General features: G+C 53.0%; 48 protein-coding genes, 1 pseudogene and 1 riboswitch (2 of these 50 only partly in view). Of the genes and pseudogenes, 38 read left to right on the plus strand and 11 right to left on the minus strand.

The window, feature by feature from the left end:
- Both AC2FI7_RS17955 and AC2FI7_RS17960 read left to right on the plus strand, forming a co-directional pair.
- Window positions 1-2,569, plus strand: the 3' portion of a protein-coding gene (locus AC2FI7_RS17955; protein ID WP_010443418.1) for a two-partner secretion domain-containing protein. The gene continues 1,127 nt to the left of window position 1, outside the view; only the last 2,569 of its 3,696 coding nucleotides appear in the window; the start codon falls outside the window, past its left edge; its stop codon occupies window positions 2,567-2,569.
- Between the two features lie 20 nt (window positions 2,570-2,589).
- A complete protein-coding gene (locus AC2FI7_RS17960) occupies window positions 2,590-4,524 on the plus strand; it encodes a caspase family protein (protein WP_496816425.1) in 1,935 nt (644 codons plus the stop codon).
- A gap of 21 nt (window positions 4,525-4,545) precedes the next feature.
- Here AC2FI7_RS17960 and AC2FI7_RS17965 read toward each other — a convergent pair whose 3' ends face one another.
- Window positions 4,546-5,601 carry an OmpA family protein gene (locus AC2FI7_RS17965; protein ID WP_010443420.1) on the minus strand — a complete coding sequence of 352 codons (1,056 nt, stop codon included), beginning with the start codon at window positions 5,599-5,601 and terminating at the stop codon, window positions 4,546-4,548.
- A gap of 150 nt (window positions 5,602-5,751) precedes the next feature.
- On the opposite strand from AC2FI7_RS17965, the gene AC2FI7_RS17970 reads away from it, so the two are divergent.
- The gene (locus AC2FI7_RS17970; protein WP_496816426.1) at window positions 5,752-7,239 is read left to right on the plus strand and encodes a caspase family protein; all 1,488 of its coding nucleotides are present in this window, start codon (window positions 5,752-5,754) and stop codon (window positions 7,237-7,239) included.
- A gap of 14 nt (window positions 7,240-7,253) precedes the next feature.
- On the opposite strand, the gene AC2FI7_RS17975 is transcribed toward AC2FI7_RS17970, so the two are convergent.
- From AC2FI7_RS17975 to AC2FI7_RS17990, 4 genes are all read right to left on the minus strand, one after another.
- Window positions 7,254-7,673, minus strand: a complete 420-nt coding sequence (locus AC2FI7_RS17975) for a hypothetical protein (RefSeq protein WP_010443422.1) — start codon at window positions 7,671-7,673, stop codon at window positions 7,254-7,256.
- Entirely contained in the window at window positions 7,670-8,371 is a 702-nt protein-coding gene (locus tag AC2FI7_RS17980) for a hypothetical protein (RefSeq protein WP_010443423.1), read from the minus strand. The genes AC2FI7_RS17975 and AC2FI7_RS17980 overlap by 4 nt, the downstream gene beginning before the upstream one ends.
- Window positions 8,341-9,867, minus strand: a complete 1,527-nt coding sequence (locus AC2FI7_RS17985; protein ID WP_496816429.1) for a caspase family protein — start codon at window positions 9,865-9,867, stop codon at window positions 8,341-8,343. The genes AC2FI7_RS17980 and AC2FI7_RS17985 overlap by 31 nt, the downstream gene beginning before the upstream one ends.
- Before the next feature lie 372 nt (window positions 9,868-10,239).
- Window positions 10,240-11,805 carry a sulfatase-like hydrolase/transferase gene (locus AC2FI7_RS17990; RefSeq protein WP_010443425.1) on the minus strand — a complete coding sequence of 522 codons (1,566 nt, stop codon included), beginning with the start codon at window positions 11,803-11,805 and terminating at the stop codon, window positions 10,240-10,242.
- Between the two features lie 216 nt (window positions 11,806-12,021).
- On the opposite strand from AC2FI7_RS17990, the gene AC2FI7_RS17995 reads away from it, so the two are divergent.
- The 13 genes from AC2FI7_RS17995 to AC2FI7_RS18055 all read left to right on the plus strand — a co-directional run bounded on the left by AC2FI7_RS17995 (window position 12,022) and on the right by AC2FI7_RS18055 (window position 26,672).
- Complete coding sequence (locus tag AC2FI7_RS17995) at window positions 12,022-12,795, plus strand: DeoR/GlpR family DNA-binding transcription regulator (RefSeq protein WP_010443426.1); 774 nt, start codon at window positions 12,022-12,024, stop codon at window positions 12,793-12,795.
- Window positions 12,796-12,813: 18 nt separating this feature from the next.
- A complete protein-coding gene (locus AC2FI7_RS18000) occupies window positions 12,814-13,602 on the plus strand; it encodes an inositol monophosphatase family protein (RefSeq protein WP_496816431.1) in 789 nt (262 codons plus the stop codon).
- 127 nt (window positions 13,603-13,729) lie between these two features.
- Window positions 13,730-14,491, plus strand: a complete 762-nt coding sequence (locus tag AC2FI7_RS18005; protein WP_010443428.1) for an N-formylglutamate amidohydrolase — start codon at window positions 13,730-13,732, stop codon at window positions 14,489-14,491.
- A complete protein-coding gene (locus tag AC2FI7_RS18010; protein WP_496816433.1) occupies window positions 14,476-15,837 on the plus strand; it encodes a glutamine synthetase family protein in 1,362 nt (453 codons plus the stop codon). The genes AC2FI7_RS18005 and AC2FI7_RS18010 overlap by 16 nt, the downstream gene beginning before the upstream one ends.
- Window positions 15,838-15,926: 89 nt before the next feature.
- The gene (locus AC2FI7_RS18015) at window positions 15,927-17,309 is read left to right on the plus strand and encodes an aldehyde dehydrogenase family protein (protein WP_010443430.1); all 1,383 of its coding nucleotides are present in this window, start codon (window positions 15,927-15,929) and stop codon (window positions 17,307-17,309) included.
- A 65-nt stretch (window positions 17,310-17,374) separates the two neighbouring features.
- Window positions 17,375-18,520, plus strand: coding sequence for an iron-containing alcohol dehydrogenase (locus tag AC2FI7_RS18020; RefSeq protein ID WP_010443431.1), 1,146 nt, complete (start codon window positions 17,375-17,377; stop codon window positions 18,518-18,520).
- 10 nt (window positions 18,521-18,530) lie between these two features.
- Entirely contained in the window at window positions 18,531-19,370 is an 840-nt protein-coding gene (locus AC2FI7_RS18025; RefSeq protein WP_010443432.1) for an EamA family transporter, read from the plus strand.
- 176 nt (window positions 19,371-19,546) lie between these two features.
- A complete protein-coding gene (locus AC2FI7_RS18030) occupies window positions 19,547-20,392 on the plus strand; it encodes a DeoR/GlpR family DNA-binding transcription regulator (protein WP_010443433.1) in 846 nt (281 codons plus the stop codon).
- Between the two features lie 29 nt (window positions 20,393-20,421).
- Window positions 20,422-22,461: an ABC transporter substrate-binding protein gene (locus tag AC2FI7_RS18035; RefSeq protein WP_496816436.1), complete on the plus strand. Its 2,040-nt coding sequence runs from the start codon at window positions 20,422-20,424 to the stop codon at window positions 22,459-22,461.
- A gap of 72 nt (window positions 22,462-22,533) precedes the next feature.
- Window positions 22,534-23,538, plus strand: a complete 1,005-nt coding sequence (locus AC2FI7_RS18040; RefSeq protein ID WP_010443435.1) for an ABC transporter permease — start codon at window positions 22,534-22,536, stop codon at window positions 23,536-23,538.
- A gap of 5 nt (window positions 23,539-23,543) precedes the next feature.
- Window positions 23,544-24,686, plus strand: coding sequence for an ABC transporter permease (locus AC2FI7_RS18045; RefSeq protein ID WP_010443436.1), 1,143 nt, complete (start codon window positions 23,544-23,546; stop codon window positions 24,684-24,686).
- A complete protein-coding gene (locus AC2FI7_RS18050; protein WP_010443437.1) occupies window positions 24,683-25,669 on the plus strand; it encodes an ABC transporter ATP-binding protein in 987 nt (328 codons plus the stop codon). Before AC2FI7_RS18045 ends, AC2FI7_RS18050 begins: the two co-directional genes overlap by 4 nt.
- Window positions 25,670-25,673: 4 nt before the next feature.
- A complete protein-coding gene (locus AC2FI7_RS18055; protein ID WP_010443438.1) occupies window positions 25,674-26,672 on the plus strand; it encodes an ABC transporter ATP-binding protein in 999 nt (332 codons plus the stop codon).
- Between the two features lie 242 nt (window positions 26,673-26,914).
- Here the strand turns inward: AC2FI7_RS18055 and ggt are convergent, their stop codons facing one another.
- The 5 genes from ggt to AC2FI7_RS18080 all read right to left on the minus strand — a co-directional run bounded on the left by ggt (window position 26,915) and on the right by AC2FI7_RS18080 (window position 34,018).
- The gene (gene ggt, locus AC2FI7_RS18060; protein WP_010443439.1) at window positions 26,915-28,732 is read right to left on the minus strand and encodes a gamma-glutamyltransferase; all 1,818 of its coding nucleotides are present in this window, start codon (window positions 28,730-28,732) and stop codon (window positions 26,915-26,917) included.
- 285 nt (window positions 28,733-29,017) lie between these two features.
- Complete coding sequence (locus AC2FI7_RS18065; RefSeq protein ID WP_496833542.1) at window positions 29,018-30,175, minus strand: aminotransferase; 1,158 nt, start codon at window positions 30,173-30,175, stop codon at window positions 29,018-29,020.
- Between the two features lie 305 nt (window positions 30,176-30,480).
- On the minus strand, window positions 30,481-30,744 hold the full coding sequence (locus AC2FI7_RS18070) for an aminotransferase class V-fold PLP-dependent enzyme (protein WP_083829043.1): 264 nt from the start codon (window positions 30,742-30,744) through the stop codon (window positions 30,481-30,483).
- On the minus strand, window positions 30,722-33,514 hold the full coding sequence (locus AC2FI7_RS18075) for a bifunctional aconitate hydratase 2/2-methylisocitrate dehydratase (protein ID WP_496816439.1): 2,793 nt from the start codon (window positions 33,512-33,514) through the stop codon (window positions 30,722-30,724). Before AC2FI7_RS18075 ends, AC2FI7_RS18070 begins: the two co-directional genes overlap by 23 nt.
- 267 nt (window positions 33,515-33,781) lie before the next feature.
- Window positions 33,782-34,018 (minus strand): hypothetical protein, encoded by a 237-nt coding sequence (locus AC2FI7_RS18080; RefSeq protein WP_010443443.1) that lies wholly within the window; start codon window positions 34,016-34,018, stop codon window positions 33,782-33,784.
- Window positions 34,019-34,054: 36 nt separating this feature from the next.
- Between AC2FI7_RS18080 and AC2FI7_RS18085 the strand changes: the two genes are divergently transcribed.
- Window positions 34,055-34,726, plus strand: coding sequence for a DUF1045 domain-containing protein (locus tag AC2FI7_RS18085; protein WP_010443444.1), 672 nt, complete (start codon window positions 34,055-34,057; stop codon window positions 34,724-34,726).
- A gap of 49 nt (window positions 34,727-34,775) precedes the next feature.
- Here the strand turns inward: AC2FI7_RS18085 and AC2FI7_RS18090 are convergent, their stop codons facing one another.
- Complete coding sequence (locus tag AC2FI7_RS18090; protein ID WP_010443445.1) at window positions 34,776-35,516, minus strand: phosphate/phosphite/phosphonate ABC transporter substrate-binding protein; 741 nt, start codon at window positions 35,514-35,516, stop codon at window positions 34,776-34,778.
- A 121-nt stretch (window positions 35,517-35,637) separates the two neighbouring features.
- On the opposite strand from AC2FI7_RS18090, the gene AC2FI7_RS18095 reads away from it, so the two are divergent.
- The 21 genes and pseudogenes from AC2FI7_RS18095 to cbiQ form a co-directional block, all read left to right on the plus strand.
- A complete protein-coding gene (locus AC2FI7_RS18095) occupies window positions 35,638-36,471 on the plus strand; it encodes an arsenate reductase/protein-tyrosine-phosphatase family protein (RefSeq protein ID WP_496833544.1) in 834 nt (277 codons plus the stop codon).
- Window positions 36,468-37,466: an ArsJ-associated glyceraldehyde-3-phosphate dehydrogenase gene (locus tag AC2FI7_RS18100; RefSeq protein WP_010443447.1), complete on the plus strand. Its 999-nt coding sequence runs from the start codon at window positions 36,468-36,470 to the stop codon at window positions 37,464-37,466. Before AC2FI7_RS18095 ends, AC2FI7_RS18100 begins: the two co-directional genes overlap by 4 nt.
- Window positions 37,463-38,728 carry an organoarsenical effux MFS transporter ArsJ gene (arsJ, locus tag AC2FI7_RS18105; RefSeq protein WP_496816444.1) on the plus strand — a complete coding sequence of 422 codons (1,266 nt, stop codon included), beginning with the start codon at window positions 37,463-37,465 and terminating at the stop codon, window positions 38,726-38,728. The genes AC2FI7_RS18100 and arsJ overlap by 4 nt, the downstream gene beginning before the upstream one ends.
- Window positions 38,725-39,741 carry an ACR3 family arsenite efflux transporter gene (gene arsB, locus AC2FI7_RS18110; RefSeq protein ID WP_010443449.1) on the plus strand — a complete coding sequence of 339 codons (1,017 nt, stop codon included), beginning with the start codon at window positions 38,725-38,727 and terminating at the stop codon, window positions 39,739-39,741. Before arsJ ends, arsB begins: the two co-directional genes overlap by 4 nt.
- A 209-nt stretch (window positions 39,742-39,950) precedes the next feature.
- Complete coding sequence (locus tag AC2FI7_RS18115; RefSeq protein WP_496816446.1) at window positions 39,951-40,952, plus strand: glycosyltransferase family 2 protein; 1,002 nt, start codon at window positions 39,951-39,953, stop codon at window positions 40,950-40,952.
- A gap of 1 nt (window position 40,953) precedes the next feature.
- On the plus strand, window positions 40,954-42,318 hold the full coding sequence (locus tag AC2FI7_RS18120) for a DUF2142 domain-containing protein (protein ID WP_010443451.1): 1,365 nt from the start codon (window positions 40,954-40,956) through the stop codon (window positions 42,316-42,318).
- 29 nt (window positions 42,319-42,347) lie between these two features.
- The gene (locus AC2FI7_RS18125; protein ID WP_010443452.1) at window positions 42,348-43,034 is read left to right on the plus strand and encodes a class I SAM-dependent methyltransferase; all 687 of its coding nucleotides are present in this window, start codon (window positions 42,348-42,350) and stop codon (window positions 43,032-43,034) included.
- 64 nt (window positions 43,035-43,098) lie between these two features.
- Window positions 43,099-44,007 (plus strand): lysylphosphatidylglycerol synthase domain-containing protein, encoded by a 909-nt coding sequence (locus AC2FI7_RS18130; protein WP_010443453.1) that lies wholly within the window; start codon window positions 43,099-43,101, stop codon window positions 44,005-44,007.
- 535 nt (window positions 44,008-44,542) lie between these two features.
- Window positions 44,543-45,487 carry a glycosyltransferase family 2 protein gene (locus AC2FI7_RS18135; protein WP_010443454.1) on the plus strand — a complete coding sequence of 315 codons (945 nt, stop codon included), beginning with the start codon at window positions 44,543-44,545 and terminating at the stop codon, window positions 45,485-45,487.
- 195 nt (window positions 45,488-45,682) lie between these two features.
- Window positions 45,683-47,179, plus strand: coding sequence for a DUF7056 domain-containing protein (locus AC2FI7_RS18140; protein WP_010443455.1), 1,497 nt, complete (start codon window positions 45,683-45,685; stop codon window positions 47,177-47,179).
- 440 nt (window positions 47,180-47,619) lie between these two features.
- On the plus strand, window positions 47,620-48,936 hold the full coding sequence (locus AC2FI7_RS18145; protein WP_010443456.1) for a TolC family protein: 1,317 nt from the start codon (window positions 47,620-47,622) through the stop codon (window positions 48,934-48,936).
- Window positions 48,937-49,441: 505 nt separating this feature from the next.
- Entirely contained in the window at window positions 49,442-49,690 is a 249-nt protein-coding gene (locus tag AC2FI7_RS18150) for a hypothetical protein (protein WP_029622247.1), read from the plus strand.
- Window positions 49,691-49,925: 235 nt separating this feature from the next.
- A complete protein-coding gene (locus AC2FI7_RS18155; RefSeq protein WP_010443460.1) occupies window positions 49,926-50,198 on the plus strand; it encodes a putative toxin secretion ATP-binding protein in 273 nt (90 codons plus the stop codon).
- A 41-nt stretch (window positions 50,199-50,239) separates the two neighbouring features.
- Window positions 50,240-50,404: a P-loop NTPase family protein gene (locus AC2FI7_RS18160; protein ID WP_220669803.1), complete on the plus strand. Its 165-nt coding sequence runs from the start codon at window positions 50,240-50,242 to the stop codon at window positions 50,402-50,404.
- Between the two features lie 270 nt (window positions 50,405-50,674).
- A pseudogene (locus AC2FI7_RS18165) lies at window positions 50,675-51,001 on the plus strand (beta-barrel domain-containing protein); the annotation flags it as partial.
- 716 nt (window positions 51,002-51,717) lie between these two features.
- Window positions 51,718-53,391 (plus strand): acetolactate synthase large subunit, encoded by a 1,674-nt coding sequence (locus AC2FI7_RS18170; protein WP_496816450.1) that lies wholly within the window; start codon window positions 51,718-51,720, stop codon window positions 53,389-53,391.
- The gene (locus tag AC2FI7_RS18175; protein WP_010443465.1) at window positions 53,388-54,773 is read left to right on the plus strand and encodes an aldehyde dehydrogenase family protein; all 1,386 of its coding nucleotides are present in this window, start codon (window positions 53,388-53,390) and stop codon (window positions 54,771-54,773) included. The genes AC2FI7_RS18170 and AC2FI7_RS18175 overlap by 4 nt, the downstream gene beginning before the upstream one ends.
- Before the next feature lie 112 nt (window positions 54,774-54,885).
- Window positions 54,886-55,088, plus strand: a riboswitch (cobalamin riboswitch).
- A 166-nt stretch (window positions 55,089-55,254) separates the two neighbouring features.
- Window positions 55,255-56,001 carry a DUF4198 domain-containing protein gene (locus tag AC2FI7_RS18180; RefSeq protein WP_183085423.1) on the plus strand — a complete coding sequence of 249 codons (747 nt, stop codon included), beginning with the start codon at window positions 55,255-55,257 and terminating at the stop codon, window positions 55,999-56,001.
- A gap of 6 nt (window positions 56,002-56,007) precedes the next feature.
- On the plus strand, window positions 56,008-56,619 hold the full coding sequence (cbiM, locus tag AC2FI7_RS18185) for a cobalt transporter CbiM (protein ID WP_010443467.1): 612 nt from the start codon (window positions 56,008-56,010) through the stop codon (window positions 56,617-56,619).
- On the plus strand, window positions 56,616-57,197 hold the full coding sequence (locus AC2FI7_RS18190) for a NikL family nickel/cobalt ECF transporter subunit (protein WP_010443468.1): 582 nt from the start codon (window positions 56,616-56,618) through the stop codon (window positions 57,195-57,197). Before cbiM ends, AC2FI7_RS18190 begins: the two co-directional genes overlap by 4 nt.
- Window positions 57,197-57,671, plus strand: partial view of a cobalt ECF transporter T component CbiQ gene (gene cbiQ / locus AC2FI7_RS18195; protein ID WP_010443469.1) — the 5' portion only. It continues 308 nt past the right edge of the window; the window shows 475 of its 783 coding nt (coding positions 1-475); it begins with the start codon at window positions 57,197-57,199; the stop codon falls past the right edge of the window. The genes AC2FI7_RS18190 and cbiQ overlap by 1 nt, the downstream gene beginning before the upstream one ends.

Raw genomic sequence — 57,671 nt, forward strand, 5'->3', positions numbered from 1 at the left:
CGCAAGCTCTACCCTAACCGCCGATGGTGGTGAGGAGGGCAATGGCGGACGCATCATCGTTTGGTCTGACTATTCTACGATCTTCTCAGGCTTCAACTCAGCCCGCGGGGGCGAACAGGCGGGTGATGGCGGATTTGTCGAGGTTTCTGGTAAAATCGAGCTCAGCTACCGAGGACTGACCGATACGCGCGCGCGCAGCGGTTCTCATGGGACGTTGCTGCTTGACCCGTCTAATATTTTTATCAATTCGAGCGGCGCTCTCGGGACAGTCGACCCGGCGACGATCGTTGCCAACCTCGACCTTGGTGATGTTATCATCACCACTGCCGGAACCGGAGAGCTTATCCCCGGCAGCGGCCCGCCAGTGGATTTGGGTGGGCCTGACGGCCAAGCGGGGGACATCACTGTCGAAGAGGCTGTTGTCTGGGCTAGCTCTTCCAACCTTACCCTACGTGCGGACAACGATATTGATATCAACGCCGCTATTACAGCGCCTGATGGCGGATTAACGATCGATGCGGTTGGTGACGTTGAAACCGGCTCCGGCGGTGCAATCGATGTTGCGTCGTTCACTCTGGAAAGCGGCTCATGGGATCAGAACGGCGGTGCGATCCCGTCCTTTTCGGCGGGCGATTTTTCGATCACGGACGGGGCCACATTCCTGAGGGCGCTGGGTGGTAGCGGAACTGCCGCCAGCCCCTATCAGTTGACGGATGTATATGGCCTGCAAGGAATAGACAGCACGGGGCTGGATGCTGACAGCTTTGAATTGGTGAACAACATCGATGCGTCTGTCACATCCGGCTGGTCCGGAGGATTTGACCCAATCGATACTTTCTCGGGGTCATTGGATGGAAATCGGTTTGCGATTGATGGGTTAAATATTGATCGGGGCGGTAGCACTGCCATGTTCGGAATTATCGAAACATTGGGATCAGTTTCCAACTTGTCCGTAACGGATGCAGATATAGATGGCGAAACCGCGGCTGTTTTGGCTGTGTTCAACGACGGTTTGATAAGCGGGGTCTCAGTCGATGGATCGGTTACTGCCGAAGGCGCGGGTGGCGGATCTGTAGCGGCAGGTTTGGTTGTTACGAACACCGGTACAATCGAAGACAGTTTTAGTACAGCTAGAGTCGAATCCATCTTTCCTATCGACGCGTCCAGTACATTCTTATCCGCGGCAGGACTAGTCGGTGACAATGTCGGGACTATCGAAAGGTCTAACAGTTCCGGCCCCGTCATTTTATCCAGTCAAACGGGTGGTGGAGTCGCTAGGGGCGCGGGTTTGGTGACGTTTAACAGGGGTATTATCCGAGATTCATACTCCACATCAGACATTACGGCCGTCAATATTGATGATACCGTAACCATCGGCGGTCTTGTGGTGAACAACGATACAGACCCTGATTTTGGAACTGTCGGAACAATCGAACGCACATTTGCGACGGGCGACATAACCTCGAACGGGTCGGCGTCAACAACCTTCGGCGGTCTGGTTGTTTTTAACGATCCCTCAGCCTCGGTTACGGCTTCATTCTGGGATAGCCAAACTACGGGGGTCAGCACCAGTGACGGTGGCACTGCACTGACCACATCGCAGCTGCAGGACACCGAGAGCTTTTACAGAGGCGCCTCTTCTCAGGGATGGGATTTCACCACCGTGTGGGCACCGGGAACCGGCAGCACAAACCCTGCAAATTACACAACTTCGCCTGTGCTCTTCGCCATACCTGACGATGTTGCCGTCCCGGCCGGCGAGACATCTAGCGCCTCAACGACCGGTACAGTCTATGGCGGGCCATCGCTTTATCGGTTTGGTCCGGCATCCGATACGCTGAATACTTCCAGCGTTTTCAGTCCGTTGAATTTCGCCAGCACTTCACCCGGGGCGACGACCTTTACATTGGGCAGAAGTTCAGTTACCAGCAGCGGCGGGCAGGTCTTTACGATTGCTGCTTTGCCGGGGGCGGCCGTCATTACAAACGGCACGATTATTACAGTTCCTCCGACGCCTACAATTGAGGTTACGCCGACAGTCGACACTACAATCACCGGCGGAGGTGGCGGAGGCACAGCCGTGACAACTGTCGCTGAGGCAGAAGCCGCGCTGGGGACGGTCGAAAATGTGTCGCAGGAATTTGACGAAGAGATTGCATCCTGTGCCAGCAGTGGTGAAAGCGTTAGCGAATATCTTGCCTGTCTGGCCCAAGCGATGGATGAGTATGCTGCCGATCTAGATGGGATCGTTAAGGGCCTACCACCAGGACTGGATTCCGTTGGGGATATCATTCGCGGTGCCAGTGCTGGGATCCGCGAAACTGGCGAAGAAGCCAGCCGCCGTCTGTCGCTTGCCACGACCGCAGAGGAACGAAACGCGATTCGACGCGAAGCTGTCCAGCAGGCACGGCGTCAAATTCGTCAGGCTCAGAGGGAGATCCGAAAAGCTATCACGTTGATAAGAGCAAGCGATCCCGAACTTGCCATCATCCAGAACCAGCAGGTAGAAACGATAGTGGCGGCTGTTGGTCAGGCGGAAATCGGACTGACGCGCGCCATCGGTCTCTAAGACGTCGGAGAACTTAGCCAGTGTACCTGAAACGTTGCCTCGCGGCGCTTCTACTGTTGATGTTCGGTGCTTCAATGGCACTGGCTGACAAACGTGTTGCGCTAGTCATCGGCAACTCGGACTACTTGTCGGTGAGCCCGCTGGACAACCCGATCAACGATGCGTCCGATCTGGCCATCGCGCTTGAAGGGCTCGGGTTTGAGGTGTTTCTGGGCACCGATCTGACGCATGATGAAATGCTGTCACTCGCAGAATCTTACGGTGCAACTGCGGCGGATTCCGATGTGTCGCTGCTTTTTTATGCAGGCCATGGGTTTCAAGTGGGCGGGCGCAATTATCTGGTCCCAGTTGATGCTCAGATCACGGAACCGGATGACATTCCGGAACAGACGATTCAGATGGACGAATTCGTTAACCGAATGGAACGGTCAGACGGCATTCGACTGGTTTTTCTTGATGCCTGTCGAGACAATCCTTTTGAAGGCACCGGAATTGAGGTTGGCGGTGACGGGCTGGCACGTGTTGGCAGCGCCGCGGATTTCATGTTTGCTTACGCGACCCAACCTGACAACGTGGCCTATGACGGCACTGGTCGAAACAGTTTTTTCACCGAAGCGTTGCTGAGCCATATCTACACGCCCGGACAGGACATCTCGGATTTGATGATTTCGGTCCGTAAGGATGTTCTGGCTTCAACGGGGGGACGTCAAATTCCTTGGGACAACTCGTCTTTGACGCGGCAGTTCCGTTTTGACAACAGCCCCGTTACTGCCTCGGAAGAGACGTTGCTGTGGCAGGTTGCGGCTAATGCGCAGGATGCCTCGCTCATGCAGCTTTACATAGATCGCTACCCGCAAGGCGCACATGTGAACGAAGTTGTGGCATTTCTGGACCGGGCAGGGCAGGCGCAAACGCTAACCCGCGCGGTGACCGTCGAAGAGGAAGACGAGCAAGCCGAGCGTCTTTGGAAACTTGCACAGCGCAGCCGCATGCGCCCGCTGCTCGAATTCTATCTGGAGCAATACCCCAACGGTGCTCATGCCGGTCAGGCGCAGCGCTTAATTTCATCAATTCCGCGCCCCGAAGACAGTACCCCGGGCGGTATATGTGAACGTCTTGCGACCCATCCCCGAGACCGAACGGCCAGCATCCCTGGGGTGCCATTCAGCCGCCTTCAGGAAAACGCATTGACGGCTATACAGGCCTGCAGTGCTGCCACTGCGCAGACGCCTGATCTGTCGCACTACGTAGCCTTGTTGGCGCGGGCAACCATTGCTGCAGGGGATGTGGATCGCGCCGTTACGCTTTACAAGCAGGCGGCTGAGGCAGGTGACTTGCGGGCGATGGTTTCGCTGGCTCAGCTGCATGAAAGCGGAACAGGGGTGCCACAGGATCAGGACATGGCGCTGTCTCTCTACGAACGCGCGGCAGAAGGCGGCAGTTTTGACGCCATGATCAATTTGGCCGTGACACTATTCGAAGGGAATATCGTGCCTAAGGACGAGGCGCGCGCGATCGCGCTATTGCAGCAAGCCGCCGAAGGTGGATCAGCTAAAGCAACCTTCAACCTTGGTGTGCTGGCGCAGGATGGGGTTTCCGGAGAGCCAACAGAGGCGCTGAACTACTTTGAGAAAGCCGCACGTGATGGTGAATATCAGGGATATCTGGCGGCGGCAATCTTGTTGGATGAGGGGCGTGGCGTTGCACAAGACCCCGTCGAAGCCGCCCGCATGTTGCTGCGGGGTGCGGCAGAAGATAACGGCACGATTGTGAACCAGTTGTCACTGGCCTCGGATCAGTGGACGCGGGATACTTTGATGGAAGTGCAAAAACTGCTGCAAAAAGCCGGCTACTACTCCAGTACCATCGACGGTGTGCCAGGGCCGAATTTCATTTCAGCCCTGCAACAATGGCGCAGCGGCGGGTTCAATCCGATTATTCTGGCCGGGGATTGAGCCCTTGTTTTTCAATTGCGGTTAATTCACCGGCACAAATTCGATCCGACGATTGCGCCGTTTGCCTTCGGCCGTATCGTTTGAAGTCACAGGACGGCTTTCACCATAGCCGACGGTTACAAGACGTTCGGGTGCGATACCCTGATTGACCAGATAGGTGTTGACGGCTTGCGCGCGACGTTCGCTGAGCACCCGATTTGCTGAATCCGAGCCGTCACTGTCTGTATGGCCTCCGATCTCGATCGTCAGTTCAGGACAGCGATCAACGATATTGTGCAGGTTGGTCAGCAGCGGGATGGACGCATCTGACAAGCGGGCGCTACCCGAATTGAAGTAGATGTTGCCTGTACGCGAAAGAATTTCCATGCGGCCTTCACAGGCTTCGCGGTCAAGATTGCCTTTGGTTTCAAGCGCTGCGGCCCCGGGGGTCGTCGATGCCGCGACAAGTTGCGGAGGGGTGCCCGCTTGCGCCCGGTCGAACACGAAGCCAAAGCTGACGAAACCGAAGGGCAGGATGTCAACGCCCGCAGCCTCTTGCAGTTTGCCCCGCCCTTCTTCGAGGTTGAAATCGGGCAGTGCGATTGCAATCGGTGTAGTATTTGCCACAGCGACACGGTCATTGTCGACCAATGTGATGGCAACCTGCGCGACACCGTCCTTTGTTACGCCGTGCAGCGACAAGGTATAGGGCAGGTCAATGATTTTGTGACGTGCCTGATGCAGGTCAACCAACTTTTCAGGTGGAAGCTGCGCTGTGATGACAGCCTCAGGGTAATTGAAGGTCTCAAAAAACAGAAATCGCATGCGCACATTGCGCAGATCAATGTTGGTGTCGACGCTGTCCATCAGAACTCTGATCTCTGCGGCACCATCCGGGTTGATCACACCTGTGAGTGTTGCAAATCCACTGTTTTCAGCCACCGAATTTTTCTTAACGGACAAAAACTGCAATTCGGAGGTTTCGGCATCAAGCGTCCAGCCATGCTCAAATGGATCAGCGCTCTGTGCCGATGCGGCATTCGAAAGTACCAAGAGCGCGATGGCAATAAGAACTCGCATCAAGGTTGAGCGTGGCATGTGTGAACCTCTTCCTATGCTTGATACTCAATTCGGAATATGTCAGTCCGTGGCCATAATAAAGCCAAAAGACACATATAACCAATTTCTAGCTGGCTTGATGTCTCGGCGTCACGGATATGCTAGGATGATGGTGGCAAAGGATCTGGCGTGTTTCGCATTTATTACGTTCTGATTGCGATGATATCGATATCATGGGCTGCTCAGGCAGGGGCTGAGACGCGTATTGCGCTTGTGATTGGGAATTCTGCCTATGGTTCGGTCTCGCCGTTGGACAATCCGGTCAATGACGCAAAGCTGATTTCGGAAAAGCTAACTGACCTTGGCTTTGATGTCCGAAATCTGACGGACAGTAATCAGATTGAGATGAAAAGGGCGATTTCCCAGTTTGGCCGCGACCTGCGTCAAAGTGGTGAAGATGCGGTCGGGCTCTTTTACTATGCCGGACATGGCGTACAGTCATTTGGTTCGAATTACCTGCTGCCGGTCGATATCTCACTCAGTGATCCGGCTGATCTGGACTTGATGGCAGTTGAAGCGCGTTCTGTCCTGCATCAAATGGCATCAGCACATAACAAGACCAATATCGTCATTCTTGACGCTTGTCGGAACAATCCATTCGAAAGTCTTTCGAACATGGATGACAATGGCCTGGCCGAGATGAAGGCCCCGACGGGCACTTTTCTTGCCTATGCCACCGATCCCGGTGGGGTTGCACTGGACGGCGAAAAAGGCAACAGCCCGTTCACACTCAGTCTGGCAGAACATATCGAAACACCGGGCATGGCCATCGAACAGTTGTTCAAAAAAGTTCGCGTTGACGTACTGCAAGAAACGCGCGGCCTGCAAACCCCTTGGGATACATCGTCTTTGACACAGGATTTTGCATTCTCACCGCAGATCCAAACGCAAATTGCCAAAAATCAAAGTGAAGATGAACTGTGGCAGGAAGCGATTACCACACGCGACCCTGTTCAAATCATGCTCTTCATGCGGGCGTATCCCAATAGTTCGCGTGCCGAAGAGGCTAGCAGTCTTTTGCAGACGGTTATGGCAGAGTCCTTTGGGACATCCCCGCTGCTTGGAGCGAATGCGCCGGAGCAGCAGGAGGAAGTTGCCGAGGCTAACGAGACAGAACGCCTGATGTATGAGCTCGCTCTGGCCGACGATACCGTTCACGCCTACGAAGTGTATTTGCAGAGCTTTCCCGAAGGTGTGTTTTCGAGCAAAGCGGAGGACCGTCTGGCGGCCCTGAGGTATGGACAGGAATCCGTGACACGTAAGACTGCGCCCGATTCCGACGTGTCAGAGCCCCAAGGCGGGGTTGATGCGTCAGCAGATGTACTGGTTACGCTGGACTCTCTGCTTGATTTTGGAAACGCGTATGTACGCGGGCAAACCATCAATCAACTGGTGGTGGGCACGCCACAATTTCCGCCAATCGAGGGGTTGCCGGACGAGTTGTGGAAAGACCAGAACTGCTCCAATTGCCATCAATGGACACCCGAAGCCCTTTGCGATCAGGCACAGACCTACGTGAATCGCCCCGAGGCCGGGAATGTTACCAAACAACACCCCTATGGAGGTGGCCTAAAGGTCAATCTCCGCCGCTGGGCTCTTGGTGGGTGCCAGGGTTAATGCGCTGAGGCGGATCAACCCGACAGTTTGGCAAGATCGGCACTCAGGGCGCGGGCTTCAGCGATGCTCTTTTGTAATGCAGCCAGTTTAGCATCCGGGGTTGCACCGGTAGGCGCGTCATTCAGCACACGGTCGATGCGGGCAGCCGTTGCGGCGTCGTCCCCTCCGATTGCATCGCGCCGTTGAAGAATATTCAACTTCAACTGTGCCAATTCGGATTCAGAATTCCGGATTTGCGCGGCGAGGGCTTCGTTGCGCGCCTCTGCGGTGGCCACATCCCCCTCGGCAGCAGCGATGCGATCATCATAGGCTCCGGTTGTGATACCTGAGACTCCGGCAAAGAAACCGCCGTCCGCCGGATCGGTCGTGGTCTGACATCCGGCCAGCAATAGGCAGGGCAGGGCGGCGAAACGAGTTGCTGTGCCTTTCGTCATAGCGAAGATGCCAGATCGTTTGCGATCCCGCGCATTTGCGTGATCTGGTTCGATAGGGCGGCTAAATCTCCGTCAATCGGTGAGGCGGTCTGACCGCGTTTAATCGTCAGGTTCCGGGCCTCATTGAATTCAGCCTGACGTTTGGTCGCTCCGTCGATGGCAAGCTCCATCTGAGCAAGATTGCCATTAGCCTCGGCAAGTTCTTTTGTGACCTCCGCCTGATCGGCTGTGCCCGCTGCTACGCTGGCGTTCAGTGCATCAAGTTCGGCTCTTTGCGCCGCAAGAACCTGGTTCATAACGTTCAGCGTCGTTTGCATTTCACTGGCATTGCGATCCAAATCTTTTTTGATTTGCCTCAGACGTGCCTCGCGACCAGCATAGTTGCGCTGAACGAAGGCGACGTAGGTTCCGGCCAGGGCACCCGCCCCGAGGCCAACCGAAATACCTGTCCCAATATCGTCACTACCGCCAAGGCCGAATCCGATCGCGCCACCGGTGACACCACCTGCGATGGCACCTTGCAGGATTGTTTTCTGCATCGCCGCGGCTTGTTTCGCCAGATCGGCCTCAGCCTGCGTTGCTCCTGTGGGGCCAGTCGCAGGGGCCGAGGTCTGACTGCTATCCCCGCAAGCCGTGAGGGCAAGAGATACCGCAACAAGTGCAGCACCTATTCGGGAGGGATGAGATCGGTCAGCCATTGGTAACTTCCTTTTCTACTATCTTCTGCCTGCGAAACGTGCCGCAAAAAAAGAGCTGCGTCGTTTGTCATTCGCGCATCGGCGATGTTCAGATCCCGCGGTGCTGATGCTTTGCTTATTATTGACGCATCAATGCCAGGAGGGAAGAAGATGACAGCGCGATTTAGAACTTCTTCGTAGTAGCTTCGGCTTTGGTCCAGACGGCGCAAGATGATTCCGCGCGATCGATAGATATCATAAATGTCGTTGCGCGCCTGTTGCAAAATGGGCAAGGCGTTTGCGTCGGTACGGGCAATATCCTCGATTTGCCGCAATGCATCTTCGGCGATACCAAGCGTGCGTTCCAGGCTGCGCAAGGCCACAATATCGGTGCGTAGTCTTTGCAGCGTGGTGGTGGCCAGAAAAATCGACACTTGCGCCGCGTCTTGAAGCAGGCGGTCAGCCGAGGCAGTTTCGCGTTCTGGCAATTGGCTACGATAATTGTCCAATGCTGGACCCAGGTCGCGCGTCTGGGGGTCATTCAAATACCCCAGAGCTACCAATGCCGAGGCAATTTTGTTGGGATCGGCTTCGGTTAGCGAGGCGTTGATCGGCGCCAGTGAAGCTGCAGGTTCCGGTAGGGGAGCGGCTATCCTTTCGCGCGCAAATGAAGCAAACAATCCCTCCGGGTGGGCCTCTAGGTATCCCTCGAAATCCTGTGCATTCGAACTGGAAGCGATGCGCCGCCAATGTTCCAGATCAATGGTGTATTCGTCTTTGGGGGCACTGCCAGCCAGAACCGGCGCAAAGCTATACTCATCCAGAACGGATTCTTCGACCCAGGGAATTTGGCGTCCATCTGTCTCAAGAACGACCTGTTGGCGCACGCGACCCAACATCAGCCGCACGTCCAGATTGGGTGTCGCAATGTGATCGAGAAGACCTGAAGTGAAAACGCTGTTTTCTTCCAATCCATCATAGGCCACATTGCCGGGGTCAGTGGCATAAGCGATCAGCAAACCGGCTCCGCCACGAATTCTGACCAGCCCATTTTCGACCATCCCACTTTCAGTGAACGGGTTGTTGCGACAAGCGTCCAAGAGCAAGATCCCGATATCTGGTCCGGCCCTGGACATCACATCGCGCACCAAATCTAGGGTCATCGAGCTTTGCCTGAGCGCCGATAGATCGTTGCCTGCAAAATCTGTGCCAATCAGATGATTTTCTCCTCCGATCTGGACACCGTGTCCGGCGTAGAAGAAGACCGCCATCTCAGCACCCTTCGCCGCGACGCCGAATTGCTCTACTGCCCTTTGCATGGCTTCTGCGTTCTGATCCGTGGCTTGGGTGACGGAAAATCCAAGCTCCTCCAGTGCAGCGCTCAAGGCTGCGACGTCATTTGCCGGATTGCGCAATGACATTTCTGGGGCTTCATAGTTTGAATTGCCGATTAATAATGCCACACGCTCTTGGGCATATACCTGCGTCGCAAAAAACAAGACGTTCAAGAACGTCATTATGAGAAAAATGCTAGTTGGCTTGGCCGGATGGAGCGGGCTCATGCAGTTAGGTTAGCGCAATAGATTGAAAATTTACAATTGGAGTTTGTATGGTTTGGTTCGCCCGCAAGCTATTCTGATAGATCGGCTCCATTGAAACTTTTTTGACCGCAAAAATCGCTGGGATCAAAGACAGTACCGTCAAAGGGCAGAGTGAGCAGAAACCTTGGGGAAAGCTCTGCATTCATGTTGTTCCAGAATGATTTTTGTTGCGCCAGGTCTGAGCAAGATCAGCATTGAGGCTGCAATTCCTGTAAACGATGACTGATCTACTACAAGAATTCACGCCAGATTACTGACTCTACTACCATTTGAGCTCCACGCGTCAAATTAATATGCTTTCCCGCTTTTTCCCACTTGTGATGCCAGCTGCGAGGGATGGAGGGGGCCGTCCGAAGTGATCATCCAATTGGACAAGGTTTTGTCCATATGACGCATGCGATGCCGTAACATCTCCTGCGTCATTTGGGTGAGGACCTGCGAAAACTCAGGTCGTTCTGCGACGTTTTCCATTTCGCCTTTGCCTTTGTGGTCAAAAAGCAGGGGTGGTAGGTCGGCTCCGAACTGTACAAGCGTGAACCGATCGTCGCGCAGAATGCCAAGACAGCTGTCCGAGATGTCCGTGCCAAGCGTCTTCTGCCAAAGGGTTGGCGCGATTGGGTCCGCAAAATCGAGCTCAGAGAAAGAATATTTGCGCCAGTTCTCAGGTAGGTTCCCCTCAAGGAACGGCATCAAAGTCATGCCATTCATTGCGTCATGAGCTGGTTGCCCAACCCAATTGAGGATCGTTGGGACAATATCGATGCTCTCCGTTGGCTTCGAGATCTGTGCGCCTTCGGCACCGCCCGGCATCCTGACAATCAGGGGTGTATGGTATGCCGCGTCATATACCGACATCTTACCCCAACTATGATGGTCACCCAGCATCTCGCCATGATCGGCTGTGACTACCAACAATGTGTTGTCGTATTGGCCGCTGTCTTTCAGGAACTGCACGACACGACCGATGTGGTGATCAACTTCGGTTGCGAGGCCCAGATAGATAGACCGAAGGGTCGCGACGACCTCGTCAGTCGGCTCGAGTTCGGGGAAACCTTCGACAAATCCTGCGACAGTACTGTTTGCCCTGGTAGGTGCGAAGAACGGATGGAGCGCGTCTTCTGCTTGTGCTGAAGCATGGCGCGTTGGATTCGGCAGTTTGGCCGGATCATACATTTGGTTGTAAGGGGTTGGTGCGACCAGCGGCGGATGTGGTCGTAGATAAGTAAGATGGGCGAACCATCCTTTGTCCTGATCTGCATAAGCTGGCATGGTTTCCAGAAACCGGTCAGTCAGAAATGCCGTGTCACTGTCTTCTGCAGCATAGAGCGCAGGATCATTCAGTTTCGGAGCGTCCCCGGTTGGCGAGACGGGTTTAAAAACATCAAAATAGTCGTCGAAAACATATCCTTTGTTCTTAAGGTGTGATCGCCAGGGAAAAGACATCTCCATGCGCATCTCCACCATTTCCTGAAAACCTGGCAGGTGAAACTCGTAAGAACGCAGAGCCGGATCATTGGCGTCAAATACGCGCGGGTCCTGCGAGGTGTCGGTGTATCCAAAAAGCATAGGAAGGTAGCCTGCCTTGCGCATCTCTGATGCGATCGAAGGCGTGTCGTGGCGAAGAGGCGTGCCGTTTCGAACCGAGCGGTGGTTCATCGCATATTGCCCCGTCAGCAGCGATGCTCGCGAAGGCCCGCATGGATTTGTAACCGAGAAATGACGGGTGAAGGTGACGCTGTCTTTCATCAGCGCCCGCAAATGGGGTAGATCAACGTGGTTCGCCAGCGCACCAAACACACAATCAGCCCGCATCTGGTCGGTGATAATAAAAAGGACGTTTCTTTTGTCGTGCATCGTTTGACGCTCCAGATGAATTGACCGACGGCTCAGTTGATGTCAGGAATCTAGCTGTTGTGATTCTAACTTGCTTGTGCCGAGCAAAGAATGCGCTGCACGCCCTGCCAAAATCCACATTAAACATCAAAAATCAACATATGGACGCAAGAATTGTTGCGTTTGTAAAATATTGTGGGATAACGTGGAAGATGCGAGGGATATTGTGGAAAGCGGATGTCGCAGACACATCGAGAAATTGAGCTTCTTGAAGCGCTGAGGCGCCTGGGTGGCTCTGCGCGGAACACAGATCTGGCGAAAGCGCTCGACGTTTCCGAGGAAACAGTACGGAGAACAATCAAGTCCCTTTCCAAAACCGCAATGGTGGCCCGCGTGCGTGGTGGTGCTTATTTGGTGGGCACACAGAACGACCCCAGCTTTTTTCGGCGCATTACTCAGCGCCCGACAGAAAAGCGGCTGATTGCCAATGTCGTTAGTACGCTAGTATCTGACGGCATGACCCTTTTTCTTGATGTTGGATCGACCACTGCATTTGTCGCGGAAGAACTGCGACGGCATCAAAACCTGACAATCGCGACCAATTCGATTGGAGTGGCCCAGACACTGGTCAACGTGAATGGTAACCGGGTGCATATTCTTGGCGGAGAAATGCAGGCCAATGAGCGTGGTGCCTTTGGTCACGTAACCCATAGACAGGCCCAGCGACTGGTATATGACATGGCGATCCTCAGTGCGGATGCCGTTTCACCACGCCGAGGCTTTTTGTATCACAGCAATGCAGAGGCAGAGCTTGCGCAGATCGTGGCGGAATGTGCCGACCAGATTCTGATTGCATTCGACCACGGCAAACTCAGCGAATCTGCGCCCTTCGTAGGACCCGCCCCGCGCCAGATTAGTCATATTGTGACCGATAAAGCGCCTAGTAAGGCACTCGCGCAATCACTGGATGCCTGGGGTATCAAAGCAGTAATTGCAGATGGATCGTATTGAATGTTGAGCCCTTCAGAAATGGTTAGATCGACTACGGACGGGAAAACACATGCAGAGCATGCGACGCAGATTGCAGCTTTGGCCGCTGACGCAGCTCGGGGTTATTTTCGTGGCCGTCTGGGCGTTGAATTCAAAACCGATGAAAGCCCTGTGACTCAGGCAGATAAAGGCGTCGAAACCATCGTGCGTGCCTATCTGGCTGAGCACTTTCCAGAAGATGGAATATTTGGTGAGGAACAGGGTGCCGAGGGGTTGAATCGTGATCATGTCTGGATCATCGATCCGATTGACGGCACCCGTTCGTTTCTGTCAGGCCATCCTTTATTTGGCTTCTTGTTGGGTTTGCTTGTTAAGGGTGAACCTTTGCTTGGCGTGATTGGAATGCCCGCACTGAATGAATGTCTGCTTGGTATCAAAGGGCAAGGGGCCATGCTAAATGGCCAGTCGGTTTCAGTCAGTGGAACAGAGAGTTTGAGCCACGCAGTATTCTTCGTGAATGAAGGAGATAAGATTTACCGTGATCACCCTGATTTGTTCAGAGATTTGATGCATTCCGGTCAAACCCGAAGGTTTGCCTACGATTGCTATCCCCATGCCCTGGTTGCGATGGGGCACGTTGATGCGGTTATTGACTATGACCTACAACCTTACGATTTTCTTCCGGTTGCGGCTGTCATCGAAGCTGCCGGTGGTGTGATTACTGATTGGAATGGTAATCTGCTTAATCTGAATTCGGATGGTCGTGTGATATCAGCCGCGACGCCTGCATTGCATGCCGAGCTATTGGCCATGACCCTGGGACGCTAGATGGTAAATGGCAGATTTCTATTTGAATTTGTGCGCGCGGCGATGCTGATGGTTTTGTCGTTCATGTGGTGCGTCGTGGCACAAAGTTCAGCCTTGGTGCAAACCTCTACAGGGAGGTGGCAGGCGCATGATCGACCCGGTTGAGATATTGAATCCGAATGGCAAGGGTCGTGTCGTGTTGTTGTGCGAGCATGCAAGCTCCACAATACCCGAAGCCTATGACGAATTGGGCCTTGCCGATAAAGACAGGTTGAGCCACGCGGTTTGGGACCCTGGTGCGCGTGAGGTTACATTGGCCTTGAGTGCCGCGCTGGATGCGCCCGCCATACTATTGCGGGTTTCGCGGTTGGTTTACGACTGTAACCGTCCACCGGATGCGCCAAGTGCGATACCGGAAAGGTCCGAGCTGATTGAGGTTCCGGGAAATCAGAATCTGAACCAGTCACAGCGCGATGCAAGAATACAGTCTGTCTATGGACCATTCTGTGCGGCCGTGTCAGGCGTTTTGGAAGCCCGCAACAACGATCCGGTGGTTGTGACGATACACAGTTTTACGCCGATATATTACGGCGCAAAGCGTGCGGTCGAAATCGGGCTGTTGCATGATGAAGACAGTCGCCTGGCCGACGCGATGCTGGCGCGGAAAACTTTACTTTCGCATCGTCGGGTAGAACGGAATGAACCTTACGGACCCGGCGATGGGGTTACACATTCGCTCAGGTTGCACGCCCAGTCCCGTGGATTGGCGAATGTCATGATCGAAGTGCGCAATGATCTGATGCGCTCTCCGGAGGATGTGGCGGAGATCACGGAAGAGCTATTGACGCTTCTTCAACCTGCCATAAAGGAAATCGCTCATTTGGAGGAATTGTCATGGGCGGAACGATGACTTTTGAGGACCTTCAAGCGGAGGTCCAAGACGGCGCAATCGACACTGTTTTGGTCTGTTTTGCAGATATGCAGGGACGTTTGATGGGGAAACGTTTTCACGCGGCGCATTTTGTTGCGGGTGCTTATGAGGAAACGCACTGTTGCAATTACCTGCTGGCAACTGATCTGGAGATGGGAACGCCGGATGGCTACGCTTCGACTTCCTGGGAGCGGGGCTATGGCGACTATGTTATGAAGCCTGATTTGACCACGCTACGGCCGGTACCGTGGCTGGAAGGTACGGCACTCGTGCTGTGTGACATTCTTGATCACCACACACATGAGGAGGTCCCTCATTCTCCACGCGCGATGCTTAAATCGCAGGTAAAACGCCTGAATGCGCTTGGATATGATGCTAAGATGGCAACTGAGCTGGAGTTTTTTCTCTTCGAAAAGAACTTTGATGAAATCCGCAAAAGCGGGTTTCGGGATCTGGAGCCGATATCGGGTTACAACGAAGATTATCACATATTCCAAACCACAAAGGAAGAACACGTGATGCGCCCGATCCGCAATCATTTGTGGAATGCTGGGATTCCGGTGGAAAATTCGAAAGGTGAAGCAGAGACCGGTCAGGAAGAGCTGAATATCAAGTATGCCTCAGCATTGGACACGGCGGCTTATCACACAATCGCAAAACACGCCGTCAAAGAAATCGCGTGGCAGCAAGGCCATGCGGCGACATTTCTGCCGAAATGGCACCATGACAAGGTAGGCAGTTCGTCCCACGTTCATCAATCGCTTTGGAAAGAGGGTTCAAATGCGTTCTTTGATCCAAGCGACAGTTTGGGCATGTCTGAAGTAATGAAGGCCTATACCGCCGGTTTGTTGAAGTATGCGCCAGACTACACCTACTTCATGGCGCCCTACATCAATAGCTACAAACGGTTCATGAAGGGTACTTTTGCACCGACCCGCATCATTTGGTCGGTGGATAATCGTACTGCCGGATACCGACTTTGTGGCGATGGTACAAAAGCTATTCGTATTGAGTGCCGGATCCCTGGCTCCGATATGAACCCTTATCTTGCCATGGCAGGCATGCTTGCCGCAGGTATTGCAGGTATTGAACAGGGCCTAGAGCTTCAAGCTCCAACCAAAGGTGACGTATATCAGGGAGAATCCGGGATGATTCCGGGTAATCTTCGCGAAGCGCGTGACGCGTTACACGGATCTACGATGCTTCGCGCGGCTTTGGGCGACGAAGCCATCGACCACTATACGCACGCTGCTGAGGTGGAAATCGAAGAATTTGAACGTGTCGTGACTGACTACGAGATCGCGCGCGGATTTGAGCGGGCATAGCTCCGTATTGCCCTCGGAACGTCGCTCGTTGGGTTTATGGGACTTTCTTTGAATAGACAGGGTGGAATCCCTGCATCTGGAGAACTGGCATGGATCAGGTTTTGAAATGTATCTCACCGATTGACGGGTCGGTATTTGCAGAACGCGTGGCTCTGTCACGGGATGAGGCCTTTGCTGCGGCAGAGCGCGCCCGAGGCGCACAGGCAGTTTGGGCTTCGCGCCCGCTAGAAGAGCGGATCGATTTGGTTATGGCTGGGGTTGCCGCTGTCGGGGCGATGAATGATGAAATCGTTCCTGAAATCGCAAAAATGATGGGCCGCCCGGTGCGCTATGGTGGCGAGTTCGGTGGGTTCAATGAACGCGCTAGCCACATGGCATCTATTGCCTCGGAAAGCCTTGCTGATATCGAAGTGGGCGAGGATGCGACCTTCAAACGCTATATCAAGCGTGTTCCGCACGGTGTGGTTTTTGTTGTAGCCCCTTGGAATTATCCGTTCATGACTGCGATCAACACGGTGGCTCCGGCACTGATTGCGGGCAATGCGGTTTTGCTGAAACACGCAACTCAGACACTGATAGTCGGGGAACGTATGGCGCAAGCATTTCATTCTGCGGGCGTGCCAGAAGGCGTATTCCAGAATGTTTTCCTAACCCATGAGGTGACCAATGATCTGATCGCAGGCAATGCGTTTGATTATGTAAACTTCACAGGTTCCGTCGGTGGTGGAATTGCCATGGAGAGAGCTGCCGCAGGAACCTTTACCGGAGTCGGGACCGAGCTTGGAGGAAAAGATCCCGGCTATGTGATGGAGGATGCCGATCTGGACGCTGCGGTTGACACCCTGATCGATGGCGCGATGTTCAACTCTGGCCAATGCTGTTGCGGCATCGAACGTATCTATGTGCATGAAAGTCTCTATGATCAATTTGTTGAGAAGGCCGTCGAGATTGTAAAGGGATACAAGCTTGGCAATCCTTTAGATGCTGAGACGACGATCGGGCCAATGGCCAATTTGCGGTTTGCTGCGGAAGTCCGGGCGCAGATATCAGAGGCTCTCGCAGATGGAGCTGTCGCGCATATCGATCTGTTTGCCGAAGATGATGGTGGCGCGTATCTGACGCCGCAGATTTTGACAAACGTCAATCATGATATGCGTGTGATGCGTGACGAGAGTTTTGGCCCAGTTGTTGGCATCATGAAAGTGTCTTCAGACGATGAAGCTGTTGCTTTGATGAATGACAGCGAGTTTGGGCTGACAGCAAGTCTTTGGACGCAGGACGTCGACCGGGCAGCCCACATAGGTGATCGGATCGAGACTGGCACGGTGTTCTTGAACCGGGCAGATTATCTTGATCCCGGTCTTTGCTGGACGGGTTGTAAAAACACCGGACGTGGCGGCGGATTGTCGGTCATTGGTTATCACAACTTAACCCGACCAAAGAGCTATCACCTGAAAAAGGTGACTAAGTAATCTCTGTGGCAACGCAGACATCACATGTTGGGTGCATGCACCCTTTGAATTGAATAGGTGAGAGAATGAGCATCACGGGAAACTGGTCGTATCCGACCGCGATCAAATTTGGCGTTGGGCGCATTTCTGAGTTGGCGGGTGCCTGCAAGGATCTCGGAATAAACCGCCCGTTATTGGTGACGGATAAAGGATTGGCCAATTTGCCGATCACGGAACGCGCGCTCGATATCCTGGAAGCGGAGGGTCTTGGTCGCGGTTTGTTTTCTGATGTGGATCCGAACCCATCAGAGTTGAATCTGGCGGCGGGTGTGGACGCCTACAAAGAGGGTGGCCATGATGGGGTCATTGCATTTGGCGGCGGGTCCGGTCTCGATCTCGGTAAGATGGTGGCATTCCACGCCAATCAAACGCGTCCGATCTGGGATTTTGAAGATGTGGGCGATTGGTGGACACGTGCGGATGCCGATGTAATTGCGCCCATCATTGCGGTACCAACCACTGCGGGTACGGGTTCGGAAGTTGGCCGTGCGAGCATCATCACGAATTCACAAACTCACGTCAAAAAAATCATCTTCCACCCGAAAGTTTTACCCTCGGTTGTGATTTGTGATCCGGAATTGACCGTTGGCATGCCCAAGTTCATTACGGCTGGCACCGGTCTTGACGCCTTTGCTCATTGTGTTGAAGCGTACTCCTCGCCACATTACCATCCGATGAGTCAGGGTATTGCACTGGAAGGCATGCGCCTTGTCATCAACAATCTGCCGCGGGCCTATGCAGACGGTACGGACCTTGAGGCACGGGCCCATATGATGAGTGCAGCAGCCATGGGGGCCACGGCCTTTCAGAAGGGACTAGGTGCTATTCACGCCTTGAGTCACCCGATCGGCGCGATCTTTAACACTCACCACGGCACCACAAATGCTGTGTGCATGCCGGAGGTTCTCAAGTTCAATGCGGACGTCATTCGCGATCGCTTTAATCTGGCGGCTGGTTATCTGGGTATTGATGGGGGATTTGAGGGCTTTCAGAGCTTTGTGCAGGACTTCAATGACGGTTTTAATATTCCGCGAAAGTTGTCCGAGATGGGCGTAACTGTAGACAAGATGGATGCGCTTGTGGAAGGGGCAATCTCTGACCCGTCTTGTGGTGGCAATCCAGTGGAACTGACACGCGAAAATTTGCGCCACCTGTTTAATGCGCTGATTTAATACACGTCATTTGAGCACGGGCATCATCATAATTATCCTTGCGGCGGCAGTTTTGCATGCCGCTTGGAATACGATCGTTAAGGCAGCCGGTGACCGAACAGTGACGTTGGGGCTGGTCGCGCTTGGGCATGTTTTCCCGGGCCTGATCTTGGTGACCTATCTGCCTTTTCCAGCCATTGAAAGCTGGCCGTATTTGTTGGGATCAACGGTGATCCACTTCGGGTATTTTTATATGCTCGGTCAGGCATATAAACATGGCGATCTCAGCGTGGTTTACCCGATTGCGCGCGGCATCGTGCCTGCATTGGTTTCGCTTTGGGCAATGCTCTTTGTGGGTGAGGTGCTGCCCGCACAAGCGTGGTTGGGCATAGCGCTGATCGCGGGGGCTATTCAGCTATCCAGCTGGGCGGCGTTACGTCAGGGCGTTGGCCGCGCGGCATTGGGATTTGCCCTAGGAACCGGAGTGTGTATTTCAGCCTATTCGCTTGTCGATGGTGTCGGAGTGCGCCTGTCCGAAAATACGCTTGGGTACTGGGCTTGGCACTCTCTGTTGCATGTTTTCATAGCGGCTTTTGTTGGTATCAGGCGTGGCAGGGCGATGTTGACGTTACCTGCTAAGACATGGGTTATCGGGCTCACGGGTGGATTCGTTTCGATGACAGCCTACGGTCTTGTCCTCTATGCAAAAAACTTCGCGCCTCTTGGTGCCGTTTCGGCTTTGCGGGAAACGTCCGTGATATTTGCGGCTCTGATTGGGTATTTGCTGCTTGGTGAAGGTCACCCGGTCCGTCGAATCATGGCTGCAATCATTATGGCTGTCGGCGTGGCATTGATCGCTTTGGCGTCCTGAGCTGTCAGGAAGTAATACAACAATCATTTTGTGCCGTAATGACTCGCCCGTTGGGCAGTTGACGGCGTGACCGTTTATGTTTGAATTGGATATATATTTTTATGAAAAACCAAAATTGTCACAAAACTATTACTTTTTTTGTGGATTTATAAGTGGAATTATGGCGAAGTTAAAAAATGAACGATGATAGTGGAAACATACCACATCGAGGGCGGGAGCTTCTTGACGTGTTGGCACGGTTGGGCGGCTCTGCACGCAACACCCAAATCGCCCAAGTCATGGATGTGTCCGAAGAAACCGTTCGCCGTCTTGTCAAAGCGCTCGCACGCGAAAACATGGTCGAACGTGTTCACGGAGGGACGTATCTGTCGCGGGCGCAGGACACGCCAATGTTCTCTGGGGCGCTCGAACATAATGCGAAAGAGAAGACCCTTATTGCAAATCGGGTCAGCCAGATCATCGAAGACGGAATGGTGATATTCGTCTCGGTAGGCTCGACCATGACGCATGTTGCGGAACAGCTCCGCGATCATAAGGACCTTTTGGTAGTGAGCAATTCGCTGTCGGTTATCGCATCTTTGGCAGATCACAACGGTACGCGCGCCATTCTTGCCGGAGGCGAAGTCATCCGCTCAGAACGCGGAAGCTTTGGGCGTGCCGCCGAGCAACTGGCGTGTCAGTATAGCTATGACGCCATTATCTGTGGTGCCGATGCCTTGTCTCTGAAAGGCGGAGTGCTGACCTCGAATCTGCTGGAAGCCGAGCTGACACGCGCGCTTTTGGACAACACCGCACGTACGATTGTCGCAACGGACAACACAAAATTTGGAGCGCGAGCGGCCAATATCGCTTGTCGGTTTGATCAAGTGACCGATCTGGTCACAGATATTACCCCACCCGCCAACTTTGGTTCGGCGCTGCATGAGGCTGGGGTCAGGGTCCACGTCGCTTCTGAAAGGGGTGGAACCAGCAATGGCGCAAGTGCAGATGATGCCAATGCCGCCATAGATGAAGAAAACTAAGAAACAGAGCTATCTTTAGGGAGGTTATCATGAAGAAGCTTTTGATGTCCGGAGCCGCATTTGCGACTCTTGGAAGTGCTGCCTGGGCAAATTGTCCGACTGCGACGGTGGTAGATATGCAAGGCCTGACGGATGGGGCATATCCTCAGCAATTTGATCTGTCTGAATTCCAGTCCGCAGGAAATTGTACGCTTGGATTTTCGGAAAATCCATCTATCGCAGATCTCAACGGCATGATCCGAGGCAACGAAGCCCTACCAGCAGTAGCGGATCGGTTGCCAGCTGATCCACTGGTTATCGTGCCCTACGACAGTATTGGTCAGTATGGTGGCCAGCTGGACGCGCTGTCCAACGCTACGGAAAGCGGTACATCCGACTTCTTGTCTGTGCGCCACGTCAATCTGTTCCGTTATTCCGACGACTTGCAAACCTTGGTGCCCAATGTTGCGAAGTCCTGGGAATGGAATGACGCATTCACCGAGCTGACGGTTCATCTGCGTTCAGGTCACAAATGGTCGGATGGCGCGCCATTTACATCCGCAGATGTTGTCTTTTGGTATGATAACCTGATGATGGACACCAACGTTATAGCCGAAGCGAAGGACTACGCGCTGGCAGGTGGTGAACCGATGAAGGTTGAGGCGCTGGACGAAACTACCGTTCGTTTTGCGCTGGCAGCGCCGAAGCCGGGTCTGACAGAGACGTTCTCTTTCACGTATGTTCAGCCCTTCCAGCCAAAGCATTTCTTTGAACAGTTCCATCCGGCTCTGGATGCAAATGCGGACGCCAATGCACAAGCACTTGGATATGAGAACGGTTATGAGCTGATTAAAGCTTATTACGGTAATTCCGACTGGATGGACACGCCATCTCCGATGTTGACCGCGGGTGATAAACTGGCAGGTCTGCCCAAGGATGCGATGCCAACATTGGAAAGCCACATTCTGGTCAAGGAAAGCACAGAGGGGCGCCACTACGTTGCGAACCCATATTTCTTCCAGGTGGATACGGCAGGAAACCAGCTGCCCTATATCTCTGAGATGGATGAGACCTATGTTCCAGATGAAGAGGTGCGGAACCTTAAACTGTTGAACGGTGAGGTGGATTACAAGTCGCAGGGCGTAAACCTGACATCTGCTCCGGTTCTGTTGGAAGGTCAGGAAAGCGGGAACTACACTTTAGAAGTGAAGCCGGCAATTGGCTACCCGGTGCTGACGTTCAACGTTACTGCTGAGGATGAAGCTAAAAGAGCGATCTTCAATGACATTCGTTTTAGAACAGCGATGTCGGTTGCGATGGATCGCAATCAGCTAAATGAGGTAACCGCATTCGGTCTTGGTGAGCCAACACAGTATATTGGTTTTTCTCCACGTCCGGATTTCATCGACGAAAAGTGGTCGAACTACGAGATCAACTTTGATCAGGAACGTGCAAATGCTCTTCTGGATGAAGTTGGCCTTGTTGATCAGAACGGAGACGGTTTCCGCGATCTGCCAAACGGTGATCCGTTTGTGCTGGACTGGCAGTTCTCGACGCAATCCGCATCGGCTCAACTGGTGGAACTGATCGCACAGAATTGGAAAGATGTGGGCGTCAACACGGCAATCAAAGAGGTTACCTCGGATGAGTTTCGTGCCGCGCAATCGGCAAACACTCTGGACATGGGCATGTGGCTCAAAAGCCAGCCAGCCGGTTCGGTTCTTGGCGATGGTGAAATCTGGGTACCGCCGTTTGACGGGTATTTCGACGTGCGTACCGGTATGCTGTGGGCGGAATACATCAGTTCAAATGGGGAAAATGGTGTGGAACCACCAGCTTGGGTTGCTGATCTGAAAGCGGCATTGGACACCTACCAATCCAGTGCGCCCGGATCAGACGCCTCGGTCGCCGCTGCGCAGAAGATGGTCGAGATCATGACTGGGGAGATGCTGTTCATTGGTACAGTTAATGCTCCGGCCCCGATCTATCATTCGAACAACCTGCAGAACTTCACTGAATTCAAAACGCAGTCCTACGAGTTCTATAGAACCTATCCGTACCGCCCTGCCCAGTGGTGGCTGTCGGAGTGATAGGCGTTTCAATCTAAGACAACGGTTAGGGGCGTCAGCGCCCCTTTCCACATGCTAGCCAGGAACTAAGAAATGCTCCAATTCGCTCGCTTTGCCGCCACGCGCGCAGTGATGGCTGTGGTCACTCTCGTGTTGGTCTCGCTCATCGTTTTTACACTGATGGAGCTTGTGCCGGGTGATTGTGCTGAACGCTATCTCGCCTACAAAAACACGCAGGGCTCGGCCATTACGTTGGCTGATATCGAGGCTGAGAGGGTAAGGCTGGGGCTTGATCGTCCTTTTCTGGTACGTTGGGCTACTTGGTTAAGCGGCGCTTTCCGCGGTGATTTCGGGGATAGCTGCATTTTGCGCGTCAATATCGCGCAACTTCTAGGTGACAAGTTTTGGATCTCTTTGTGGATCTGCTTGGGCTCTTTGACACTGGCATATATGATCGCAATTCCGGTTGGCATTATCTCGGCGGCGTCAAGGAACGCTTTCCTCAACAATTCCCTGCGGCTCGTCAGCTATTTGGGTCTGGCAATGCCGAACTTTCTGCTGGCGTTGATGGTGATGTTGTTTTCCACCGTGTATTTTGGGGAAACACTGACCGGCCTGTTCAGTCCTGAATATCGTGAAGCGCCCTGGTCATGGGCCAAGTTTGTGGATCTTTTGAAGCATGCCTGGCTGCCGATTTTCATTCTGGGATGGTCGGCAACCGCATTTGCTCTGCAAACCGTTCGTGCACTGATGTCGGACGAGATCGGTAAGCTTTACGTGACCGCCGCCGCCGCGCGCGGGATATATGGCCGCCGACTCTTATGGCGCTATCCCGCACGCCATGCGCTGGGGCCGATCGTCAACTCGCTTGGATTCGACCTGAACCGTATCTTCAATGAACTGCCCATTGTGGCCCTGATCCTGACACTCACCGAAGCTGGATCTCTACTGCTTGAGGCGCTGGCACGGTCGAATGACCAGCAGTTGGCTGGTGCGATCATATTCTTGCTGACAGCTGCCATCGTCACGCTGAACTTCGCGACCGACATCCTGTTGGCTGTAATTGACCCGCGCGTGCGCAAGAGCATTCTGAGGTAACGCCCATGTCTGCAAAAACGTCCACGAAAATTGACGATCAGAAGGCAAAAGAAGCTTACTTTACGGCTTCACAGCGCCAACTGATCTGGGCCAGATTCAAAAAACAACGGGCGGCCATGATTGCCGCTACAGTGCTGGTTGTATTGATCCTTTCAGGTCTTTTTGCACCATTTCTGTCACCCTATGATCCGACAATAGCGGGGCGGGATAAGGATTATTTGAATGGGGCCCCTCAGATCCCGAAATTCTGCGACAAGAATGGCTGTTCCATACGTCCGTTCCTGCACACTGTGACACGCGAACGATCATTGGCGACAAATTTTCGTTGGGTTGAGAAGGTCAACGAGGATGAACGCCGCTATATGGAGTTCTTCGTAAAGGGAGATAGCTACAGGCTATTCGGGTTTATCCCTGGCAACATCCATTTGTTCGGTATGGAGCAAGGATACGTTCATCTATTCGGAACTGATAGTGCGGGCAAAGATATCTTCTCGCGTACGCTTCATGCTGTCTGGACGTCGCTTCAGGTGGGAACTCTGGGAGTAGTGATCTCATTCGTTCTTGCGCTGATGATCGGGGGGATTGCTGGCTACTACGGTGGCGCGATTGACAGCGTGATCCAGATGATTACCGACGCGGTCAGGACGGTGCCTTCGATCCCGCTCTTTATGGCTATTGCGGCCTTTATTCCGCCCGAGTGGTCAGCCGAGACCAGATTTTTCGTTATTACACTGATACTGGGATTGGTCGGGTGGCCGACGCTGGCGCGAAGGGTGCGAACTCATCTGCTGACCGAGCGTAATCAGGAATATGTTTTGGCGGCTCAACTTTGCGGAGCATCTGCAGGGCACGTTATTCGGCGACATCTCCTGCCCAGCTTTACCAGCTATATCATCGTCGATCTGGTGATCTCGTTTCCGTATGTTGTTCTGTCGGAGACGGCTCTCAGTTTTATTGGGCTAGGGCTTAAGGATCCGGTCAATTCATTGGGAGTAATGCTCCAGAACGTGACCAAGGCGGACGTTTTATTGAACTACCATTGGTATTTTATTCCGGTCTTTTTCTTCATCGCTCTTGTCATGGCTTTCGTCTTCGTTGGTGATGGATTGCGTGATGCCGCTGATCCATATTCGGAGACCCGCAAATGAGCCTGATCGACGTCGAAAATCTTACGCTGCAATTTAAGACCGACGAAGGTTTGATCACTGCGGTAGATGATGTGTCTTTCTCGCTGGCGCCCGGCGAAGTCATGGGCCTTGTAGGGGAAAGTGGTTCTGGAAAGTCCGTGACTGCGAAATCTCTGATGAAGCTTAATCCGGGAAATGCGGTCTATTCTCCGGAAAGTCGGATTACCTTGCATCTTGATAGCGGCCCAGTGGATGTCATGAGCCTGAAACGCCCCCGCGATATGGAAATTGTACGGGGTGGGTCGATCTCGATGATCTTTCAGGAACCCATGGCCAGTTTTGCGCCGGCGATGACAGTCGGCAGCCAGATGGTTGAGCAGTTGTTGATCCACACTGACTTGTCCAAGAAACAGGCTAAAGAGCTATCAATTGAAATGCTGGACCGGGTCGGTATCTCTGACGCATCCACTCGGTTTGGGCAATATGCGTTTGAGATGTCCGGCGGTATGCGGCAACGGGCGATGATAGCCATGGCCCTATCGACCAAACCCAAGCTGCTGATTGCGGATGAGCCCACGACGGCCTTGGATGTAACCATTCAGGCGCAAGTAATAGATCTGATGAAAGACCTCGTGGCTGAGTTCGGCATGGGGATTATCTTTATCACTCATGATCTTGGCGTCGTCGCACAAACCGCAGACAAAGTGGCGGTGATGTATCTGGGCAAGATGATTGAGCAGGGACCGGTGCGCGAAGTTATTCGGAACCCATATCACCCCTATACCAAAGGTCTGATCGATGCCCTGCCGCAGTTGGATGACCTGGAGAAACCGCTCATGCCGATCCCAGGAGATATTCCGTCACCTCTGGAACGGCCTGCGGGATGTGTCTTTCACACCCGTTGCGGCAAGGTGATAGGCGACATTTGTCGCACTGTTGTGCCGCAATGGTCTGATACGGGCGAAAATCACCGCACCGCGTGTCACTTGTGCGCTGAAGGATAAGTGAATGAGTTCTGAATACCTAATCCAAACACGCGATCTTTCGGTTGGTTTCCCGGTGGGTGGCCAACTCTTCAATAGGCGGGTCCTGAAAGCGGTTAATCATGTAACTCTCGCCATCCCAAAGGGGTCGTTCTTTGGGGTGGTCGGTGAAAGCGGGTCTGGAAAAACGACATTTGGTCGTGCCCTGTTGAACGCGGTACCGATCACAGGCGGTTCAGCACATTATGATGATGGCGAAGTAAACTATGACCTTGGAGATCTGGCCGGAGCAGATCTTAAAGAATACCGGCGAAGGGCACAGTTGATTTTTCAGGATCCCTACGCAGCGTTGTCGCCACGCATGACGGTGCGCGACATTATCGCTGAACCTCTTGAAGTTATGGGGCTCTGTAAGTCGCGTGATGAGGTGGACGAGCGGGTTCGCGAAGTGGCCGCGATGTGTCGGCTCAATATCGAACACCTGCGCCGTTTCCCACATGCGTTTTCCGGGGGTCAGCGTCAGCGTATTTCGATCGCTCGCGCACTGGTGTCCAGACCTCGGTTTGTTATTGCAGATGAAAGTGTCGCAGCTTTGGACGTGTCGATTCAGGCCGATATTTTGAATTTGCTTAAGTCGTTGCAAGATGAAATGGGCCTGACTTACCTGTTTATCAGCCACGACCTGTCCGTGGTCGCACATACCTGCGATCATGTGGCAGTAATGTATCTTGGTCAGATTATGGAAAGTGCCCCGACGCGGCAGTTGTTCGAGGCACCTCGGCATCCCTATACGAAGGCGTTGTTTTCGGCGATCCCTTCTCTGGACCCCGATGATAAAGGAAAAGTGCAGCGGTTGGAGGGTGAGATCCCATCGCCGACAAACCGCCCAACAGGATGTCAGTTCCACACACGATGCCCCTCTGCGACAGACCTGTGTAGACAGAAAGAGCCTGAGATGGAGATATGCGAAGCCGGCCATTCCGTTTCCTGTCACCGCTGGCAGGAACTTCAGACCGCAGTCTAAGTTAAGTTGGATTGCGTCCCGTTCTCCGTTGTGTACCGCAATATAATCGTCTGTGGGAAGTGATCGAATTTCATCAGGACGAATGTTGCGCTGATAAGGGAGGCGACCCAAACCGACCGGTTTTTAAGGCGCCGCCTACCGATTGAGTGCCGCCGCAGGGATGTGTTTTTGACAGTCGATAGTCCGATTTGATAAGGCGGCTGTTGATCAGCCGCCTTTCCGTCTCTGCATTATAGGTGCGATTACTCGCCCAATGCGATGCCCTCGCGACGCGGATCTGCGCCGCCCTCCAATCCGGTAGGACTGATTTTGATCATATGCAATCCACTGGTCAGTGCGCGGCTGTTGGTTTCAAATCCCATTTCTTCCAGCGCCGGAGCCAGGGCTTCGGCATCCGTCCCTTCTTCGAGATCATATGTGCCAAACCGATTGATCAGATGAGGAGCGGCTGCGGCGCTTTGGACATCCATGTCCCAGTCCAATACGGAAATAATAGCCTGTGCCACATAACCGATGATCCGTGACCCGCCCGGTGATCCAACCGCTAGAACCGGCTCTCCGTCCTGCATTACAATCGTCGGTGCCATTGATGATCTTGGTCGTTTTCCCGGTGCAACTGCATTTGCAATCGGGACACCATCACTATGTGTGGCAAACGAGAAATCGGTCAATTCGTTGTTCAGCAGAAAGCCGCCCTTGGTCATTAAATGTGAACCAAAACCTGTTTCGATGGTCGTGGTCATCGACAACACATTTCCATAGCGATCTACGATTGAAATATGAGATGTGGAGGGCATCGACATATCGATATTGTCGGCCCAAAGCAGCACGTGGTCGAACTCGGGTTGTCCATGTGAGACGGTATCCAGCGCCGCTGGGCCTTCTAGTAACGATGCACGGTCTTTCAGGTAGGTTTCGTCCAGCAGGCCGCCAACCGGAACTGGAACAAAATCGCTGTCTGCGATATACCGCCCACGATCAGCAAAAGCGAGCCGCGAGGAATCCCCGATCAGACGCCATGCCTCTGGGCTTTCGGGGCCCATCGCGGCAATATCATAAGGTTGCAAATGGCCAAGGATTTGCCCGACACTTAGGCCCCCCGATGATGGCGGTCCCATACCGCAGACCTCAAAGCTCCGATATGTCGCGCAGACCGCAGGTCTTTCCACCACACGGTAGTTGGTCATATCCAGCATGCTAAGAACCCCTGGGTTGCGTACGGCCCCACGCACTGTTGCCACAATATCCTCGGCAATTTCACCCGTATAAAATGCATCGGCCCCTTCGACCGCAAAACTACGTAGAGTTTGCCCGTAGGCCTGGTTCTGCAGATGATCGCCAACCTGTAGTCCTGCGCCATCGGGCATGAAATATGCGGCTGTTGACGGCACTTGACTGAGTCGCTCAGCATCCCACTCGATCATACCTGCAAGGCGGGGTGTAACTGTGAACCCGTTTTCGGCCAAGTCTATTGCATCCTCAAACAAAGAGGGCCAGTTTGCGCTGCCCCAGCGGCGATGCGCGTCTTCCATAAGGGCAGGGGTGCCTGGCACGCCGACCGAGATGCCACCGATGGCCGCGTCATAGAACCCCCGTTTTTCGCCCTCAGCGTCCTGAAACAGACGTGGATTCACTTCAATTGGAGCTGTTTCGCGGCCATCCAATGTGGTCAGTTCACCAGTTTCGGCATCAAACCAGACAAGAAATGCACCACCGCCCAGCCCCGAAGACTGAGGTTCTACCAATCCAAGTACAGATTGTACGGCGACCATGGCGTCCGCTGCAGTTCCGCCTTTTGACAAAACACGAGCGCCAGCTTCCACAGCCAACGGGTTCGCTGCCGAGACCATCCAGTCTGAAGCGACAACGGGCTGCCCGGCATCGCGCTTTACCAAGGCGGCTTCAGCGCGCTCTGACAGTTTGTCCAGTGCACCGGTGGTGGCTGCTTCGGGTGCGACCGCGTCTGTGGTCTGTTGGGCGAAGGCAGTACTGTTCAATAGCGCACTCAGAATTACAGCAGAGGCTGCTAGACCGCGCTTTTGTTTTGGGGTGTCATTCATCGTTGGGTTCCTCCAAGAACGCATTAAAGCAAACAGTTGGGCAAAAAAAATTGCGAACCAAGTAAGAAATACGATCACCGTAATGATACTGATCCAAAAGACAACGCAACAAATTCAATGTGGCGACTACATACGGGCCCGGGGCAATTCGAAAAACGTACGGGGCTTTGAACGAGGCCTTCTGCACGGTTCTTTAAAGAACCGTCTGTTTAACTTATAAAAATGCAGACAGAAAACGTGGGTGGTTCTGCATTGCATTCCAGAGTTTTTCTTGGATTGGCCCGTTCAAGTGATGGTTTCTGTGGCGAAGGGAACGCCTCTCTCTTCGAGCCGCTTCAGATAGCCGCTGACCTTTTCAAGACCGGTTTTAAGAATTTCAGGGTTGTTGGCGTAACCGATACGTAACCAACCCTCCATATGCAGAACTGAGCCAGGTGTGAACATCACCCCAGTTTCTTCCAGCAGTGAGACACAGAATTCGCGAGACGACATATCGAAATCGTATTTAAGCAACGCGGTGGTGCCCGCCTGTGGCTTGACATAAGAAATCCTGGGTTCATTCGATACCCAATCATCAAGGATTTGTAGGTTTCCGCGGGTAATACGGTGGCTGCGCTCCAGAATGCGGGATTTGTTTTCCAGCGCGAGGGCGGCGAAATAATCGTCAAGCATTCCAACGCTGATCGTGTTGTAATCGCGATGGATGGAGACCGCCTCCAGCACCTCCGTTGCCGCTGCGATCCAACCCAGTCTCAATCCTGCCAGCGAAAAGGTCTTGGACATACCGGCCACGCTGATACCTCGTTCATAGAGGTCCGCTATCGCGGGGCAGAATCCGTCGCCGGTTTGGCTGGTGCCACGATACACCTCGTCACACAGCACATAGGTCTGACTGCGCCGGGCAATCTCAATGAACTGCTCCAGGTAGCCTGCATCCATCAATGCGCCGGTCGGATTGTTGGGGTTATTGATTGCGATCAACTTTGTGTCTGGTCGGATCAAATTGGCGAATTCATCGAGATCGGGCAAAAAGCCGATTTTTGGCCGCAGGTGAAGGATATCAACTGTGGCGCCATAACTCTCGGGGATCGAATAATGCTGTTGATAGGTTGGCCGGACCGAGATCACGTGGTCGCCCGGTTCGACCAGCGTTTCATGGACCAGCGCATTAGCCCCGATTGCCCCGTGTGTGACGACAATATTTTGGCGCTCTTGCCGTTCATAAAGCGTCGCAATCGCATCACGCAATCGGTCAGACCCTTCGATCGCGCCATAGGTCAGCTTCATTGGTTTGAGATCGTCAAGAACGTCGGAGTTTTTGCCGGACAATTCCAAAAGCTGCTCGATTGTCAGAGATGCAACACAGGTTTCGGCCAGATTGAACTCGCAATGGTTCTCGAATTCATTCATCCAGATCTCAACGCCAAAAGGCTTGATTTTCATCTCATCTCTCCTTGTTGCTCAGTCCTTGCGCCTGAGGAAGCTTTCAGATGCCACAAACCATGGCGATGCCCTCAAGGCCCAAGCCGACTGAACGGAAATATACTGACCTGGTGTAGTCAGGTAACCGAGCCTTGCCGCAGGGCAGTGAACCCAGATCGCCACTGTTCTGATCCGACGATCATCCATGGTCAACCCTTGCGATTCTTATCTCCGCCGCTGCCTCCAGTGGCTCAACCGATTTCCTCAAAATAACGTACAGTCGCCGACAGGCCCACCAGCACCTCGTATCGAGGGGCGCCCATCGCTTATCGGTTCGGGTTTGCATCCGACACGCACCGCCCCTTGTAGGGGAAGAGCGAAGTCAACAACGCCAGACGTCCCCAGACAATACCCAAATGCGGTCTGAAAAACTTATACGAGGAGAAGGCCAGAAAATCATAGCCCAGTTCTTTAACGTCGACCAAGTGATGCGGCGCAAATTGCACCGCATCTACAAAGACTAACGCCCCTGCATCTTCCACCGTCTTCCCGATGTTGATTGCCGATCTAGAAATGTACGGACAGACCAGCCAAGGGCTTCTGGATTGGAGGTGCGAACTTGGTCAGATCGATGCCTTCAACCGCTGTTTTGTATTCATCCAGCGTTGGTGTACGTCCCAAAATTGCCGATAGGACAACAACAGGAGTCGAGCCCAACAAGGATTCACCCTTTTTGGTTTCGGAATCCGCAACCACCCGGCCTTGGAACAGGCGTGTCGATGTGGCTAGAACCGTATCCCCTTTGGCTGCTTTTTCCTGGTTGCCCATGCAAAGGTTGCAGCCCGGACGTTCAAGATAAAGGATGTTTTCGTATTCGGTACGGGCCTGGACCTTAGGCGCAGCATCGTCAAACTCAAATCCGCAATACTTCTGCAGAATTTCCCAGTCGCCCTCTTCCTTCAATTCATCAACAATATTGTAAGTCGGAGCGGCCACGACGAGCGGAGCCTTAAATGTGACATCGCCCTGATCAGCCTCGAGATTGCGCAACATCTGAGCGACGATCTTGATATCACCCTTGTGCACCATGCATGATCCAACAAACCCAAGGTCCACTTTCTTTTCTGCGCGATAGAATGAAATCGGGCGGATGGTGTCGTGGGTATAACGCTTTGAGACATCCGCATTGTTGACGTCTGGGTCCGCGATCATTGGTTCAACGATTTCATCCAGATCGACAATGACCTCGGCAGCGTATTTGGCATTTTCATCGGGTGTCAACGCGGGTTTCTCGCCCGACCTGATCTGCTCGATGCGCTTGTCCGCGATCTCGATCAAGCTGTTGAGCATCCGGGCATCGTTCTCCATGCCCTTTTCGATCATGATCTTGATGCGCGATTTGGCAATCTCCAGTGACTCGATCAGGGTCTCGTCGTTGGATATGCAGATTGAAGCTTTGGCTTTCATTTCCGCAGTCCAGTCGGTGAAGGTAAAGGCCTGGTCCGCCAACAGCGTTCCAATATGCACTTCGATGATCCGACCCTGGAATACGTTATCACCGTGTTGTGCCAGCATCTGCGCCTGTGTCGCATGAACCACGTCGCGAAAGTCCATGTGATCAGCCATCTTGCCCTTAAAGGTCACTTTTACGGATTCAGGGATTGGCATGGTGGCTTCACCTGTCGCCAGAGCTAGAGCCACGGTGCCAGAGTCCGCGCCAAAAGCGACACCTTTGGACATCCGGGTATGACTGTCACCACCAATGATGATTGCCCAATCGTCAACAGTAATGTCGTTGAGAACCTTGTGGATAACGTCTGTCATCGCGTGATAGACGCCCTTTGGATCACGACCGGTAATCAAGCCAAATTTGTGCATGAAAGCCATCAATTTGGGCGTATTGGCCTGCGCTTTGGCATCCCAGACAGAAGCCGTGTGACATCCCGACTGATAGGCCCCGTCGACCGAAGGAGAAAGGACCGTAGCGGCCATGGCCTCAAGCTCTTGTGCCGTCATTGGTCCGGTTGTGTCCTGACTGCCAACGATGTTGACGCGCACCCGCACGTCAGACCCTGCGTGCAGCACCTTGTCGGACGCTACACCCAGTGCGTTTGCGTTAAAGATCTTCTCGACCGCGGTCAGACCTTGATCTTCGACGCTGATTTCCTTTGAAGACGCAAAGACCTGCGGTGCTTCGATCCCCAGAGTTTCAGCGGCGAATGTCTGCAGTTTTTTGCCGAACACGATGGCATAAGACCCACCAGCCTTCATGAACTCCATCTTTTGCGGTGTGAATGATCCGGCCATATCGACCAGTTCATCGCTGCCATCTTCGCTAAATAGTTTCTTTTGCTTTGTGTCGATTGTCAGAACGGTTCCGGTCGCAACCGAGTATTTCTGTTCGAGCACCGGGTTGCCGTCATTGTTCGGGATCGGCTTGCCGTCTTCATCCGTCTTTCTGACCCAGTTCTTAAGGTCCACACCGATCCCACCGGTCACGCCTACCGTGGTCAGGAAAATGGGAGAGATGCCATTCGTTCCCGCCACGACGGGTGCGACGTTGACAAACGGAACATACGGGCTAGCCTGCTTGCCGGTCCAAAGGGCCACGTTGTTAACCCCAGACATGCGCGATGATCCGACGCCCATCGTGCCTTTTTCAGCGACCAGCATGACACGTGCATCTGGATGCTTAAGTTTCAGTGCCTCAATTTCTTTTTGAGCGTCTTCCGAAATCAGACACTTGCCGTGCAGCTCACGATCAGCGCGGGAATGTGCCTGATTGCCTGGGCTTAGGAGGTCGGTTGAGATATCGCCCTCTGCAGCCACATAGGTGACAACTTTGATTTCTTCGTCGACCTCAGGAAGCTTGGTAAAGAACTCTGCCTTGGCGTAGCTGTCCAGAAGGTCTGAAGCTATGGCATTGCCTGCCTCATAGGCCGACTTGATGCGATCTGTATCGGCCTCGTAAAGAAAGACCTGAGTCTTGAGCACCTCAGCCGCATCGCGCGCTGTCGCTTCGTCGGTGCCCAGTGCAAGGTCAAGCAACACTTCGACCGACGGGCCGCCTTTCATGTGGCTCAATAGCTCATAGGCGAAAGCTGCCTTGATTTCCTCGACCTCAACAGTGCCCAGAATGATCTCTTTTAAAAATTGCGCTTTTTCACCCGCGGCGCTCGTGGTGCCGGGCAGGGTGTTATAGATAAAGTGGTGCAGGCATTCATCGCGGTGCGCACTGCCGGAGTCTCTGATATGGTCAATAACTTCGCGGGTCAGTGCACCGTCATCGATGGGCTTGGGGCTGAGACCCTGTTGCTTGCGGTCTTCAATCTCGGTCAAGTAGTCGTTGTAGAGGCTCATGTTATTTTTCCGCATCTCTGGCATGCTATGGGGCGATATTCGTGGCGGCATAATTGTCGCTGGATCAGTATAGTATACTTTCGTATACATTAGATTGACGGAGTTCAAGCGCCGGATTGCCGCATATTATATGAAAATCCTTTAGGCCATCTCGAATCCCGGTGCATTCCCTCTAAGTTTTAAGATTGCAGGGAATGGGCAACGAAAAGGTGGGCGCAATTCTCAAAGCCCTAGAGACAACCCTTTTCTACCTGCGATTAGTCAAGGTTACCTGCCGTTAAACAGCGCTTTTGCGATCGCTCCAGGTGCCGAGCAATGGGGGGTGAGGGCGCGGTTCATAGACCCAATGTGCAGTGCATAGAATACAGTGTTGAGGCCAGCGCGAAGGCGGTGCTCCCATTCTTGAGTATCCGCAACCACGCCCTGTTCGGTGGTCACAGCCCCGGTTAAAACCTGATCAGGCAAAGCCAACCGCACCTTGGCAAGCCACGGAATGCCTGACACATCGCTATCACAGAGGATGCAGGATAAGAGGAGTTCATGTCGTATACTCGTTTTGCGATCTACTATGTTCCACCCCAGGGGCCGTTTGCCCGTTTCGGGGCATCCTGGCTCGGTTGGGACATTATCAGCGCGTGTGAAGCGCCTTTATTCGATTTTCCCGGTTTGGATGGAATCACGATGACGCCGCGCAAATATGGCTTTCACGGAACGTTGAAACCGCCATTTCGGTTGGCCGGTGACAGCACAGCCGAGGAACTGCACATGCGCGTGGCAGAGTTGGCGTCGGGGCTTGCTCCAGCGAAATGCGACGGTTTGGAACTGACCAGACTTGGCCGCTTTTTGGCGCTGATACCGCGCGGCGAATCTAATGCGTTGCAACGGGTCGCTGCGGCCTGCGTCCAAGACTTGGATGAATTCCGAGCGCGCTTGTCTGTGGCAGAACTTGAACGGCGGCGGCGACCGGGGATGAGTGCCCGTCAGAATGCCCTATTGACCCAATGGGGTTACCCGTATGTGATGGACGAATTCCGATTCCACATGACCCTTACTGCACGGTTGCCCAAGCAGGATATTTCGGACTGGACAGAAACGATATTGAAGTCTCTGCCTGAGCTGCCGGTTCCGTTTGTTGTTGATCAGATCGCGTTGTGTGGTGAACGCAAAGATGGGCGGTTTGAGTTGATTCATCGCTACAAGCTCGCGGGTTGAATCAGATTGCCTTTCAATCTTTGATCCGAAGCTTCGATAAACGCTCAAATCAAGGTGGGTTGGGGATCTCGGTGTATTTGTCTTTTGGAATTCGGACGATACCACGCAATCCGAGAAGGCCCCGATCGAGCGGATCAAGGAGTTCGATCGCAGATTTCACTGCATTGAATATGGAATCTGCGTCATTTCCATTCGCGGTAATAAGCGGCAATCCAGGTGTAGGCGCGGTCCAATCCAGAACCCGCAATTCCTGTGCGAACGCATCATGCTTCTCCATCAGTTTCCAGGACATAGCGTCTAGCGATGCGATGTCCGCACGTCCTGAGGCGACCGCTTGAGCTGATTTGACATGCTGTTCCGTGTGTAGGCGATTTTGAAACCAAAAACCGTGCTTGCGTAGATGCCAGTACGGAGCAGCGTAACCTGACTGCGAGAATGTCTGATTAAACGCAAAGATTGACTCGCTGAATTCTACGATGTCCTGTCGGGCATCATCGGAACGCACGACAAGTGCACTTCGATAATATCCTGGGGGGCAGCCTTCAAGCCCGTAGTCCGGTGTGCCGACCAGCTCGACCAAGTCATGCAGCCAGATGCGATACGGCATGCCGCAAGTCTGGCTTAATACCAAATTCGGGTTTTTCCAGACAAAAAACTCTTCTGCGTTCTGAGAGAGATGTTCGGGGCCATCTATACCTAATTCATTCAGGTTCCGAAGTATCAGCTGCCAATACCGATCATGGGCTGCTGCCAGCTGCGGGCGCTGATACATCATCAGATTTGCAATCATTCTGTTCAGAGCCTTGGTTGGTGCACACTGTTCCTTTGGTTAGCATGTCTGTCTTGCATTGGAAGTCCTGGCTCATAGAAAGTAATTGCATCCTAGATATAATTTTAATATTTCACGAAATATGGAATCATATATCTCAAACCAACTTAACACATTAGGCCATCCACATCGGCTAGCGGTGTTTCGGATGCTTATGCGGCGATATCCTGATCGGGTACCGGCTGGAGAGCTGGGTTCGGCGCTCGATATCAAGCCCAGCACCATGTCGAGCTATCTTAGTGCACTGCAGAACGCTCAGATCATAAATCAGCAGAGGGTTGGAACTTCTTTGCTCTATGCAATTGATATGCATTCTGTGCGGAAAATGCTCGACTACTTATTCTTGGATTGCTGCCTCGGACGACCTGATTTGTGTATGCCCTTCGATTTGGGAAATGACGTCGAGGATGATCGGAAATTCAACGTGCTGTTCCTCTGCGTAGGAAATTCAGCCCGCTCTATCTTTGCGGAATCGCTGCTTCGCGAAATTGCCGGGGATCGGTTCAATGTATTCTCGGCAGGGATCAAGCCTTCCTCTGAATTGAACCCGTTTGCCCTTCAGGTGCTGAAAGACAAAGGCCACGATATCTCGGCTTTGCATTCAAAGAACATAGCTGAATTCTCAGGGCCGAATGCACCAGACCTCGATTTCGTTTTTACGGTTTGCAATCAGGCGGCAAACGAGGAATGCCCGGCTTGGGATGGCCAACCGATCAGCGGTCATTGGGGCATGGCGGATCCGGTCAAGGCCGAGGGTACCCATGCGGAGAAGGGCCTCGCGTTTCAAAACGCCTATGGTGCACTTAAACGTCGGATTGAGGCCTTTTCTGCGTTGCCGGTCGAAAGCCTTGATCGCCTCACCTTGCAATCCGCCATCGATGAAATCGGCAAATCTGCCGCTGAGAGTACAACATGACAACTTATGCAGTGAATGGCCTAGGCCGGATGGGAAAGCTTGCCCTGAAGCCGCTTTTGGAACGCGGGGCACGTGTCGCATGGATCAACGACGCGGTGGGTAACGCCGCAATGCACGCGCACTTGTTAGAGTTTGATTCTGTGCACGGCCGTTGGGCTGGGTCTTTCGATCATGATGACGAAAGCATCACCATCAATGGAACGCGCATACCGTTCGTCGGAACAAACGACCTGACAAAACTCCCACTGGATGGCATCGACATGGTGATCGATTGCACGGGTGCCTTCAAGACCGAGGTCAAGTTGGCCCCGTATTTTGAAGCCGGTGTTAAGAAGGTGGTTGTCTCTGCGCCGGTCAAGGGCGGTCCGGCCTCTAACATTGTATATGGTGTCAACGAAGATACATATGACCCCAAAATGCATCACATTGTGACTGCAGCATCCTGCACGACCAATTGTCTCGCTCCGGTCGTAAAAGTCATTCATGAAAACCTTGGAATCCGGCACGGGTCGATGACCACGATTCATGACGTGACCAACACGCAGACAATGGTAGATCGTCCCGCCAAGGACCTGCGTCGTGCGCGCTCGGCATTGAATTCGTTGATCCCAACCACAACTGGATCAGCAACGGCCATTACGCTGATCTATCCGGAACTAAAGGGTCGATTGAATGGCCATGCCGTGCGTGTTCCATTGCTGAATGCGTCGCTGACAGATTGTGTTTTCGAGGTTGAACGAGAAACAACCATTGAGGAGGTCAATGGCTTGTTCAAGGCTGCCGCTGAAGGGCAACTCAGCGGTATTCTAGGTTATGAAACGCGACCCTTGGTGTCGGCAGATTATACAAACGACCAACGCTCTTCGATCGTTGATGCACCTTCAACCATGGTGGTGAATGGCACCCAGGTGAAAATCTATGCGTGGTATGACAATGAATTCGGATATGCGCATCGCCTGGTCGATGTTGCCTTGATGGTCGGGGCATCATTGTGACGCAAAGACCTGATGGTCTGCCGGCCTACATCGCCGTAACGGCCGCCTATTGGGCGTTTATGCTGACCGATGGGGCGCTCAGGATGCTGGTGCTGTTGCACTTTCATACTCTGGGCTTCTCTCCGGTGCAGTTGGCTTACCTGTTTGTTTTATACGAGATCGCTGGAATGGTGACCAACCTCGCTGCAGGTTGGATTGCGGCCCGGTTTGGGCTGGCGGCAACTCTCTATGCAGGCCTGGCGCTGCAGATCGTGGCCTTGCTAGCGCTGACGCAGCTTGACCCGCAATGGGCCATGAGTGTTTCGGTGGCATTTGTGATGATTGTTCAGGGGGCAAGTGGGGTCGCCAAGGACCTGGCAAAGATGTCGTCAAAATCGGCAGTCAAACTGCTTGCCCCAGCCGAAGGTGGCGGTCTATTCCGATGGGTTGCCATCCTGACAGGATCAAAGAATGCCGTGAAAGGTATTGGTTTCTTGTTCGGGGCGGCGCTGTTGGCGACTTTGGGTTTTAATTGGGCCGTTTTACTTATGGCGATTATACTGGCTGTGGTTTTGGGTGCTATTCTTGCCTTCATGCCAGTCGGTCTTCCCAATGGGCGAAAGGGCGCCAAGTTCTCTGAGGTCTATTCGAATTCGGCCAATGTAAACTGGCTTTCGGCGGCACGGGTCTTTTTGTTCGGCGCGCGGGACGTTTGGTTTGTCGTCGGCATTCCAATCTATTTCTATGCCGTGCTATCCGATGGCACTGAGGAAGCGAACCGCGCGGCCTTCTTTATGATCGGCACGTTTATGGCCATCTGGGTGATATTATACGGTGCGGTTCAGGCCAGTGCGCCAAAAATCCTGCGCGCGTCTGAGCGCTCTGAACGAGATTTGATACGCGCCGCACGTGACTGGGCTGCTGTTTTATTCTGCATCCCAGCAATTCTGACTGTCGCAGCCCTGCTGTCTACAGGGGCGCAGGCATGGCTGACCTTTGCATTGGTGATTGGTTTGCTGCTCTTTGGGGCTATATTCGCGATCAACTCTTCGCTTCATTCCTATCTGATCCTGGCATTCACCAAATCTGAAAGGGTCACAATGGATATAGGCTTTTACTATATGGCCAATGCCGCGGGCCGATTGATCGGTACCGTTCTGTCTGGCGTGACCTATCAATTGGGTGGGCTTCCATTTGTGCTGGGCACTGCAGCAATCATGATCGGCCTTTCTGCACTCATATCCTGTAAACTTACAGCACCGACCAATGAGGCAATCTTATGAGTATCTTTGAACGCTACCTGAGCGTCTGGATCGCGCTTGCCATGATCGGGGGTGTATTAATTGGCCAGACAGTGCCCGGGCTGGTCGAGGTTATCGCATCGGCAGAGGTAGCGAGCGTTAATCTGGTTGTGGCGTTGTTGATCTGGGCAATGGTCTATCCAATGATGGTTGGCGTTGACTTTAGTGCTGTCGCGGGCGTTGCGCGTCAGCCTCAGGGCTTGATCATCACCCTTGTCGTGAATTGGCTGATAAAGCCTTTCACCATGGCGATCCTCGCTGTTTTGTTCTTTGAGTTCGTCTTCGCCCCATGGATACAACCTGAAGACGCGGCTCAATACACTGCGGGCCTGATCCTGCTTGGGGCTGCTCCGTGCACTGCAATGGTTTTCGTCTGGTCGCAACTTACAAAAGGGGACGCAACGTACACATTGGTGCAGGTCTCGGTGAATGATCTGATCATGGTTGTCGCGTTCGCGCCAATAGTAGCATTTTTATTGGGCGTCACAGAGATTTCGGTTCCGTGGCAAACGCTTGTCCTGGCAACGGTACTCTATGTAGTTCTGCCCTTAATAGCCGGGTTGATCACGCGCAGGTGGCTTGGGTCGCAAGATGCAATCGATACATTTTCGACACGTGTAAAGCCCTGGTCGGTTATAGGTTTGATCACCACAGTCGTCATTTTGTTTGGCCTGCAGGGGCAAACGATTTTGGCCCGGCCATTTGTAATTGCGCTGATCGCTGTGCCCATATTGGTTCAGAGTTACAGCATATTTTTCTTGGCTTATGGTATGGCCTATGCGTTGAAAGTTCCGCATCGAATTGCTGCTCCTTGCGCCATGATCGGAACCTCGAATTTCTTTGAACTTGCGGTTGCGGTTGCCATCAGTTTGTTTGGTTTGAATTCGGGTGCGGCGCTGGCAACCGTCGTTGGGGTGCTCGTCGAGGTCCCGGTGATGTTGTCATTGGTGGCATTTGCAAATCGCACTCGTAGTCGGTTTGCAGTGCCGGAATAATCGCCACAAACTTCTTACGAACTGTCATGCTCTGATTGAATTTTGTTTCCAACCAGGAGTTCAGCGAAGCATTCCAGATCGCGCGTGTGGGGCTTTTATGCAACGTGCGTGTATTATCGCTTTTGGTCGTTTTGCGCGGAATTCATCACTGACATAATTACAGTTTGTGAGGCTAGGAGTGGACCCGAGGTTCAATCGGGGAATCAAATATGCGCATTGCAGTCGTTATTCCCTGTTTCAAGGTCAAGCGCCACATTGAAGATGTGATCGCGCGTATCGGTCCAGAAGTAGAGCATATTTTTGCAGTCGATGATGCCTGCCCCGAAGATTCTGGTGGTTTCATTGAAAAAACAATAAAGGATCCCCGCCTGACAGTTTTAAGGCATAAGACAAACACTGGTGTGGGTGGAGCTGTCATCACGGGATATCGGGCAGCATTGGATGCAGATGCCGAAATAGTCGTGAAGATTGATGGGGACGGTCAAATGGCCCCTGAATTGATCTCTCAGTTTGTACAACCGATCGCAGTTGGGGAAGCCGATTATGTAAAGGGTAATCGGTTCTATTCGGGTACTGCGGTGAGGGAAATGCCCTGGGTCAGGCTGTTCGGCAACGCGTTCCTTAGCTTTATAACGAAGCTATCAAGCGGGTACTGGAGCATATTTGATCCAACCAATGGGTTTACCGCGATACATGCCCGTACGCTCGCCTCAATTGATCTCGACAAAGTATCCCAGCGATATTTCTTTGAAAGTGACATGCTCATTCGTCTCGGTGATCTGCGGGCTGTCGTGATCGATATCCCTATGCGAGCTGTCTATGCCGACGAAGTCAGCGGGCTTCGCGCCGGACGTGTCATGTTTGAATTTCTTTGGCGCCATTTGGTCGCCACACTAAAGCGCGTTATCTACATGTATTTTCTGCGCGATTTCTCTCTTGCGTCGTTGAACCTCCTGTTCGGAGTCCTTCTCTTGGGGTTTGGGGTCATTTTTGGTGCGGTGGCATGGTCAGAGTCTGTTGCGACCGGTGTGCCAGCCACGACCGGAACCGTAATGCTTTCGGCATTACCGATTGTCCTTGGATTCCAGATGCTCCTGTTTTTTGCAAGTTATGACATTGCATCTGAACCAAAGGTCCCAATTCAACGTCTACGGATCACCCGGCGCATACCGATGCTTGTCGGCAGTGGCGCAAAGATAGACGATAAATAACATGACGTACGATCGGAGTTTGCTTGCGGTCTTGTCAGTGTTCTGTGCCGCATTGTGGATAGGCCTGCTGACACCGCCTTTCCAATCCCCCGACGAATTCGATCACGTCGAACGCGCCTATTTGCTCTCGAAAGGTCAGTTCCTGTTAAGCACTGACGAGGGTCGGGCATCAGGCGGGAATGTGGACACTGGGTTGCTCGACTATATGGCGCAGTTCAAATCCTTGCCGCATCACCCGGAAGTCAAGGTCACTTCAGCGCAACTGAATTCTGCGAAAGACATAGATTGGAGCGGCAAGCGCGCCTACGAAACACTGCCTGGAACAGGGTATTATTTCCCTCTTATTTATTTACCCCAAGCACTGGCTCTCGCGTGTGGAGAGTTCCTGGGTCAAAGTGTCGATGCCAGCTATAAACTTGCGCGACTTTTTACTCTTGGCGCGGGGTCGTTGATTTTGCTTGCGGCATTTCGAATTATGGTGCCTTCGGCCTTGGTGATAGCACTATTATTCCTCCCGATGACGCTGTTTCAGGCTGCATCAGCCAGCATTGACTTCATATCCACGGCGATGGTGCTTCTGATAATCGCGCTATACCTCGACATAATGAAAAGAAGCACTCGGCCAAGTATTCAAAGGATGCTTGGATTATCGGCCCTGATTTTCTTACTTGCAGGGTGCCGTTTGCACATGGCGCCACTTGTGTTGTTACCCCTGACGTTCGGGGTTCGCTTTCGGAGCATTCCTGCAATTTCCCTATTCATGGTTTTATGTATCGCGATCATTTCCTGGTATGGATTTGCATTATCCATAACTAAGGATATGCGCGTAGATTTAGGTGCGACCACGACCCAGATCTTGGAATATTATGTGCTCAATCCCTGGCAGTTCGCGGACACTCTTTGGGCCACGCTTTCGGACGGACAAAGAACTCTTTACTACCTTCATACATTTTTAGGAATTTTGGGGTGGCTGGATGTGCCATTCTCTCCTCAGACCTACACTACATTATTTCTTATTGTCCTGTTGATCCTGATGTTTGCGATACTTCAGGGAAGAATAGATGATGGGCTGTCTTCATTTGCCTTGATTTCATCTGCATTTGGTGGGTTCTTCATAGTTTTCTTTTCACTTCTAGTAACTTGGACGCCCCATCCCGCCTCAGCTATATTGGGTGTCCAGGGCCGTTACTTTTTGCTACCCATCCTATTTCTGGCCTGTCTTTTCCAATCGCGTGGAACTATCGATGGCAGGGCAAGAAAATACAGAATGGCTGAGAATGTGCTGCTGATATTACTGTTGTCATTTTCCCTGTTCGCAACGTCTGAAGCCTTGGAAGCAAGGTATTACTTCTCCAGCAACATATAGGCTTGCGTAAAATGCAGGAGGCCAACGAGATGAAAAACTTTGTAGAGAAACCGGATTGGTCGAACTATGAAGAAAATTGGCTGGCGAACTATGACGCCTCAAATTACGGCTCAAGCTTAAGTGCGCGTATTTTACGTTCGACGCATAACTTGGTTGAGAAAAATGCCGGCCTTGATGATCACTACGGGACGGTTCTTGAGCTTGGCGTTGGCACGATGGCACATTTCGGCTGCGTTCAACATGGTTTCGAGCGATACATCGCTTCCGACCATGATCCAAAAGTAATCGATTGGTTAACCAAGCGTAGTTGGGACCCACGCGTCGAGATCAAGCAGCTTTCAGGTGCCAGGCTGCAATTTGAAGACGATAGTATTGATCGCGTGATCGCGACCCATGTTTTGGAGCACATTCCTGATCCGGTAAGTGCGTTGGAGGAGTGGGTTCGCGTTATCCGTCCGGGCGGGGTACTATCGCTGATCCTCCCGTGTGACCCCGGACTTGCGTGGAGGATTGGGCGAACGTTAGGGCCGCGAAAACGCGGTTATGCAGCGGGCCTGCCTTACGATTATTACATGTCAGTCGAGCATGTAAATGCGATCTATAACCTGCATCAGATTATTAAGTTTCATTTCCCAGAACGCCGTACCAAGTGGTGGCCCATGCGGGCCGCAATTCCGGACATTAACCTGATATACGGGGTTAATTGCTTTGTCTGATGGGACAAAAACACTAACTCGCAATAAACGCCTCCGTTGGACCCTGGCAGGGCTCATTGCAGGATTGGCGCTGCTGGTTGTGCTCATACAAAAAAGTGGAGCAACTCTGTCGGGTATTTCTCAGGTACTGGGCGGCGTACCCTGGCCTATTTACGCGCTGATTATGTTGACGCAAAGCATCATTGTTGTGGCCGCGGCAATGAAGTGGCGGATCGTGCTTTCAGAAACACTGGATATTCAGACAATATCCTTGGGAACGGCCACCTCTGCAACGGCGACCGGTGCGCTTTTGGGGCAGATAATTTCGATACAGATTAGCGTCCCGATTGTCCGCGCGTGGGTTGCGAGCAAAAGCGGCATCCGCGCCCGCGCCGCTGCGGGTACCTCACTATTTGAGCAATCGTTAGAGCTTTTGACGCTGGGAATTGCGGTACTGGCCGGCCTTGTGTTTGTTGCGTTGGGTGCGGCTTTTGCGACATTCTCTTTGATCGTACTTCTCGGGGTTGTTGTCGCTGCGCTAAAGCCTGTCCTGCGTGGGAGTGCACTGGTGGTTCATCGAATTCGTGTGATGATAGGAGAGGGCGCGGCTTTGACGTCGCTCGCTGATGGTTTGAACCAAGCTGCTGACCAAAGATCCGTAGTTCTACATAAACTTATGGGGTTGAGCCTTTTGAGGTATGTGCTGATAGCGGGTTTGAATGTTGGTCTGATGGTGATGTTTTTGCCGGAGCTCGATCCCATGCCGCTTTTCGTCGCCTTCCCTTTGATACTACTTGTTTCGTCGATCCCGTTTTTACCTGCAGGATTGGGAGTGACTGAAGTGACATGGGCTAGCGCTCTATTCCTTCAGGGCATTGACGCGGCGACTGCGGCCGAAGCTGCGGTATCTTTGAGGATCGTAACCGTCAGCGGATTCTTGTTGTGTTACCCCTTCCTTGCAGCAGCGGGATTTAGGCGGCATCAGGATCTTTGATAGTGAAAAATCCGTATTTTGTCAGGTGGGTTCAAAGCACCAATTCCCTATCATGCTGGAATCTCCGGGCTGGGTAGTTGTCCAATTGGCTTTTTACTCACTGATGTGGATCAAACTATCGCGGCCTATTTGGTCATTTGGGAGAACCACAAATCAGTACGCGTGATGCCCCAATCTAGCCACAATAGCCTGATGAATCGGAAACAATCTGTTCTTGTTTTGGAATTCATAGCGCAAGAGAGTAAAAAAGAATGATAAACCCAATCGCATCAGATCTGACTTGGCAAAAAGAGCCCTGTTAGAAGAGCGGCAGCAACTAGCGCTACGGGCGATCAGATGGTGCCGGTTTTAGAAATTGCTGCTCACACCGCCTGAAGTGGAGGAGATGACCTAGATTGATGTACGCGCATATTTCCCGACAGCTAGGTCGCCCAATCGCAACATCAGTTGCGACAGATAATCCTTTGAGACTAGAGTCTTCGCTGATCACGATTGCCTTCATGATCGGTATACATACTCAAAGGCGCTGCACCCCATGACGCAGCCATGGCTTACCGTAATTATGCCAATCTATAATGGCGGGGACACTCTGGACGCTGCACTGTCGTCGCTAGATGGTCAATGCGAAGGGCTTGAGATTGTCGCCGTCAATCAAGGTTCAACGGATAATAGCCACGAACTTCTCGAGGCTGCGCGGTCACGTCTTCCAATCCGGATCATCGACAATCCCGATGCAAAATCATGGACCGAGAACACAAATCTTGGACTGCGAGAGGCAGCTTCGTCCCTTATCACAATGTTGCATCAGGATGATATCTGGTCGCCTGGTCGTGCGGCATTGCTGAAAGAAATGTCCTCACGATACCCGAATGTCGATATATGGGTTCATGGTGCGAATCTTATCGACCTTAAGGGCAATACGGTTGGCCATATGTGTCCTCCGTTTGGAGGTGCTCAGCGCGTTCTTTCATTCGAAGAGGCACTTTCGTACTTGATTGTTCAAAATACCGTTGCGTTGCCTGCGGTCATGTTCAGGCGGGCTGCTGCGATGCGAAATGGTGGACTTGATGAAGACCTTTGGTATACTGCTGACTGGGACCTTTGGTTGAGCCTCGCACAGAATGGATTGGCTTGGGATCCCACCTGCGCGGCATCGTTTCGTATTCATGCAGCTTCCCAGACCATGACCGGGTCGCGAGACCTGCAATCGTTCAAGCGACAATTGAAGATCCCAATGGAACGGCATCTTGTGCATCTGCCAGACGATCTCAGAAAGATTGCCCGTAAACGCGCTGATACGGCCAATGCTTTTAACATTTGTTTGGCCAGCCTGCACCATCGCAGATTGCGTGGATGTGGTTCAGCGTTAAAGGCAATAATCTCACTTGGACCGCTTGAATGGCGCGAGTTTCTCACCCGCTCACAGATCGTGAACAGGCTCGTGCCCCGGCTTAAGCTGGCGCTGAAAAGAGGAACATGAGATGAGTCCATTCAGAGCGCCTATTGATTGCGCATTTGAGGCAGACGCGAGGTTTGCTTTGACATCGCGACACCGTGGTATTTTTGAATTGGATTGTTTTTCACATCGCGTGAGAGGTTGGTTAAATCCAGTGACAGATCTTGAGATCACGCGCGATGAAACAAGCCAGCAGCGTTTTATGTGAGAGTGCACAGAATGACGGTGCGCACAAAGATCTTGCCACAAAACCTGAACCGCTCTGAACGGTTATCGTTTGCACTCAAAGCCTTTATTTTATTAAAGATTGCCTTTCTCGTTGTGCTGTCGGTTAATACTCGTTTTGTGATGGATGAGTTTTGGCATTTTACCCAACCCGTTTATCTGTTCGACGGAACGTTCGAGACGATCTGGCCGAAAAAGGCGGTCGGATATGCTCTGTTCTATGAATTCTCTCATCTGATCGGATGGGATGCGACCTCAATGCTGATAGCAGGCCGATTGACGACAGCTTGCCTGGCAATAGCGACCGCTTGGTGCGTCTACCTATGCACCCGTACTTTGGGGGCGGAACGTGTTACGGCTTTGTTAGCCGTTGCACTCTTGCTGAGCTTCAGTAATTTCATCGAACGCGGATTCCGCCTGCGTTCAGAACCGCTTGCTACGCTATTTGCGATTATGGCAATTCTGGTCGTCATTCGGTCTGGAACTGACCGCGCCAAGTCTCTTCTGATTGCTGGTTTGCTTAGTGGGCTTGCATTTGTAACGACCCAAAAATCAGTCTACTTCAATTTTGCGTTGGGGGCCGCATTGACTATTGATGCGCTCATCATGCGCTCAGTCGCCCGAGCGGTGAAGCGTGGGGTAATGCTCTTACTTGGGTGGGCAGCCGCAATAGCAGTTTACGGAGTCCTGTTAGGGGGCGCCGCGATGCCACAGGTTCTTGCCGTGCTTTTCTTTGGGCCAGCGGAACTTGCGTTCAACGGGGGCAGTTATTACGAAGGACTTGATGCGTTCGTCTGGCAAACGCTCAAGCGAAATTCCCTGCAATATGGTTTGGTGATATTTGGGCTTTTTGTTGCGGCCTCTCGGTTTGCCAAATGTGATAGCGCTGCACGGGTATATTTTACCTTTACGTTAGCGCTTTCTGCATTGGTCTTTTTTCATAATCAAACATGGCCGTACGTTTTCGTCATGGTGCTGCCGTTTCTGGCTTTCTATTGTGCCGACGCTGTCGCCCATTTGATGCAGCGGTCAGAAACGTGGTATTCGCGTGCCATTGGTGTTCTGGTAATTGTTGCTGTGCTGAGCACGCTGCGAAATGTTCAATATTTGGCCCACGATAACCGTGACCAATTTGCGCTTATTCAGCGAGCAGAAGAACTACTTGAGCAAGAGGACACCTATTTTGACGGCATTGGCATGATTCCCAGTCGTCGCATGGAGCCGCGCCTCTGGCTTGATGCACAAGCTGTCAACAATACGAAGTCTGCAGGCGAAGAATCTGCGCTGTATCAGGCGTTGCTCCGCTCCGAGCCAAAACTTATGATATTATCTTATCGTACAGACAATCTGGGATCGGAATTTGGCGCCGTGCTTGAGGCGAATTATGAGTTGCGAGCTCCGAACATTATGATGCCCCGTGCAACAAACAATTCGGTTTTGACCGATCCACGCGATCGTATTTTACTATTTGAAGGCGTCTACAGCTACTAAGGTTAGCCTGCGTTTATTGGGATCGGTATCGACTTAGAAAAGAGCCAAAGGTTCATACTGGGCTCGAGCGCCGATTTTCTGGATGCGGGTGGCGGTTTCGACAGGTCGATTGTGGCGCAGGTAGATGACGTCAACCGTGATTTGAAGCTTGAATTGATGATATCTGGCTGGGCATTGCGATCACGGATGTAGAACTGGCCGATGCAGTCGACAATGCATTGCAGGTCGAAGGAAGCGGTCTTTGGCTGCGTGCAGATGGTGCATTAGGGGCGGGACGTGCGCAGTTGTTGTCACGCTTTAATCTAAATATGCGTGCAAAGCATAAGGTTGTTTGTCCGTCAAAATACCCTTTTAACGAGAACTTTGAATAGCACTTTGTTAAGAATATTGACCGATGATTTGTTGTCTGGCGCATAATTAATACCAGGAGCATTGGCATCATGAAGGCTTGGTTGTCGGTTTTGATAACCACGATAGTTTTGGCTGGTTGCACTGAAGATATTCAGGGGACTCAGTCCTTTGATCCGACTGCAAAACCCGTGGAAGTACCCGCATCAGGTAGGAACAATCTGAAGGGAAGCGTTGCACATACCGATTTTGCCGAGCTGGTACGAACTTCGGTCGCTACTTCACCCACGACAGCCGCAGGCACCGCGAACGTTCTGGCATCGAAGTCTCGAATCGACGCAGAGCAGGGGGCATTTTTGCCGCAGATAGAGGCCGAAACGTCTTTGACGTCTGGCGGTGATCCGGTTCCAATCCTGCGGTTGAGCCAGATCATATATGATGGGGGCAAAGTCAACAGTCGCGTCGGATTGCGCCAGATCGAAGCCCGGCAGACTTGGTTAAGTGAGTTGTCAGAGCTGAACGCATTAAGTTTCGAAGCCATAGAAACCATAGTCAATCTGGACCGCAATCGTCGCCTCGAACAGCAGGCTCGGCAGAATCTGGACCGCACGGATATATTGGTTGACGACCTCCAGTCACGCTTTGATGCGGGGGCTGGATCTGTTGCAGATCTGCTGGCCGGGCAAGGGCGCAGGTCAAATGCCGAGACAGAACTGGCACAAGCGCAGACAGAAGTGGAACTGGCAACCGCAAACTGGGTAGAAGTTTTTGGGACCCGTCCCGGTGTTATTCCGACGATCCCACCGGCCCCGGCTTTGGCTGGGTCTTCGGCGCATGAGATGGTTGAGCGCAGCCCACGTTTACGGACTCAGGTTGCCGTTAGCCAGGTGCGCCAGCAAGAAGTTATCGTTGCGGAACGGGCGACTCGGCCGACCCTGTCCGCGATCCTTGAGACTGATTTCGATCAGGGGTTCATTGACGATGGGGCGCAGGCTCGATTGGGCGTGACAGTTCCGATTTACCAAGGTGGTTCCTCACGGGCCAACGTGAAAACGGCGCGCGCGAATCTTCAACAAAGCCAAGCCGATGAAGAGGAGTTGCGCCGCGAGTTGCAGCGTAATCTGTCTCGGGCGCTGGAAGAGACCAATTCAATCCAACGGCGGCTAGCGACAGCCCGACGCGCGGTCGAGATCAATGAGCAGGCGCTAGATGCTGCACGGGGTCAGTTTAATATTGGGCGCAGCACATTGGTTCAGATATTGGATGCATTGCGCGAACTGAACCTTGCGCAGGTGCGGGTAATTCAACTTGAAGCTCAAGCGCGTCGCGCCGAATATGCTGTGCTGGCGGTCACCGGTGACATCCTGGACGCTTTGGGTGTCGCTCAGCCTACCGATCCGACCTTGTGACAGTCCCGATGAATTCAGCCACCTCCGACCCGCTGATCAATCATCTCCGGCTATTAAAGGAACATCTAGGCCTTGGTTTGTCCGAGGCAGATCTGGCGGCGACAGGATCCGCATCTGAGTAGTGTGCTCTGGGTTCTGCGCGCCACGCGATCGCGCCGCAAGGAGGAGGACCGTTCAGCGCAACAGGGGAGGGGCATCGGTTCTGGCCTGCATTCAGCGACCTGAGCGGGGTTTACGTTCAGATAATGTTGGCCGCCGTGGTAACCAGCGTACTTGGACCAGCGACCTCTCTGTTCACGATGGTTGTCTATGATCGCATCCTGCCGAATTTATTGGCCTTGGTTGCTGGTGTTCGCTATGCGCTGCTGTTTGACTTTCTTATCCAAAATCTACGGTCGCGTTTCATTGACACAGCAGGGAAACGGGCGGATAGGAAGATCGCCGAACGGCTGTTCAATCAGTTGATGACGCTCAAGATGAAGTCACGTAGGGTCAGAATGGGCGAATGGGCTCGATCCTGCGGGACTTTGAGGTGGTACGTGACTTTTTCACCTCAGCCTCTCTGGTTGCTTTGGTCGATTTACCCTTCCTATTTGTATTTATCGGTGTGATCTGGGCCATCGGCGGTACTCTCGCGCTGGTTTCGGCAATTGCTGTGCCGATTAGTTGCTATCGGGGCTTTTGGCGCACCCATTCCTCAGCCGATATGCACGTGAATCTAGTTTTGATAGTCAGACCAAACAATCAGTTCTGATGGAAACGCTGACGGGGATGGAAACGCTCAAGACGACCGGTGCCGAACCGGTCATGCGCGCTCGCTGGGAGGAGACGGTACGCGCGCAGGCAGATAGTTCCGGCAGGACGCGTTTGCTGTCATAGGGAACGGTGAGCCTTACCTTTTTGGTTCAACAGATCACGCAGGTCACGATTGTGTTTTTCGGTGTGTTCCTGATCCGGGACGGGGTGATCTCCATGGGAGCACTGATCGCTTGCGTGATCTTGACGGGCAAACCCTGTCGCCTCTGTCCCAGTTGGCGCAGGTACTGACGCGTCTGAACCAAGCGCGCGTGGTTTATCACCAGATCGTTGCGATTATGGTGCAAGAGGTCGAGCGTCAGCCTGGCCGACGCTATTTGTCTCGGCGCAGGATCGAAGGTCAGATTGACTTCAAAGGTGTCAGTTTTGCTTACGATGACGCGTTGGGTTCGATTCTTAAGGATATCGATTTAGCGATCAAACCGGGCGAAAAAGTCGCGATATAGGGCCCGATTGGGTCTGGGAAAGCACTCTGGCGCGCTTGATCTTGGATTTGTATGAACCTGATACCGGGGCGGTCATGCAGGATGGTCTGGATGCGCGTGCCGTGGATCCGGCGGATAAGACCCGCAATATTGGCGCTGTGTTGCAGGATTGCTGGCCGTTCTCAGGGACTCTGAAGGAGAACATCATTTCTGGCCGGTTTAGATAATCTCTTCCGGCTTCGGTCGCTTGTTTGCCATTCTTGGTCCTCTATTTCTTAAACATAGCGGTGGACCATTTCAGATGGCGAGGCTCACAAACTGGCTTCGCCTGAAACCCGTATTCCAGCCTTTCAGACCCGTCTCGCACGTGCCGAAATTCGCGCACCGACACGCAGCATTGTCAATCAGGTTTTGATTTCGACTTTGGGCGGAGTGGTCCAGCTGGGTCAGACCGTAGTTGAAACGTACCGTTTGCCGAAACCGTCACAGTCGAGGCCTTTGTCGCGCCGGATGACATTGCCTTTATTCGATCTGATCTGGAGGTAAAGGTGCGTATTACGGCATATGACGCTTCACGCTATGGTGCCCTGGACGGGCGGGTAACGCGCATCGGCGCGGATACGGTACTTGCCCCGGATGGAGATACGTCGGTTTATGTCGTGGAGATACGACTGAGTGGGGCGTTGACGGACGCGGATGGGCAGAATCTGGACGTGATACCGGGAATGGTTGCTCAAGTTGATATGCTACCCGAACCAAAAACAGTGCTGGAGTATCTGACGAAGCCAGTCATCCGCGTAAAGGACAGGGCGTTTCGAGACTGACGGATTACGGCTGTTCTGTCCCCGTACTCATTTTGTTACCGCGTTGATATCACTTCACCAATACGTGATGAGTCCTGTGCTGGATTATGGCCGTTCCAGTTCCAATCTAGTTTGAATATTTAGCCATCGACTTGATTGCAGCACACCTAGGCTGGGCCTAAGTCGAACCAAGAACGAGCCAAACAAACATGTTGCAGCAATCCAGTTCTCTCGTTGGCCTTGCAGTTCTTTGGCTCATTGTGATTCACGTCTGGGTAATCACCCAATTCGACAGGGCCATGTGGCGTAATTTTCCGGTGGTCGCCCGGTGTTGTCACGTTTTTGAGCGTTTGTGCGGGTTATTTTGGCAATATTTCTTTGTTCAGGATCGTGCGGAAACGCCCTTCAATTGGTCAGAGCAGTCAGGGATTGGGTGCACCTACAAAAATGCTACTTCAACTGTTCCGCTCGGGTCGACGCGTGATTTGCGCCCCATTGGTGCGGTTCATTTTGCGCATTACCCATTGCTGACAGTGGAGCAGGGAGCGAAAGGCCACTCAGTTGCGATTGTCGGTCGATAAGCGCGGAACCCAATTCCGAGGGCAAGCTTTTTCCCAAGCGACAGCGATTGCAAGCCGGTGGTTAATCGATGGACCTGAACCTCATTCAAAATGGTGGTACATTTAGTTTCGTGGCCGCCCCAAGCTCACCGATCTGTCGTGAAAACAGGAGATTAAATGTCTACCAATGACCAAATCGTATCGCCAATTAACAAAGCTTCTGATTTGCTGGTTGCAGCGCTTGAGGCGGAGGGTGTTGAGTACATCTTTGCTGTTCCGGGAGAAGAGAATCTAGATGTTCTGGAATCTCTAAGAACCTCAAAAATTGAGTTGGTTCTAACGCGTCACGAACAGGGCGCGGCATTCATGGCTGCGACCTACGGTCGTCTGACGGGTAAGGCCGGAGTCTGCATGGCGACGCTGGGGCCGGGGGCAACGAACTTTGCTACACCAGCGGCCTATGCTCATCTGGGTGGTATGCCGCTGATCATGATCACGGGGCAGAAACCAATCAAGAAGTCGAAACAGGGCCAGTTTCAGATTGTCGATATTGTTGGGTTATTCGATCCGATCTGCAAAATGTCCAAACAGATCGTACACGGCAACACAATCCCCTCATTGATCCGCGAAGCCTTTCGTGTCGCGCAAGAGGAGCGCCCCGGCGCGGTTTTGTTGGAACTTCCGGAAGACATTGCAGCCGAAGAGACTTCTGAGCATGTTCTTGAACCGCATCAGCGTCACTATGCCGTGGCCGGTGATGCAGTTCTGACCGAAGCGGCTGAGATGATCCGTGCTGCCAGGATGCCGCTTTTGCTTTTGGGGGCCGGGGCGAACCGAAAACACGCCCGCAGCGCACTGAGCAAGTTCGTGAACGATACCCAGATCCCATTTTTCAATACTCAGATGGGTAAGGGTGTCGTGGATGAGCGGTCCGAACTGTTTTTGGGCACAGCCGCTCTGTCGGATGGTGATTATCTGCACTGCGCCATCGAACGCGCTGATCTGATCATCAATGTGGGTCACGATGTTGTGGAAAAACCACCGTTCTTTATGGAAGAGGGCGGCACCAAAGTGATCCATGTTAACTACAAGGCCGCGCAGGTTGATCAAGTTTATTTCCCTCAAGTTGAAGTGGTTGGTGATCTGGCGCAATCCATCTCCAAATTGGGTGAGTTCCTGCAAGGACCTTTGGAATTTGACCGAAGTTACTTCCAGCGGGTCAAAAACGAGACCGATCTACACACATCAGAAGGCGCTGATGATCCGCGCTTTCCGGTCATCCCTCAGCGGTTTGTAGCTGACACACGTAAAGTCATGGGGGACTGCGATATCATCGCTTTGGACAACGGTATCTACAAAATTTGGTACGCCAGAAACTACCAGGCCTATCAACCCAACACGGTTCTGCTGGACAACGCGCTTGCGACCATGGGGGCAGGCTTACCTTCGGCCATGATGGCAGCGAAGCTATATCCTGAGCGTAGGGTTATGGCCATTTGCGGTGACGGAGGGTTCATGATGAACAGCCAGGAGATTGAAACCGCCGTTCGTCTTGGCCTCAATCTTGTTGTTACTGTTCTGAATGACAGCTCGTACGGAATGATCCGTTGGAAGCAGTCGCATGCGGGGTTTGATGATTGGGGATTGGAATTTAAGAATCCTGATTTTGTGCAATACGCTAACAGCTATGGTGCTACGGGTCATCGGGTCGAAAGGACAGAAGATCTGGTGCCTACCTTTGAAAAAGCGTTTGAAGCAGGTGGTGTGCATCTGATCGACTTGCCGGTCGATTACAGTGAAAACCAACGCGTTCTCATTGATGAGCTTGCGGCGAAGGTCTGTCTGATATGAGTAATGTTGTTGAAGTTCTGAACCCGTTTGATCTTGAGAAAATCGGCAGTGTCGAGGTTAAAAGCTGGAACGATATCAATGTCATGCTGAATGTGGCACACGGTCTGCACCGTGATCGAGGCACTTGGTTGCCTGCTTACAGGCGGATTGAGGTTCTGAAGAATACAGCTCGGATCATGTCCGGCCGCGCGGAAGACCTTGCGATGCTAATCGCCAGCGAAGGTGGCAAACCCTTGATTGACGCGCGCATCGAAGTGACGCGTGCCATTGATGGTGTCGAGCTGTGTATCCATGAGATCTGTCAGATGGCGGGTCGGGAAATACCGATGGATCTGACGGCGGCAGGATCGGGTCGGATTGCCTTTACACAGCGTGAACCTATCGGCGTAGTGGTTGCCGCAAGCGCGTTTAACCATCCGTTGAACTTGATCGTACATCAGGTGGCCCCGGCTGTGGCCACTGGATGCCCGGTCCTCGTCAAACCGGCACTTGATACACCACTGTCATGCGAAGCATTTGTCGACATCCTGTACGAGGCTGGCCTACCAAAGGAGTGGTGCCATCTGACGATTTGCCAAAATGATGTAGCTGAACGGATGATCACGGACGCGCGTGTCGGATTCTTTTCTTTCATCGGATCGGCACGTGTCGGTTGGATGCTGCGCTCGAAGCTGGCGCCGGGGACGCGATGCGCGTTGGAGCACGGCGGAGCGGCGCCAGTTATCATCGATGAGACAGCCGACATTGATGCCATGATCCCCTTGTTGACCAAGGGTGGATTTTATCATTCCGGTCAAGTTTGTGTCTCGGTTCAGCGTGTTTTTGCTCCATCAGGGATGGTGGAAACGGTCGCTCGAAAGTTGGCAGAAGCCGCCTCAGCGCTGAAGGTGGGTGATGCCCGTGACGCCAGCGTGGAATGTGGGCCACTGATCCGTCCGGGTGAAGTTGATCGAGTAGAACAATGGGTAGACGAAGCGGTTGCGGGAGGTGCCCGCGTAATGACAGGGGGTAAACGGCTGGGCCGAACGACCTATGCTCCGACTATCCTTCTAAACCCACCCGCTGATGCGAGCGTGTCCACCTCCGAAATCTTCGGGCCGGTCGTTTGTGTTTATGAATATGATGATCTTAGTGCTGCATACGAAGCTGCAAACGCTCTTCCTTTTGCATTTCAGGCGTCGGTCTTTACCAAATCCCTGGATACAGCAATGCATGCCGTGCGGTATTTGGACGCCACGGCCGTCATGGTGAACGATCATACTGCTTTTCGGGTCGACTGGATGCCATTCGCGGGTCGCCATCAATCAGGGTACAACACCGGCGGTATCGGCTACACCATGCATGACATGACGCAAGATAAGATGGCTGTAATACGGCTGTGAAGAAGCTGTCAGGATCGATCCGATGCTGGTCGAGCGAATGTGGGTACTCTAATTTCGCAAATGGCCCGCTTAGTGACGGAAACGATTGTTGACCGTGCTTTGCATGTTCTGGCATGAACACGCCATGTTCGGCTCCGGGGGATTCCCCTGGAAGCAATAGGGAATGTAGTGCGGTGCTCTTCGCGCCAAATCTGCAACTGCCCCCGCAACTGTAAGCGGCGAGCGCGGCTGACAATGCCACTGGGATATCCCGGGAAGGCCAGCATAGCGCTTTGACCCGCAAGTCAGGAGACCTGCCGAACACGCGCCCTCGGAAAGGGTGCTCATTGTCGGCGACGGGGTGTACGCTGTATCTGTTTGTCTCGGTCGACGAACGGACGCGGGCCCTCCCCAAGTCAAAACCAAATATGTGCCGGGGAAGGCGCGACCTGAGAAGGACTGAGTTTTGAAGAAATTGCTTTTGGCAGCAGCTGCTGCAGTGATGCCTGCGTTTGCGAGCGCTCATTTCCTAATGGAATACACAGAAAACACGATGATCGAGCGACCCGGTGATGTGCCGGTAAAGCTGATATTCTGGCACCCGTTTGAAGCTGGTCATGTGATGACGCTTGAAAAACCGGAAGAATTCTATGTGATCCACAACGGCAATAAAACCGATCTGCTGGACACATTGGAAGAAACCACATTTGACGGCCCAGACAACAGCGCCAAGGCGTTCAAAGGCTCGGTCCCGGTGAAGCGTTCGGGCGACTATGTGGTGGTGACCGTTCCTACGCCTTACTACGAAGAATCTGAGGATATTTATATCCAGCAGATCACCAAGGCCTATCTGAACCGAAATGAACTGCCCACCGACTGGGATCAGCCGCAAGGTCTGGCAACAGAAATCCTGCCGCTGAACAAGCCCTACAACATCATTGCGGGCTCAACTTTCACGGGTCGCGTGCTGAGCGAGGGCAAACCAGTTGCAGGGGTCGAGATTGAGATCGAATACATCGCCGCCGCCCCTGACCTGAAAAGCACGGGTGCCGCTGCACCGACGGTGTCACCGCTGCCAGGTGGTGCGCTGGTAGCGATTTCGGACGAGAATGGCTATTTCAGTTTTGGTGTACCCAAAGCCGGTTACTGGGGTTTCGCCGCTCTGGGCTCTGGTCCGAAAACCGAGCATGAAGGTAAAGAGCTGAGCCAGGATGCCGTGATCTGGATCCGCGCCTGGGATCTGGAGTAAACCCTTATGCACATTGTAGATGGTGCTCTTTCGAACCCTGTCGTAATCGGCGGTGCGATCGCTGCTGCAGGCGGGATTGCAATGGGGCTGAGGTCGCTGGATCTGGATCGCATTCCCACAGCGGGTGTTCTGTCAGCCAGTTTCTTCGTTGCTTCGCTGATTCATGTGCCGATTGGCCCATCTTCTGTGCATCTGATCCTGAATGGCCTGGCCGGGCTTTTGCTCGGTTGGGCCGCCTTTCCGGCTTTGTTTGTAGGGCTGCTGTTACAGGCTGTATTCTTTGGATTTGGCGGATTGACTGTGCTTGGGATAAATACGCTGAATATTGCCCTTCCGGCGGTACTGACCTGGATGATCTTTGGCCGCCTCATCGCCCGAGGCTCGGCCATTCAGGGGGCGATTTGGGGCGGTATCGGGGGGGCGTTCTCAATCGCAGCCACAACCGCGTTTGTTGCCATTTCACTGGCGATGTCCGGTGACGCGTTCCTGCCTGCGGCCAAGCTGGTGTTTTTCGCCCATATACCGGTTATGGGCATTGAAGCCATGCTTACGGGGTTTGCCGTGATGTTGGCGCGCAAGGTGAAACCGGAACTGTTCAAAAAGGCGGTTTTAACATGAAACAACTGGTTGTTATTGCCACGCTGATGCTCACACCGATTTCGGCCCTCGCACACAAGGTCATCGCGGGGGTTTTCCCCGCTGGCGAAGCGATCGAGGGTGAGCTAGGGTTCTCCAATGGCGATATGGCAAGCGACCAGGAAGTTTTCGTCTACGGCCCCGATGGTGCTGAACTAGGTCGCACCGTTACTGATGGGGACGGGTTCTTTTTGTATATCCCCACAAAACCTGTTGCGCATACCTTCAAGGCCGATCTTGGCGCGGGCCATGTGGCTGAAGTGACCATGTCCGCAAACGAGGTGGCCGAAATCATGGGAGTTGCCGCTGAGGTTGCGGAGATCGGCGCTCAGCCTGCGACTTTTGCAAGCGTTGGAACCGTGATGGTTGCGTCTCTGTCCGACCAAGAACGCGCCGCGATCGCTAAAGTGGTGCGCGACGAAACCCGCCCCCTGCGCCGAGAAATTGCCGCCTATCGCGAACATAACGATATGCAAAGTATTTTGGGGGGCATCGGGTATATCGTTGGTCTCTTTGGCATCGGGTTCTATTTCGCCGCGCGCCGGAAGATGGCCGCCTGATGGCACATGCACTGGAACCCCAGGCCAAAACTCTGGCCGAGGCAGGTGGGAGTGAGCCCTACGGGGTGATCGCGGATTTGGATCCGCGGATGCGCATCGCGATAACATGTCTCTTTGCCGTCGTCACCGTTGCACTAAGTTCAATCCCGTCATTATTGACCGCGCTTTCAGTTTCGATCGGGCTGTTGCTGATGTCGCGTTTGCCCATTCGCAGAACTCTCAAACGTATGGCGATGATGGACAGCTTTATCATCTTCATGTTGGTGCTTTTGCCATTCTCCATGCACGGAGACACCATGTTCACCCTCTTTGGATTTGCGGCAAGCTGGCAGGGGTTCTGGAAAGCCATTGAGATCGCGCTGACGGCAAACGCCGTGATACTGGCGCTGATGGTCCTGGTCGGGTCGATGGAGCCTGTCACATTAGGTCATGCATTGCACAAACTTCGCTGCCCGGAGGTGCTTGTGCATCTGT

The organism is Ruegeria sp. YTSA064 (assembly GCF_059610325.1).

Excerpts from the sequence above, each read along its gene's own strand:
- AC2FI7_RS17965 (WP_010443420.1), bottom strand. The coding sequence starts at position 5,601 with ATGCCACGCTCAACCTTGATGCGAGTTCTTATTGCCATCGCGCTCTTG.
- AC2FI7_RS17975 (WP_010443422.1), bottom strand. The coding sequence starts at position 7,673 with ATGACGAAAGGCACAGCAACTCGTTTCGCCGCCCTGCCCTGCCTATTG.
- AC2FI7_RS17980 (WP_010443423.1), bottom strand. The coding sequence starts at position 8,371 with ATGGCTGACCGATCTCATCCCTCCCGAATAGGTGCTGCACTTGTTGCG.
- AC2FI7_RS17985 (WP_496816429.1), bottom strand. The coding sequence starts at position 9,867 with ATGACGTTCTTGAACGTCTTGTTTTTTGCGACGCAGGTATATGCCCAA.
- AC2FI7_RS17990 (WP_010443425.1), bottom strand. The coding sequence starts at position 11,805 with ATGCACGACAAAAGAAACGTCCTTTTTATTATCACCGACCAGATGCGG.
- AC2FI7_RS17995 (WP_010443426.1), top strand. The coding sequence starts at position 12,022 with ATGTCGCAGACACATCGAGAAATTGAGCTTCTTGAAGCGCTGAGGCGC.
- AC2FI7_RS18000 (WP_496816431.1), top strand. The coding sequence starts at position 12,814 with ATGGTTAGATCGACTACGGACGGGAAAACACATGCAGAGCATGCGACG.
- AC2FI7_RS18005 (WP_010443428.1), top strand. The coding sequence starts at position 13,730 with ATGATCGACCCGGTTGAGATATTGAATCCGAATGGCAAGGGTCGTGTC.
- AC2FI7_RS18010 (WP_496816433.1), top strand. The coding sequence starts at position 14,476 with ATGGGCGGAACGATGACTTTTGAGGACCTTCAAGCGGAGGTCCAAGAC.
- AC2FI7_RS18015 (WP_010443430.1), top strand. The coding sequence starts at position 15,927 with ATGGATCAGGTTTTGAAATGTATCTCACCGATTGACGGGTCGGTATTT.
- AC2FI7_RS18020 (WP_010443431.1), top strand. The coding sequence starts at position 17,375 with ATGAGCATCACGGGAAACTGGTCGTATCCGACCGCGATCAAATTTGGC.
- AC2FI7_RS18030 (WP_010443433.1), top strand. The coding sequence starts at position 19,547 with ATGAACGATGATAGTGGAAACATACCACATCGAGGGCGGGAGCTTCTT.
- AC2FI7_RS18035 (WP_496816436.1), top strand. The coding sequence starts at position 20,422 with ATGAAGAAGCTTTTGATGTCCGGAGCCGCATTTGCGACTCTTGGAAGT.
- AC2FI7_RS18040 (WP_010443435.1), top strand. The coding sequence starts at position 22,534 with ATGCTCCAATTCGCTCGCTTTGCCGCCACGCGCGCAGTGATGGCTGTG.
- AC2FI7_RS18045 (WP_010443436.1), top strand. The coding sequence starts at position 23,544 with ATGTCTGCAAAAACGTCCACGAAAATTGACGATCAGAAGGCAAAAGAA.
- AC2FI7_RS18050 (WP_010443437.1), top strand. The coding sequence starts at position 24,683 with ATGAGCCTGATCGACGTCGAAAATCTTACGCTGCAATTTAAGACCGAC.
- AC2FI7_RS18055 (WP_010443438.1), top strand. The coding sequence starts at position 25,674 with ATGAGTTCTGAATACCTAATCCAAACACGCGATCTTTCGGTTGGTTTC.
- ggt (WP_010443439.1), bottom strand. The coding sequence starts at position 28,732 with ATGAATGACACCCCAAAACAAAAGCGCGGTCTAGCAGCCTCTGCTGTA.
- AC2FI7_RS18065 (WP_496833542.1), bottom strand. The coding sequence starts at position 30,175 with ATGAAAATCAAGCCTTTTGGCGTTGAGATCTGGATGAATGAATTCGAG.
- AC2FI7_RS18075 (WP_496816439.1), bottom strand. The coding sequence starts at position 33,514 with ATGAGCCTCTACAACGACTACTTGACCGAGATTGAAGACCGCAAGCAA.
- AC2FI7_RS18085 (WP_010443444.1), top strand. The coding sequence starts at position 34,055 with ATGTCGTATACTCGTTTTGCGATCTACTATGTTCCACCCCAGGGGCCG.
- AC2FI7_RS18090 (WP_010443445.1), bottom strand. The coding sequence starts at position 35,516 with ATGATTGCAAATCTGATGATGTATCAGCGCCCGCAGCTGGCAGCAGCC.
- AC2FI7_RS18095 (WP_496833544.1), top strand. The coding sequence starts at position 35,638 with ATGGAATCATATATCTCAAACCAACTTAACACATTAGGCCATCCACAT.
- AC2FI7_RS18100 (WP_010443447.1), top strand. The coding sequence starts at position 36,468 with ATGACAACTTATGCAGTGAATGGCCTAGGCCGGATGGGAAAGCTTGCC.
- arsB (WP_010443449.1), top strand. The coding sequence starts at position 38,725 with ATGAGTATCTTTGAACGCTACCTGAGCGTCTGGATCGCGCTTGCCATG.
- AC2FI7_RS18115 (WP_496816446.1), top strand. The coding sequence starts at position 39,951 with ATGCGCATTGCAGTCGTTATTCCCTGTTTCAAGGTCAAGCGCCACATT.
- AC2FI7_RS18120 (WP_010443451.1), top strand. The coding sequence starts at position 40,954 with ATGACGTACGATCGGAGTTTGCTTGCGGTCTTGTCAGTGTTCTGTGCC.
- AC2FI7_RS18125 (WP_010443452.1), top strand. The coding sequence starts at position 42,348 with ATGAAAAACTTTGTAGAGAAACCGGATTGGTCGAACTATGAAGAAAAT.
- AC2FI7_RS18135 (WP_010443454.1), top strand. The coding sequence starts at position 44,543 with ATGACGCAGCCATGGCTTACCGTAATTATGCCAATCTATAATGGCGGG.
- AC2FI7_RS18140 (WP_010443455.1), top strand. The coding sequence starts at position 45,683 with ATGACGGTGCGCACAAAGATCTTGCCACAAAACCTGAACCGCTCTGAA.
- AC2FI7_RS18145 (WP_010443456.1), top strand. The coding sequence starts at position 47,620 with ATGAAGGCTTGGTTGTCGGTTTTGATAACCACGATAGTTTTGGCTGGT.
- AC2FI7_RS18150 (WP_029622247.1), top strand. The coding sequence starts at position 49,442 with ATGGGCTCGATCCTGCGGGACTTTGAGGTGGTACGTGACTTTTTCACC.
- AC2FI7_RS18170 (WP_496816450.1), top strand. The coding sequence starts at position 51,718 with ATGTCTACCAATGACCAAATCGTATCGCCAATTAACAAAGCTTCTGAT.
- AC2FI7_RS18175 (WP_010443465.1), top strand. The coding sequence starts at position 53,388 with ATGAGTAATGTTGTTGAAGTTCTGAACCCGTTTGATCTTGAGAAAATC.
- AC2FI7_RS18180 (WP_183085423.1), top strand. The coding sequence starts at position 55,255 with ATGCCTGCGTTTGCGAGCGCTCATTTCCTAATGGAATACACAGAAAAC.
- cbiM (WP_010443467.1), top strand. The coding sequence starts at position 56,008 with ATGCACATTGTAGATGGTGCTCTTTCGAACCCTGTCGTAATCGGCGGT.
- AC2FI7_RS18190 (WP_010443468.1), top strand. The coding sequence starts at position 56,616 with ATGAAACAACTGGTTGTTATTGCCACGCTGATGCTCACACCGATTTCG.